Source organism: Streptomyces sp. NPDC051561 (assembly GCF_044454195.1).
Taxonomy (GTDB): domain Bacteria; phylum Actinomycetota; class Actinomycetes; order Streptomycetales; family Streptomycetaceae; genus Streptomyces.
On sequence record NZ_JBITDM010000001.1, the window covers coordinates 1 to 56,211 of the forward strand.

General features: G+C 70.9%; 51 protein-coding genes (1 of these 51 only partly in view). 21 read left to right on the top strand and 30 right to left on the bottom strand.

What is annotated here, in order from left to right; all coding sequences use genetic code 11:
* Together ACIA73_RS00005 and ACIA73_RS00010 are read left to right on the top strand one after the other, a co-directional pair.
* The coding region (locus ACIA73_RS00005; protein ID WP_399435899.1) for a hypothetical protein at positions 1 to 206 on the top strand (206 nt) is incomplete at its 5' end.
* A 176-nt stretch (positions 207 to 382) separates the two neighbouring features.
* Entirely contained in the window at positions 383 to 964 is a 582-nt protein-coding gene (locus tag ACIA73_RS00010) for a helix-turn-helix domain-containing protein (protein ID WP_399435900.1), read from the top strand.
* Positions 965 to 1,009: 45 nt separating this feature from the next.
* Here ACIA73_RS00010 and ACIA73_RS00015 read toward each other — a convergent pair whose 3' ends face one another.
* The 3 genes from ACIA73_RS00015 to ACIA73_RS00025 are packed head-to-tail and all read right to left on the bottom strand — an operon-like array spanning position 1,010 to position 2,690.
* The gene (locus ACIA73_RS00015) at positions 1,010 to 1,390 is read right to left on the bottom strand and encodes an Asp23/Gls24 family envelope stress response protein (protein ID WP_399435901.1); all 381 of its coding nucleotides are present in this window, start codon (positions 1,388 to 1,390) and stop codon (positions 1,010 to 1,012) included.
* A complete protein-coding gene (locus ACIA73_RS00020) occupies positions 1,387 to 2,091 on the bottom strand; it encodes a hypothetical protein (protein ID WP_399435902.1) in 705 nt (234 codons plus the stop codon). Before ACIA73_RS00020 ends, ACIA73_RS00015 begins: the two co-directional genes overlap by 4 nt.
* Positions 2,082 to 2,690 carry an RNA polymerase sigma factor gene (locus tag ACIA73_RS00025; RefSeq protein ID WP_399435903.1) on the bottom strand — a complete coding sequence of 203 codons (609 nt, stop codon included), beginning with the start codon at positions 2,688 to 2,690 and terminating at the stop codon, positions 2,082 to 2,084. Before ACIA73_RS00025 ends, ACIA73_RS00020 begins: the two co-directional genes overlap by 10 nt.
* A gap of 165 nt (positions 2,691 to 2,855) precedes the next feature.
* On the opposite strand from ACIA73_RS00025, the gene ACIA73_RS00030 reads away from it, so the two are divergent.
* From ACIA73_RS00030 to ACIA73_RS00045, 4 genes are read left to right on the top strand one after another with little or no spacing between them, the layout of a single operon-like run.
* On the top strand, positions 2,856 to 3,398 hold the full coding sequence (locus ACIA73_RS00030; protein ID WP_399435904.1) for an Asp23/Gls24 family envelope stress response protein: 543 nt from the start codon (positions 2,856 to 2,858) through the stop codon (positions 3,396 to 3,398).
* A 41-nt stretch (positions 3,399 to 3,439) separates the two neighbouring features.
* The gene (locus tag ACIA73_RS00035; RefSeq protein ID WP_399435905.1) at positions 3,440 to 3,652 is read left to right on the top strand and encodes a hypothetical protein; all 213 of its coding nucleotides are present in this window, start codon (positions 3,440 to 3,442) and stop codon (positions 3,650 to 3,652) included.
* On the top strand, positions 3,649 to 4,683 hold the full coding sequence (locus ACIA73_RS00040) for a DUF6286 domain-containing protein (protein ID WP_399435906.1): 1,035 nt from the start codon (positions 3,649 to 3,651) through the stop codon (positions 4,681 to 4,683). Before ACIA73_RS00035 ends, ACIA73_RS00040 begins: the two co-directional genes overlap by 4 nt.
* On the top strand, positions 4,680 to 5,273 hold the full coding sequence (locus tag ACIA73_RS00045) for a hypothetical protein (protein WP_399435907.1): 594 nt from the start codon (positions 4,680 to 4,682) through the stop codon (positions 5,271 to 5,273). The genes ACIA73_RS00040 and ACIA73_RS00045 overlap by 4 nt, the downstream gene beginning before the upstream one ends.
* A gap of 54 nt (positions 5,274 to 5,327) precedes the next feature.
* Here the strand turns inward: ACIA73_RS00045 and ACIA73_RS00050 are convergent, their stop codons facing one another.
* Positions 5,328 to 6,227 carry a LysR family transcriptional regulator gene (locus ACIA73_RS00050; RefSeq protein ID WP_399435908.1) on the bottom strand — a complete coding sequence of 300 codons (900 nt, stop codon included), beginning with the start codon at positions 6,225 to 6,227 and terminating at the stop codon, positions 5,328 to 5,330.
* Positions 6,228 to 6,443: 216 nt separating this feature from the next.
* Between ACIA73_RS00050 and ACIA73_RS00055 the strand changes: the two genes are divergently transcribed.
* Positions 6,444 to 6,941 (top strand): hypothetical protein, encoded by a 498-nt coding sequence (locus ACIA73_RS00055; RefSeq protein WP_399435909.1) that lies wholly within the window; start codon positions 6,444 to 6,446, stop codon positions 6,939 to 6,941.
* A 374-nt stretch (positions 6,942 to 7,315) separates the two neighbouring features.
* Here the strand turns inward: ACIA73_RS00055 and ACIA73_RS00060 are convergent, their stop codons facing one another.
* Complete coding sequence (locus ACIA73_RS00060; RefSeq protein ID WP_399435910.1) at positions 7,316 to 7,615, bottom strand: hypothetical protein; 300 nt, start codon at positions 7,613 to 7,615, stop codon at positions 7,316 to 7,318.
* An 11-nt stretch (positions 7,616 to 7,626) separates the two neighbouring features.
* Positions 7,627 to 8,232 (bottom strand): TetR/AcrR family transcriptional regulator, encoded by a 606-nt coding sequence (locus ACIA73_RS00065; protein WP_399435911.1) that lies wholly within the window; start codon positions 8,230 to 8,232, stop codon positions 7,627 to 7,629.
* 161 nt (positions 8,233 to 8,393) lie between these two features.
* On the opposite strand from ACIA73_RS00065, the gene ACIA73_RS00070 reads away from it, so the two are divergent.
* Together ACIA73_RS00070 and ACIA73_RS00075 are read left to right on the top strand one after the other, a co-directional pair.
* Complete coding sequence (locus ACIA73_RS00070) at positions 8,394 to 9,932, top strand: MDR family MFS transporter (RefSeq protein ID WP_399435912.1); 1,539 nt, start codon at positions 8,394 to 8,396, stop codon at positions 9,930 to 9,932.
* A gap of 77 nt (positions 9,933 to 10,009) precedes the next feature.
* Complete coding sequence (locus tag ACIA73_RS00075) at positions 10,010 to 11,149, top strand: FAD-dependent oxidoreductase (RefSeq protein ID WP_399435913.1); 1,140 nt, start codon at positions 10,010 to 10,012, stop codon at positions 11,147 to 11,149.
* A gap of 106 nt (positions 11,150 to 11,255) precedes the next feature.
* On the opposite strand, the gene ACIA73_RS00080 is transcribed toward ACIA73_RS00075, so the two are convergent.
* From ACIA73_RS00080 to ACIA73_RS00100, 5 genes are all read right to left on the bottom strand, one after another.
* Positions 11,256 to 11,417 carry a carbohydrate-binding protein gene (locus ACIA73_RS00080; RefSeq protein ID WP_399435914.1) on the bottom strand — a complete coding sequence of 54 codons (162 nt, stop codon included), beginning with the start codon at positions 11,415 to 11,417 and terminating at the stop codon, positions 11,256 to 11,258.
* Positions 11,418 to 11,505: 88 nt separating this feature from the next.
* Positions 11,506 to 12,186 (bottom strand): response regulator, encoded by a 681-nt coding sequence (locus ACIA73_RS00085; RefSeq protein ID WP_399435915.1) that lies wholly within the window; start codon positions 12,184 to 12,186, stop codon positions 11,506 to 11,508.
* Positions 12,183 to 13,295, bottom strand: coding sequence for a sensor histidine kinase (locus ACIA73_RS00090; protein ID WP_399435916.1), 1,113 nt, complete (start codon positions 13,293 to 13,295; stop codon positions 12,183 to 12,185). Before ACIA73_RS00090 ends, ACIA73_RS00085 begins: the two co-directional genes overlap by 4 nt.
* 344 nt (positions 13,296 to 13,639) lie before the next feature.
* The gene (locus ACIA73_RS00095) at positions 13,640 to 16,123 is read right to left on the bottom strand and encodes a discoidin domain-containing protein (protein WP_399435917.1); all 2,484 of its coding nucleotides are present in this window, start codon (positions 16,121 to 16,123) and stop codon (positions 13,640 to 13,642) included.
* A gap of 442 nt (positions 16,124 to 16,565) precedes the next feature.
* Positions 16,566 to 18,131, bottom strand: a complete 1,566-nt coding sequence (locus ACIA73_RS00100; RefSeq protein ID WP_399436727.1) for an oleate hydratase — start codon at positions 18,129 to 18,131, stop codon at positions 16,566 to 16,568.
* Positions 18,132 to 18,300: 169 nt separating this feature from the next.
* On the opposite strand from ACIA73_RS00100, the gene ACIA73_RS00105 reads away from it, so the two are divergent.
* Positions 18,301 to 19,062: an isocitrate lyase/phosphoenolpyruvate mutase family protein gene (locus tag ACIA73_RS00105; RefSeq protein WP_399435918.1), complete on the top strand. Its 762-nt coding sequence runs from the start codon at positions 18,301 to 18,303 to the stop codon at positions 19,060 to 19,062.
* 84 nt (positions 19,063 to 19,146) lie between these two features.
* Here ACIA73_RS00105 and ACIA73_RS00110 read toward each other — a convergent pair whose 3' ends face one another.
* Complete coding sequence (locus ACIA73_RS00110; RefSeq protein ID WP_399435919.1) at positions 19,147 to 20,211, bottom strand: hypothetical protein; 1,065 nt, start codon at positions 20,209 to 20,211, stop codon at positions 19,147 to 19,149.
* A 391-nt stretch (positions 20,212 to 20,602) separates the two neighbouring features.
* Between ACIA73_RS00110 and ACIA73_RS00115 the strand changes: the two genes are divergently transcribed.
* From ACIA73_RS00115 to ACIA73_RS00150, 8 genes are all read left to right on the top strand, one after another.
* Positions 20,603 to 21,649: a 50S ribosomal protein L11 methyltransferase gene (locus tag ACIA73_RS00115; RefSeq protein WP_399435920.1), complete on the top strand. Its 1,047-nt coding sequence runs from the start codon at positions 20,603 to 20,605 to the stop codon at positions 21,647 to 21,649.
* A gap of 101 nt (positions 21,650 to 21,750) precedes the next feature.
* A complete protein-coding gene (locus ACIA73_RS00120; RefSeq protein WP_399435921.1) occupies positions 21,751 to 23,169 on the top strand; it encodes an iron-containing redox enzyme family protein in 1,419 nt (472 codons plus the stop codon).
* On the top strand, positions 23,157 to 23,558 hold the full coding sequence (locus ACIA73_RS00125) for a Rieske 2Fe-2S domain-containing protein (RefSeq protein ID WP_399435922.1): 402 nt from the start codon (positions 23,157 to 23,159) through the stop codon (positions 23,556 to 23,558). The genes ACIA73_RS00120 and ACIA73_RS00125 overlap by 13 nt, the downstream gene beginning before the upstream one ends.
* A gap of 80 nt (positions 23,559 to 23,638) precedes the next feature.
* Positions 23,639 to 24,889: an ATP-grasp domain-containing protein gene (locus ACIA73_RS00130; protein WP_399435923.1), complete on the top strand. Its 1,251-nt coding sequence runs from the start codon at positions 23,639 to 23,641 to the stop codon at positions 24,887 to 24,889.
* A complete protein-coding gene (locus tag ACIA73_RS00135) occupies positions 24,886 to 26,199 on the top strand; it encodes an MFS transporter (RefSeq protein ID WP_399435924.1) in 1,314 nt (437 codons plus the stop codon). Before ACIA73_RS00130 ends, ACIA73_RS00135 begins: the two co-directional genes overlap by 4 nt.
* 71 nt (positions 26,200 to 26,270) lie before the next feature.
* Positions 26,271 to 27,227, top strand: coding sequence for an alpha/beta hydrolase (locus tag ACIA73_RS00140; protein WP_399435925.1), 957 nt, complete (start codon positions 26,271 to 26,273; stop codon positions 27,225 to 27,227).
* Positions 27,214 to 28,482: an ATP-grasp domain-containing protein gene (locus ACIA73_RS00145; protein WP_399435926.1), complete on the top strand. Its 1,269-nt coding sequence runs from the start codon at positions 27,214 to 27,216 to the stop codon at positions 28,480 to 28,482. Before ACIA73_RS00140 ends, ACIA73_RS00145 begins: the two co-directional genes overlap by 14 nt.
* Positions 28,479 to 29,156 carry a LysE family translocator gene (locus ACIA73_RS00150; protein WP_399435927.1) on the top strand — a complete coding sequence of 226 codons (678 nt, stop codon included), beginning with the start codon at positions 28,479 to 28,481 and terminating at the stop codon, positions 29,154 to 29,156. The genes ACIA73_RS00145 and ACIA73_RS00150 overlap by 4 nt, the downstream gene beginning before the upstream one ends.
* Before the next feature lie 28 nt (positions 29,157 to 29,184).
* Here ACIA73_RS00150 and ACIA73_RS00155 read toward each other — a convergent pair whose 3' ends face one another.
* The 6 genes from ACIA73_RS00155 to ACIA73_RS00180 form a co-directional block, all read right to left on the bottom strand.
* Positions 29,185 to 30,270 (bottom strand): BTAD domain-containing putative transcriptional regulator, encoded by a 1,086-nt coding sequence (locus ACIA73_RS00155; protein ID WP_399435928.1) that lies wholly within the window; start codon positions 30,268 to 30,270, stop codon positions 29,185 to 29,187.
* A gap of 62 nt (positions 30,271 to 30,332) precedes the next feature.
* Positions 30,333 to 30,581 carry a hypothetical protein gene (locus tag ACIA73_RS00160; RefSeq protein ID WP_399435929.1) on the bottom strand — a complete coding sequence of 83 codons (249 nt, stop codon included), beginning with the start codon at positions 30,579 to 30,581 and terminating at the stop codon, positions 30,333 to 30,335.
* 307 nt (positions 30,582 to 30,888) lie between these two features.
* On the bottom strand, positions 30,889 to 32,100 hold the full coding sequence (locus ACIA73_RS00165) for an NAD(P)/FAD-dependent oxidoreductase (protein WP_399435930.1): 1,212 nt from the start codon (positions 32,098 to 32,100) through the stop codon (positions 30,889 to 30,891).
* Positions 32,097 to 32,303 (bottom strand): ferredoxin, encoded by a 207-nt coding sequence (locus ACIA73_RS00170; RefSeq protein WP_399435931.1) that lies wholly within the window; start codon positions 32,301 to 32,303, stop codon positions 32,097 to 32,099. Before ACIA73_RS00170 ends, ACIA73_RS00165 begins: the two co-directional genes overlap by 4 nt.
* A 52-nt stretch (positions 32,304 to 32,355) precedes the next feature.
* Positions 32,356 to 33,282: a pyridoxamine 5'-phosphate oxidase family protein gene (locus tag ACIA73_RS00175; protein WP_399435932.1), complete on the bottom strand. Its 927-nt coding sequence runs from the start codon at positions 33,280 to 33,282 to the stop codon at positions 32,356 to 32,358.
* 76 nt (positions 33,283 to 33,358) lie between these two features.
* A complete protein-coding gene (locus ACIA73_RS00180) occupies positions 33,359 to 33,814 on the bottom strand; it encodes a VOC family protein (RefSeq protein ID WP_399435933.1) in 456 nt (151 codons plus the stop codon).
* Between the two features lie 150 nt (positions 33,815 to 33,964).
* On the opposite strand from ACIA73_RS00180, the gene ACIA73_RS00185 reads away from it, so the two are divergent.
* Positions 33,965 to 34,546 (top strand): CGNR zinc finger domain-containing protein, encoded by a 582-nt coding sequence (locus ACIA73_RS00185; RefSeq protein WP_399435934.1) that lies wholly within the window; start codon positions 33,965 to 33,967, stop codon positions 34,544 to 34,546.
* Between the two features lie 407 nt (positions 34,547 to 34,953).
* On the opposite strand, the gene ACIA73_RS00190 is transcribed toward ACIA73_RS00185, so the two are convergent.
* The 4 genes from ACIA73_RS00190 to ACIA73_RS00205 form a co-directional block, all read right to left on the bottom strand.
* Entirely contained in the window at positions 34,954 to 35,445 is a 492-nt protein-coding gene (locus ACIA73_RS00190; protein WP_399436728.1) for a nucleotidyltransferase domain-containing protein, read from the bottom strand.
* A gap of 107 nt (positions 35,446 to 35,552) precedes the next feature.
* On the bottom strand, positions 35,553 to 36,419 hold the full coding sequence (locus ACIA73_RS00195) for a SigB/SigF/SigG family RNA polymerase sigma factor (RefSeq protein WP_399435935.1): 867 nt from the start codon (positions 36,417 to 36,419) through the stop codon (positions 35,553 to 35,555).
* A gap of 215 nt (positions 36,420 to 36,634) precedes the next feature.
* A complete protein-coding gene (locus tag ACIA73_RS00200) occupies positions 36,635 to 37,819 on the bottom strand; it encodes a DNA polymerase thumb domain-containing protein (protein ID WP_399435936.1) in 1,185 nt (394 codons plus the stop codon).
* Positions 37,816 to 41,265, bottom strand: a complete 3,450-nt coding sequence (locus ACIA73_RS00205) for a DNA polymerase III subunit alpha (RefSeq protein WP_399435937.1) — start codon at positions 41,263 to 41,265, stop codon at positions 37,816 to 37,818. Before ACIA73_RS00205 ends, ACIA73_RS00200 begins: the two co-directional genes overlap by 4 nt.
* 245 nt (positions 41,266 to 41,510) lie before the next feature.
* On the opposite strand from ACIA73_RS00205, the gene lexA reads away from it, so the two are divergent.
* The gene (lexA, locus tag ACIA73_RS00210) at positions 41,511 to 42,212 is read left to right on the top strand and encodes a transcriptional repressor LexA (protein ID WP_399435938.1); all 702 of its coding nucleotides are present in this window, start codon (positions 41,511 to 41,513) and stop codon (positions 42,210 to 42,212) included.
* Between the two features lie 137 nt (positions 42,213 to 42,349).
* On the opposite strand, the gene ACIA73_RS00215 is transcribed toward lexA, so the two are convergent.
* The 4 genes from ACIA73_RS00215 to ACIA73_RS00230 all read right to left on the bottom strand — a co-directional run bounded on the left by ACIA73_RS00215 (position 42,350) and on the right by ACIA73_RS00230 (position 49,341).
* The gene (locus tag ACIA73_RS00215) at positions 42,350 to 43,207 is read right to left on the bottom strand and encodes a hypothetical protein (RefSeq protein ID WP_399435939.1); all 858 of its coding nucleotides are present in this window, start codon (positions 43,205 to 43,207) and stop codon (positions 42,350 to 42,352) included.
* A 29-nt stretch (positions 43,208 to 43,236) separates the two neighbouring features.
* A complete protein-coding gene (locus ACIA73_RS00220; RefSeq protein WP_399435940.1) occupies positions 43,237 to 47,271 on the bottom strand; it encodes an AAA family ATPase in 4,035 nt (1,344 codons plus the stop codon).
* A gap of 119 nt (positions 47,272 to 47,390) precedes the next feature.
* A complete protein-coding gene (locus ACIA73_RS00225) occupies positions 47,391 to 47,885 on the bottom strand; it encodes an SDR family oxidoreductase (RefSeq protein ID WP_399435941.1) in 495 nt (164 codons plus the stop codon).
* Positions 47,886 to 48,195: 310 nt separating this feature from the next.
* Positions 48,196 to 49,341, bottom strand: a complete 1,146-nt coding sequence (locus tag ACIA73_RS00230; RefSeq protein ID WP_399435942.1) for a S1 family peptidase — start codon at positions 49,339 to 49,341, stop codon at positions 48,196 to 48,198.
* Positions 49,342 to 49,724: 383 nt separating this feature from the next.
* Here ACIA73_RS00230 and ACIA73_RS00235 point away from each other — a divergent pair, with 383 nt between their 5' ends.
* Entirely contained in the window at positions 49,725 to 52,532 is a 2,808-nt protein-coding gene (locus ACIA73_RS00235) for a glycosyl hydrolase (protein ID WP_399435943.1), read from the top strand.
* A 125-nt stretch (positions 52,533 to 52,657) separates the two neighbouring features.
* On the opposite strand, the gene ACIA73_RS00240 is transcribed toward ACIA73_RS00235, so the two are convergent.
* From ACIA73_RS00240 to ACIA73_RS00255, 4 genes are all read right to left on the bottom strand, one after another.
* On the bottom strand, positions 52,658 to 53,725 hold the full coding sequence (locus ACIA73_RS00240; RefSeq protein WP_399435944.1) for a LacI family DNA-binding transcriptional regulator: 1,068 nt from the start codon (positions 53,723 to 53,725) through the stop codon (positions 52,658 to 52,660).
* A gap of 153 nt (positions 53,726 to 53,878) precedes the next feature.
* Entirely contained in the window at positions 53,879 to 54,883 is a 1,005-nt protein-coding gene (locus ACIA73_RS00245; RefSeq protein WP_399435945.1) for a 3-oxoacyl-ACP synthase III family protein, read from the bottom strand.
* A complete protein-coding gene (locus ACIA73_RS00250; RefSeq protein WP_399435946.1) occupies positions 54,880 to 55,143 on the bottom strand; it encodes a phosphopantetheine-binding protein in 264 nt (87 codons plus the stop codon). Before ACIA73_RS00250 ends, ACIA73_RS00245 begins: the two co-directional genes overlap by 4 nt.
* 93 nt (positions 55,144 to 55,236) lie before the next feature.
* Positions 55,237 to 56,211 carry the 3' portion of a ThiF family adenylyltransferase gene (locus ACIA73_RS00255; RefSeq protein ID WP_399435947.1) on the bottom strand. 906 nt of this gene lie beyond the right edge of the window, so 975 of the gene's 1,881 nt are visible here — the last part of the coding sequence; its start codon lies beyond the right edge, outside the window — the gene reads right to left on this strand; it ends in the stop codon at positions 55,237 to 55,239.

Here is a 56,211-nt window from a genome sequence, read left to right on the forward strand (position 1 = left end):
GGCTCGCGCTGGAGGAACGCGGCTGGTCGTATGTCATGGCCGTCGACCCCAAGGAGATCGCACGGCCGGCCCACACGGTGCCGTATCAACCCGCTCGGGTACGGCGGTCGCCGCCGTCCAGGTCCTCGTCGGGTGAGCTCGTGAGCGATCCGTACGCCGCCATGACGGTGTTGACCTGCCCGTTCGGTGTGCCGACACCCGGGTAGGTGTCCGCCGCACGGAGCCGGCCGGTCGGGTTCGCAGCGGTTCGACGGTCCTTCGGAGCGAGGAAGTGCTGTCCGGGGAGCCGATTTCGCACTCCGGCGGCGCAGTCCGGTGCGTCCGAGCGGGTGACGTTCCGGGGTGACCCGTAACCCGCGCCCGTGATGATTGTCGTACGCACATGACCATCCTGACGCTCCCTCAGCAAAACCCCGCGGATCACGACCGGACCGGTTCCCCCGGCTCCGTGCTCCCCGCGCCCGCCGTCCGTCGACTCCTGCGTGAGGAATGGGGGCTGACCCGCCGTCAGGTGGCGGAGGCCTTCGGGGTCACCGCGGCCACCGTGCGCTCCTGGGAGACCGGGCGCACCTCCCCCGTCGGCCGGCGCCGGGTCGGGTACACGCGTTTCCTGACGGGCCTGGCAGAGGCGAAGGCGGTCGGTGAGGCGGCGGGGCAGCCGGGCGCGCAGCGGCAGGCGGCGCCCGGCGGGCCCGGGGAGTGCGTGAAGGACGCGGGCCGATCTGCGCGTTCGCGAGGGTTCCCGGCCCTTCCCGGGCCGCTTCCGGTGACGGCGGTCCGGCCCCTTGCGGTGTCGGCGGTCCGGCCGCTTCCGGTGTCGGCGGTCCGCCCGCTTCCGGTGGGTCCCGTGCAGGACCCGGTGTCCCCGCTGCGCCGCCGGCGGATGCGGAACGCCCTCATCGCGGCCGGTGTGTGGTGCGCCGTGCTGCACCAGCTGCTGGCCACCGGGCTTCCCCCGCACTGAGCGGGGCGCGTCGCACAGAGCCGCCGACCGGGACGGGTGTCGGGGTCACACGATCCCGGCGACCGTCACCGCGATGTCCACCGGCAGCTCGCCCGCCGCCCGCTCCCCCGCCGCCCGGACCGCGCGGGCGACGTCCACCGCCCGGTGCCCCGTCCGTACGGTCAACTGCACCTCGACCGTCCAGCGCGAGGTGTCCGGGTCCCGGCGTGCCCGGACGCCCGCCGGCGCCCTGTCCGCCGCGGGCCCGCGGCGGATGCGGGCTCGGGCCACCGAGCTACCGAGCAGATCGCTCAGCCGAGGGCGCAGGAACGCGACTCCGGGGACCTCGGTGGCGGCCTCGGAGACCGCCCGTGCCAGCCGTTCACCCGTCTCACGAGGGCTCACCGGCGGTACGGAGCCGCTCCCGCCGCGTGCGTCGTGGGTCATCGCAGGTCCCCCGTCTCGTCCGTCTCGTCCGTCTCGTCCGTCTCGCCCGTCTCGTCGAAAAGGTCGACCATCACCACGTCCACCTCGTGCACCCGCATGCCGATCGCCCGGTCGGCGGCCCCGGCCACGGCGGCGCGCACGGCCTCGGCCAGTTCGGGCAGCGCACGCCGTGCGCCGGCCTCCACCTCGATGGTGACCCGTACAGGGGCTCGCGCCCCTGTCCCGGAACCGGCCGCGGGTGCGACACGGCAGCTTCCCGCCCGTACGCCCGCGACTGTTTCCGCGGCGTCCCGCAGACTCCGCGCCGCGGCCGTCTCCATGATCCAGTGGTCCTCCTCCGGTTCGCCGAGGGGCAGCGTCCGGCCGGGCCGCAGTTCGAGACGTACCAGATCCATCACCCGGGAGGCGACCGCCGACGCGTCCGGTGCGGGCGCGTTCGCGTCCTCGGAACGCGTGCGCTGGACGAGGTCGTCGAGGGTACGCAGGTCCTCCAGCGCGGCCGCGCAGTGGAGGCAGTCGGCGGGGTGGCCGCCGGGTGCTTCCTGGGGCGCTCCCGCGTCGGGCACGGCCTCTTGGCCGGCCCACACGTCGTACAGCGACCGTCCGCAGGGCAGCAGGTCGTTGTCGTCGTCCGGGCTCCGTACGAGATCGTTCCCGGCGCCGCCGTCGCCCGGCGGTCCGCTCTGTCCGTTCATCGCCATGCCGCCATCGCCTCCATCAGAGCTCGGCGTGCGCGGAACATCCGGCCGCGTACCGCTTGCGGACTGATGCCGACCGTATCCGCGATGTCCTCGTACGACATTCCGTGCATCTCGCGCAGCAGCCAGCAGGCGCGCTGTTCGGGGGACAGGCCTTCCAGTGCGCGCGAGAGTTCGCGCAGGGCGGCGCCCGCCTCGGCGTCGCGCACCGGGGAGCCCTCGTGTCCCGGAGTTTCGCGTTCCGGTACGGCGTCGAGGTGGGTGACGGGCCGCCGCGACCGGAGCTGGTTCAGACACCGGTTGGTGACGATGCGGTACATCCAGGTCAGGAACGCCGCGTCGCCGCGGAATTCGGGCAGGCTCCGCCAGGCGCTCACGAAGGACTCCTGAACGGCGTCCTCCGCCTCGGTCGTGCTGCCGAGCATGCGGGCGGCAAGCCGCAGCAGTTCAGGGCCGTGGCGTCGTACCAGGACCTCGAAGGCGCCTTCGTCGCCCTCGCCCGCGCGCACGGCGAGCAGGCGGTCCGGAAGACCGTCCGTTCCACCGCCCTCCGAGTGATCGGCGTCCCTGCCGTGACCCTGGTCATCCCCGTTTCCGGGCACTTGCCGGCTCCTCTCCTCGCCACGCGTGTGTTCGACACGGCTCGCTCCGTTCCGTCACGCACAGAAGCGGAAAGAAAAAACCCGCAGGCGGTGCGTGACGGATCGACAGGTACGGAGTCCAACGACGTGACCGAGCAAGAGCAGCGCTATTCCGGGAGACTTCTCATGGCTTCGCAGCAGACCGACCGCCTCACCTCCACCACGGTCCCCACTGTTCCCTCCGCCCCCTCCGCCCCCTCCGCCCCCTCCGCCCCCGGCAGGGGCACCACGGACCTCACCTCCGTGAGCCACGGCAGGACCGGCACGGACGAGCCCGCGGCCACTCGGGGCAAGACCGCCATCGCGGACCTCGTGGTCGTCAAGATCGCCGGGATCGCCGCCCGGGAGATCCCCGGCGTCCACGACATGGGCGGCGGCCTCTCGCGCACCATCGGCGCTGTCCGCGACCGTGTTCCGGTCGGCCGGCCGAGCGTGGGCCGGGGCGTCAAGGTCGAGGTCGGCGAGGTGCAGACGGCGATCGACCTCGACCTGGTCGTGGAGTACGGGGTGCCCATCGCCGAGGTAGCCCGTGACGTGCGCGAGAACGTCGTCTCGGCGGTGGAGCGGACCACGGGCCTGGAGGTCGTCGAGGTCAACGTGACGGTCAACGACGTACACCTGCCGGAGGACGACCAGGACGACGCACGGACCGACGCACGCGTCTCCTGACCCCTCCCCACCTCGTCCTTCGAAGGACGGAAAGCAGGACCATGAACAGGTCACAACTGGGTGCTTTCGCGGGCCTCGCCCTGGGCTTCGCGGGGTGGTTCGGCGGCTTCGGCGCCTTCCTCGTGGTCGCGCTCTGCGGCGCCACGGGCTGGGCCGTCGGACACCTCCTGGAGGACGAGGAGGCGCGGGAACGGCTGCGGGACCGGCTCGACCGGTCCGGGACGTCGGGCGACGGCCGCCGGAGGACACGATGAGCACACCGCCGCCACCGGCCCGTGTCCCGGCGGCCGACCGGGGTTCGACCACCGTCACTGACCGGGCGGTGAGCCGCATCGCCGCTCGGTCCTGGGCGGCGGGCCTGCCCGACAGCGACGCCGCACTCCCGTCGGCATCAGTCGTACGCACCGGGCGCACCGCCACCGTCACGCTGGGCGTCACCCTGCCGTACGCGGCCGGTCTGGCCGGTACGGCGGAACGCCTCCGGCAGCACGTGGCACACACCACGGCCACCCTGACGGGGCTCACCGTGCCCCCTCCCGAGGTACGGGTGAGGGCCCTGACCGGGTGCGGACCCCGTGGCCGGCTTGTCCCGCCGCGCTCCGGGACGGACACGCACGGCGACGCACACCGCCCCGGCACACCCGGGGCCGAAGCCCACGCACGCCCAACGGACGCTCCAGGCACAGCCGACACCCCCGCGCCGCCACCGGAACTCCCCCCGCCCCCCGCACGCCGCCCGTGGTCCCCTCGCCGCGGCACCACCCTCCTCGTGCTGTGCGCGGGCACGGCCGCCTGCGCCTACCTGCTCGCCGAGGGCCTCGCCCGGCGCACCGGACACGTGCTCCCCGGCGCCCCCCGGCCCGACGTCCTGCACCGGGTGGCGACCACGTCCCTCACCGACCCGGCGGCGCTCGTGGCGGGGGTCACGGCGGTCGTTCTCGGGCTGTGGCTGCTGGGCGCGGCAGTGCTGCCGGGCCGGCGCGACCGCCTGCCGATGACCGTGCGTACGGCCGGCACCCGTGCCGCGCTGGACCGCTCGGCCATCGCCCTGCTGCTGCGCGACGAAGCTCTCGCGGTACCGGGGGTGACCTCGGCCCGGGTGCGGGTGGGCCGCCGCCGCGCCACCGTGCGGGCCCGGGCCGGATACGGTGAACTCGCCGACGTGGAGGGCCAGTTGAGCACGACGGTCAGCGATGCGCTCGACGCGCTGGGAGTGACGCGGCCCCCGCGTCCGCGCGTACGACTGCGGGCCGCGCCCCACCGCACCGAGGAGGCAGGGGCATGACGCCGTTCGCGACCGGCATGACGTTCACGACCCGAGCGGCGCTTCTGCTCCTGTCTCTCGCCTCCCTGTCGGCCGGTCTCTGGCTGATCGTGGGCCATCTCGCGGTGCGCCCGTCGAACGGCCCGCAGCCGCATCCGCCGGGCTGGTGGCCGTTGCCGCGCGCCGAGGCGGGTGCGGCGGGAGCCCACGCCTGGTGGGCGCCGTCGGTACTGACGGCCCTGTCCCTCGCGGTGCTCCTGGGTCTCGTTGGGCTGCTCGCACCCGCCGTACGGACGGCCCGTGCCCGCGCCCGGCTGCCGCTGGGCCGAACCGGCCTGTGGCTCCGGCCGAACGCCCTGAAGTCCGCGCTGGCCGCACAGACGGTCGAGCTGGCCGGGGTACGTTCGGCACGGATCACCCTGCGCCCGGCACGGGACGCGCAGCTCGTCCGGATGACCCTCTGGCTGGAGCGTCGCTCCGCGCCGGACGCGGTGCTCAGGGACCTGGAAGCGGGCCCCCTGGCGACGGTACGTGCGGCGCTGGCGCCGACGCCGGTACGGGCCGAGGTCAGGCTCCGCAGCCGGCGGCACAGGGCGCGGCGTACGAGGTAAGGACGATCGGCCGTGGGGCCGGTGCCGGGCAGGCCCGGTCCATCGGATCGGCCACTACGCAGCACGCGGGGTGGAGGCCCCGCAGCTCTTCGCCGCCTCGGCGAACGCGTTCAGCAGCGGTGTCGCGCCGCCAGTGCGCCAGACCAGAGCCCACCGAACCGGCGGGGCGTCGCTGAGCGTGAGGTGTACGACGTCCTTGGGGGCGAAGTAGCGCCGCCCCATGTCCGGGACCGTACAGATCGCGTCGCCCGCGGCGACGGCGGAGAGGACCTCGTTGAAGGTGGTGACGGCCGGGCCACGACGGACCGGGCGGCCGGACGGGGTGCGGCCCGGGAGCACCGCGAACTCCCAGTAGTCAGGAGCCGGGCCGGTCAGGCGCGGTACGACGTGGTCGCCGAGCGCCTCTGTGCTCACCGTCTTCTGCCGGGTGAGCGGGTGGTCGGCGGCCACCATGAGATTGAGGGGCTCCTCACGCAGCACCACTCCGACGTGCAGGTCGGGTTCACGTACCGGCAGCCAGGTGGTCACGGTATCGACGGCGCCGGCCCGCAGCGGCCCGAACGGATCGCTGAAGAACACTTCCTTGAAACGGAGTTCGACAGCGGGGTGCCGGGCACGGAAGCACGCCAGAATCGCGGCCATTTCGTGCATCTGCGCGCCCATGACGCCCAACGTCAGGGTGTCAGCCGTGCGGCTGGCGACGGCCGCCGCATCTCTGAGGGCGTCCTGGATTCCCTCGTAGGCCGGCTTCAGTTTCCGCAGCAGTACGTCGCCGACCGGCGTCATCCGCACGTTGCGGCTGGTGCGTTCGAAGAGCTGGGCCCCCAGGGCGCGTTCCTGTTTACGTATCGCCTGGCTGACACGGGCCGGTGAGACGTGCAGACGTTCGGCACTGCGCCCGAAGTGAAGCTCCTCCGCGAGTACCAGAAAGATTTCTATGTCCCGCAATTCCATCGCGCCCCCAGCGCCCGACGCAGGTCTCGTGAAGCTCAGAGTTAACGATCTTAACAAAAACGGGTGTTGTTCACGGCTTGGCCCGATACCTAACGTGGGCAGCGGGGCCAGAGGGACACCCCGCTCGAACCACGGGGGGGCTCTTCGGCGCGCGTCACGCAAGGCGCATACCGCGGCCACCGGCCTCAACCACCCGTACGAGATTCGGAGTCAAGAATGAAGCTGCGTTCCACAGCAGGCGCCCTCTGCACGATCGGCCTCAGCCTTGTCATAGGCGTCGCGACCGCCACTTCCGCCTCGGCGGCCTCGTTCGAGAGGGACGCGGCGAAGAAGACCACCTCCTCCCCGAACTACTCCAAAGGAGACTGGTGGTTCCAGGGCGGTGGCGGCAACGGCTACGGCGCGGGCGAGGGAGCCTTCCAGGCCGCCGGGGACAAGTGGTGGGTCCTGGACGACGTGAAGGACGGCAAGTCGGTGGCCGTCCTGTGGACCAACTACCGCAACGGCAAGGAGTACCGGAGCGGAGTCTGCAAGAACAGCAACAAGGCCCCGTCGTGGGCCACCTGCAACAAGAACTACTACGAAGACAGTGTCCTCTGGGCGAAGACCTGCCTCTACGACAGCAAGACCGGCAAGTACACCGAGTGCAACCTCTACTCGGACTACTTCAGGGTGAGCGACGGGAAGAACTCCGACCGCTACGGCAACAGGTAAGAGCCTCGCCGGGGATCACCCGGAAACGGCAGCGCCGGTGGGGCTGCCGTCAGCGCCACCGGCCGAGCCCCTCGTCGCGCACACCCGGTGGCTTGTCCCACCCCGGTCGCGCGCACGCCGGCGCAGCCGCAGACGGGGCGTGTGCCGGTCTCGGTGGCGTCCTCGCTGATCGCAGCCCGCCGTCGGCAGGGCGACTCCCCTACGTACAGCGGCAGTTCGTCGCAGCGAGGGCGAGCGGGATACAGATGCGGTTGCCGCATGTGGGCGGGAACGTGGCGGGGACGGTGGTTTTCTCCGTACTGGTCGGCCCCACAGCCCCACAGCCCCACAGCCCCGCGCACCTGAGCGTGGCCCGGGTGGTCGCGGCGGGCTGTCTACACCGGTCGTAAGCGGGCGGACGCGACGCCCGCAGCGAGGCGGAGGCCGAGGCGGGCGCGTCGCGCGACGCCTGCATCGCCGCACAGCACTTCGCGCCTGACGACCGCCGACGGCTCCAGTCCGGCCTGCGCCGGTACGCACAGACCGCCCAGCGCCGCCCGCGGGGGGCGGCGCCAGGCGAGAGCGTCCCGGGCCCGCTGCCCGTCCTCCTCACCCTCACCGCGCCGGCCGTACCGGTCTTCCTCCTGCTCATGGGCCGGCCACCCGGCGCACGTGCCGCCGTCGGCACGGGACACGGTGGCGAGGTTCATCCACCGGGGGCGAAGGCCTTCCAGCCGTTCTCAAGGAGATCGAAGGCGAGGGTGATCGCCTGACGGGGGTCGTCGAATCCACGGCCCACGCGGGGCGCTTCGAGGGCGAAGTGGGCCAGGGCGGTGCAGCCGGGGTCATCGACCGGCCGGCCGCTCTCCTCGGCGATGACCCGGGCCAGGGCGGCGGTGTGGCGCAGCCACATGGCCTGTGAGTAGTCACGCAGGGCCGGCGTGCTGTTCACGAGGTCGAGGTACGCGAGGAAACCGGCGTCGCCGCCCGCTGTGGCCATGCGAGTGCGCAACGCGTGCTCGCACAGTGCCGCGAGGATCGACTGGCCCTTGGGCCGTTCGCGTACGGCGGCGAGCAGGTGCGCCTCCCGGTCCGCGTCCTCGTCGAAGACGAGCGCCTCCTTGGCCGGGAAGTGCTTGAACAATGTGGTGGTGGACACGTCGGCGGTCTCCGCGATCTCGCGGATGCCGACGTCGTCGTAACCGCGGTCCAGGAACAGGCGCAGCGCGGCATCGGCGATGGCCTGGCGGGTGGCGGCCTTCTTGCGCTCGCGGCGCCCCACCGGCGCGGAGCCGTTCTCGGTGTCGCTCATGCCCAGACCCTACACCGCAGGGTTGCCCTGATGCGAAAGTTGAACGGTTGCACTTATTGAACCGTCGTGCTTTTCTGGGGCAGACGCCGTGAGGACACACCCCGGCGGCCCTCTCTCAGCCTTTCTCCTCCGGTCCTCATCTCCGAAAGGAGTGACCAGACATGTCCACGTCCGATTCCCTGCCCGCTTCCGGCCCCTCGGCCGTCCCCGAAAACGTGCGCTGGGTGCTGCTCGGCATCATGTTCGCGATGCTCCTGGCCATGCTCGACAACATGGTCGTCAGCACCGCGATGCCAACGGTCGTCGGCGATCTGGGCGGCCTGGAGCACATCTCCTGGGTGGTGACGGCCTACACGCTCGTCACCGCCATAACCACGCCGATCTGGGGCAAGTTCGGCGACCTGTTCGGCCGCAAGCCCATGTACCTGGCGTCGATCGCCGTGTTCATCGCCGGATCCGCACTGTGCGGGGCCGCCCAGTCGATGACCGAGCTGATCGCCTTCCGCGTCGTTCAGGGCATCGGCGCCGGCGGGATCGGCGCGGGCGCCTTCGCTCTGATCGGCGCGCTCGTACCGCCGCGCGAGCGAGGCAGATACCAGGGCATGACCGCCTCCGTGATGGCGATCGGCACCGTCGGCGGCCCGCTGCTCGGAGGTTTCGTCACCGGCCATTTCGACTGGCGCTGGGCCTTCTACGTCAACCCGCCTCTCGGCCTGGTCGCCCTGGTGTGGCTGTGGCTCAAGCTGCACGTGCCCGCAAAGCGCATCGAGGCGAAGATCGACTGGGCGGGCATCAGCCTGCTGACCGCCTCCATCACCGCGATCGTCCTGGCCGCCACCTGGGCAGGCAGTGCGTTTGCCTGGGGCTCCTGGCAGATCCTCGCTCTGGGCGCGGCAGCCGTGAGCGGACTGGCCGCCTTCATCGCCGTGGAGAAGCGGGTCAGTGAACCGCTCCTGCCGCTGTGTGTGTTCACGAACCACCGCAACTTCCCGCTCGCGATGGTGATGATCCTCGTCGCCGGTGTGGTCATGTTCGGTGCGGGCCTGTATCTGCCGCTGTTCCAGCAGACGGTCCAGGGTGCCTCTGCCACCAACTCCGGTCTGCTGATGCTGCCCATGATGATCCCCGTCGTGATCGTCTCGACCCTCGCGGGCAAGGTCATGTCGGCCACCGGCAGATACAAGGTCTTCCCGGTCCTCGGCACTCTGTTCCTCGCGGCCGGTCTCGGACTGCTTGCCACGATGAACGCAGCCACCTCGCCACTGCTGACCAGCTTGTACATGGTCCTCGTCGGCATCGGCCTGGGCCTCACCATGCAGATGTCGGGCACCATCGCGCAGAACAGCATGTCCCTGCGCGACATGGGCGCCGCGATGAGCTCCGTCAACCTCTTCCGCACCCTGGGCGGCTCCCTTGGCGTCGCCGTCTTCGGCTCGCTGTTCACCCGCGCCGTCAGGACCGCGCAGCCCACCGGCGCCGAAGCCGACCCGGGCGCCCTGCGTCACCTGCCCACCGGCGCCAAGGCCACCTACCTCGAAGCGGTCACGACCGGCACCGGCCACATCTTCCTGATCGCCGCCGTCCTGTGCGCGCTCGCCTTCTTCGCCGCGCTCTTCGTCATCGAAGTCCCCTTGAAGAAGGCAGGCCCGCCCACATCCGCGGCCGATACCACCAAGAACACTCTCGCCGCCGCCAACTGACACGGCGTAAGGCAACACAGCACACCCAAGCACTGCACACACAAGCACAGCCCACACAAGACGAACGGAGCACCCTCATGAACACCACCCCCACCCCGCGCATCGCCCTCATCGGCGCCGGACCCGGCGGTCTGACCTGCGCCCGCATCCTGCAACGACACGGCATCGCCGCCACCCTCTACGACCACGAGAGCGGCCCCGACGCCCGCAACCAGGGCGGCACCCTCGACCTGCACGAGGACAACGGCCAGATAGCCCTTCGCGAAGCCGGACTGCTGGACGACTTCTTCCGTCTCTCGCGCCCCGAGGGGCAGGAGATGCGCCAGATGGACCCGGCCGGCACCCTTCTCTTCCACCACACCCCCGAAGAGGGCGAACGCTTCAAGCCGGAGATCGACCGAGGTGCGCTGCGCGACCTCCTGCTGCAGTCGCTGGAGCCCGGCACCGTGCGCTGGAGCCACACCCTGCGCTCCGTCGAGGGCCCCGCCACCGGCCCCCGCCAACTGCACTTCGCCGACGGCACCGCCGTCGAGGCCGATCTCGTCATCGGCGCCGACGGCGCCTGGTCCAAGGTCCGCAGCGCCCTCTCCGACGCCGTCCCCCAGTACAGCGGCGTCAGCTTCCTCGAAGCCTGGCTCCACGACGTCGAGAACAAGCACCCCGAGATCGCCGGCCTCGTCGGGCAGGGCGGCGCCGCGGCGGCCGACGGCGACCGCGGCCTGTTCGCCCAGCGCAACAGCGGCGACCACATCCGCGTCTACATCATCCAGCGCGTCGCCATCGACTGGATCACCGCGGCCGGCCTGACCCACCAGGACACCGAGGGCATCCGCGCCCTCCTGCTCGACCGCTTCCGCGACTGGTCACCGAGCCTGCGCCGCCTGCTCACCGACAACGACGGCCGCTACGTCGACCGCCCCATCCACGCCCTGCCGGTCCCACACGCCTGGGAGCACAACCCCACCGTCACGCTCCTGGGCGATGCGGCCCACCTGATGCCCCCGCTCGGCGTCGGCGTCAACCTCGCGATGCTGGACGCCTGCGAGCTCGCCCTCGCCATAGCGCGGCACAACACCGTCGACGACGCCGTCCTCGCCTACGAGAAGACCATGCTGCCCCGCTCCACCCAGATGCAACAGCTCCTCGACAACGGTGCCGAGGAACTGCTGTCCACCGAGCTGCCCGACTTCGCCCAGGACGCCACGGCCACAGCCTGACTGAAGGGCTGGCCGGACGGCCCACGACGCGGTCCTGAGCGCGGAGCCGGCCGTCGAGGGCGGCCTGAAGGCGGCCCTGTGCTTCCCGTGAATGGCGTCCGGTCTGTCAGGTGGTGTACCGCTGCCAGAACTTGACGGCGCCCTTGGGGCTGTTCGCCGAGTTGGACTTGTGCGCCACCAGGCAGAGGTAGTGCTTGCCGTTGAGGGTGGTGCGGTCGTTCACCGCGTACTGCTTATTGACTTTCCATGCCGAAAATCCTGCGGCCACGTGATGGCCCCCTTCCCACGGCCGGCGCGCTGCCGACGTCGGAAATCATCCCACGGACCTGCGGTTTTCCGGACACCGTCAATGCGCACTACCTCCGTGGGGCCTGGCCGGCCAGACCGCTTTCCCAGGCCCAGGCGGCGATGCCCACCCGGTTGCGTGCCTTCAGCTTCGCCTGGACGTTCGCGATGTGGGTCTTGGCGGTGCCCGCCGAAATGAAGAGTTTCTCGCCGATCTCGGCGTTGGTGAGGCCCTCGGCGACCAGCCGGGCGATCTCCTGTTCCCGGGCGGTGAGCGGCGACAGGGCCATGGGCGTTGCGGGGGCAGGGGCAGGGGCGAGGGTCTGGAGCAGCCGGACGGTGATCTGGGGGCTGATGAGGATGTCCCCGGCCATCGCCGCCCTGACCCCCTCGATCAGCAGCCCGGGGCCCGAGCGCTTGAGCAGGAACCCGCAGGCGCCGTCGTGCAGTGCCGTGCGTACGTAGTCGTCGTGGTCGAAGGTGGTGACGACGAGGACACGCATCGGATCGGGTACGCCGGGGCCCGCGAGGCGCCGGGTCAGTTCGAGGCCGTCCAGGCTCGGCATCCGGATGTCGGCGAGGATCAGGTCAGGGCGCAGGGTGCGGGCGAGGTGGACGGCGGTGAGGCCGTCCGCCGCCTCGCCGACCACGGTCATGTCGGGCTGCGATCCGAGAATCAGGCGGAAGCCGCTGCGTATGTCCTCCTGGTCGTCGGCGATCAGGATGCGGGTCGGGCCCAGGGGCGTCGTCATGAGGTCTCTTTCGGGAATGTGGCAGGCAGAACGGCGGTGAGCTGCCAGCCGCCGTCGCCGTGCGGCCCCGCCAAGAGGGTTCCACCGAGGGCCTGGGCGTGCTCGGTGAGTGCGGGGAGGCCGAGGCCGCCCCGGGAGGCGCGGCGGCGGGCCGGGGCGGGGCGGGCACCGCGGTCGTTGGTGACCCGGATCTCCACGGTGGTGGCGGTGGGGGTGAACGTGACGGTGGCACGGGGAGCGTCGGGGGCGTGCCGGCGGATGTTGGTCAGCGCCTCGACGACGATGCGGTACGCGGCGGAGCCCGCCTCGCGGGAGAGCGCCTCCGCGGCCGGGGAAGGCAGGTCCAGATGCGCCTCGGTGGCTCCCGCTGAGGTGAAGTTCTCTATTACGGACGGCAGTTGAGACACATCTGGGAGCGGTTCGGTGGCGGGTGCATCCGGACCGTGCAGCATCTGTACGGTCCGGTCCATCGCGGCCAGGGCGCTCAGGCCCGCTTTCTCGATGCGTTCCAGAGCGAGCAGCGCCCGGGACGGGTCGGTGGCGGCGACGAAGCGGGCCGCCTGGGCCTGGACGACGATCCCGCTGATGTCATGGGCGACGAAGTCGTGCAGGTCGCGGGAGAGCTGGAGGCGCTGGGCGCTGCGGGCCTCGGCCACCGCGCCCCGGCGACGCAGCTCCTGGCGGCGGGGGTAGGCCCCGGCCGCCACCGCGGCGGCCGCGGGAAGCAGCCAGAAGGTAGCGATTCCGATGGATTCCAGGAAGGACTCACCGGTGACCAGCGCCAGCGGCCAGAGGGTCACCGCGAGGGCGGTCAGCGGGAGGGCCGACCTGAGTTCCCGCAGGGGTGACCAGCGGGTGATCACGGCCAGGAGGAGGAGCAGGACGGCGATCTCCGCCAGCTTCCAGCCGGAGCCGAGACCCGCCTTCGGCAGGGCGAAGCCGGTGATCAGGGAGAGGACGGCGCAGACCGCGGTCGGGCGGGCGAGGCGGCCGACCCGCTGACGAACTGCGGCACGGCCGCGGGCAACGGCCCACACCACCGCGCCCGCGGCCGCGAGCGACGGCAGAGCGCCAAGTGCCTTGACGGCTGGGCCGGTTGATTCCCACATGGTGATCAGCGTACGGGTGGGTGAGGCCGCGGGGCTCTCTGCCGAACGGCATGGAAGGGCCGGTCGGCGGCGCGGTCCTTGTGCCGATCGGCGGAGGGGATCACAGGGGCGCCGGGGGTGAAGATTGATCCGTTCGACCGGCCCCGGCAACACAAACCCCCTCCAGAACACGGGAGTTCACCATGCGCGCCACCGCAATCGGCGCTGCGGCAGCCGTAGCCCGGCCCATCTCCCGCACCACGCCCTTGCGGCGTGCCGCGACGCCGGTGCTCGCGCCGACGGGCACCCTCTCCTCCCGGGCCCCGACGCCGTGCCGCCTCCGCCTTCGCTCGGACTCCGGAGGGTCAGTCCACCGTCACCAACTTCGCCTTGCTGGGCACTCCTTGCGCGTTGAGGGCGAAGAGCATGTACGTGCCGGGGAGCGCCACGCCCGGATCGGACGGGATGGTGAGCTCGTAGGCGTTGGTTCCCGTCGTGCGGGAGGCCAGGGGGACCCTGCGCTGGTCGTTGTCGGTGGAGTGGGTGGCGGCCCCGGCGCGTACCAGGACGAAGGAGGTGACCGCCGCGTCCGTGGTCACCGGCACCTTCGCCCCGTTCGCCACGCGGGCCGGCACCGTGCCGGTGAGGGCGGGGCGGGGTTTCTCGCTGCCGTCCGCGTTGAGCAGGTACGGCGGGGTGAAGATCGCGCCGTCGGAGTGGTTGGTGGCGCAGTCGCCGCAGAGTCCGCCGCCGCCGCTGAAGACCCGGCCGTCGGGGAGGAGGTTGGCGACGCTGTGGTAGTTCCGTGGTACGGCCATGGAGGCCATCCGGGTGAATTTTCCGGTGGCCGGGTCCCAGATCTCCGGGGTCATCGACGAGGTGGCGTCACTGAACGGCACCGGGTAGGACTGGCCGCCGAAGACCGCGACCTTGCCGTCGGGGAGGACCACGCTGTTGGCGAAGGCGCGGGCGTCGGCCATGTCGCCGGTGCGCGCGCTGACGGGGGTGCCGCCGCCGTTGAGGTCGACGGTGTAGGCGCGGCGGGTGGCGGTGGTGTTCTCGTACGCGGGGGCGCCGCCGAGGGTCAGGAGCTTGCCGATGTCGTAGGCGACGGCGTTGCCGTTCATCGCGTCTGCGCTGTCGGCGCGGGTGCCGGCCGCCGTGATGGAGCCCGCGCCGGTGGTGGAGATCCAGTTGATCTGCTTGCTCGGGCCGAGGTGCAGGACGCGGCCGCCGGAAGTGGCGTGCAGCCACTGGTGGTTGTCGGCGCGGTAGGGACCGCGTGGGTCCGCGGTGAGGGTGGTGGTGGCGGGCACGCCGGTCAGTTTGCGCCAGGTGCCGTTGGAGGACGACCAGACCTCGCCGTCCTTGGCCCCCTCTCCCCCGCTCCAGGAACCGCCGAGGACGAAGGCGTCCCCGGTGGAGAGGAGGGTCATCGCCTGGTAGCCGCGGGCGATGTTCATGTCGCTGGTGGAGGTCCAGGCGTCCGTCACCGGGTCGTAGATGCTGGCCCGTTCGGCGTTGGAACCGCCGGTGACCAGGACCCTGCCGTCCCGCAGGACCGCGATGCCGGGGCAGAACATGTCGTGCTTGGTGTTGTCGACGCGGCGCTGGGTGACGGCGCCCGTGGTCAGGTCCATGATCGCGGTCTGGGTGTAGCCGTTGCTGCCGCCGAAGCGGTCGATGCCGTACGCGGACCAGGCGAGCATCTTGTTGTTGGGCAGGACGGCGGTGGCCACGGGTACGAGTGGAAAGCCCGTGACCTTGCCCCAGGAGCCGTGGACCGAGGGGCTGGCGGGACCGCGGAGCCGGATCTCGGCCGCCGAGGACCAGGAGCCCCGGTTTCCGGCTTCGGTGGTGGCCGTGAGGCGCACGTACCGGGCGGTCACCGTGCTCGTGAAGGTGGCCCCCTTGACGGTGTCGTCGTCCTTCCAGACACCGGAGGCCACGGGCGCGCCGAACGTGGTGCCGTCGGTGCTGGTGGTCACGGTGTACGCGCCCACGCGGCCGTTGGGGCCGGTGCGCCGGGGCTCGTAACTGAGCGCCGAGACGGGGCGGGCGGACTTCATGTCGAGGGTGAGGTGGTGCGGGAGGGCGGCGGCGGGCGCGGGCGTCCACCTGCTGTGCCAGATCGTGTCGGAGCTGCCGTCCAGGACCTTGGCGGGGCTGTGGTCCCCCGCGGCGGACTCGCTGTCACTGGCCGCCGCGGTCCAGCCGTCGCGCGGCAGGTCGACGACGCCGGCCGTGGTGCCGGGGTCGCCGAGCAGATTGATTTCACCGGCGGAGCTCCACGGGCCGCGGCCACCGGCCTCGGTGAGCGCCGTGAGGCGCACGTACCGGGTGCCCTTGGGTGCGAAGCTGAGGGTTTTGACGGTGTTGTCGTCAGCGAGAGTTCCGGTGGCGACAGCCGCGCCCCAGCTGGTGCCATCGGTGCTCAGGTGCAGGGCGTACTCGCCCACGCGCCCGTTGCTGCCCGAGCCGCGGGGGTGGTAGACGAGCGCCGAGACGACGTCCGTACGGTGCATGTCGATGGTGAGGGTGTGCGGCAACGGGGCGGCGGGGGCCGTCCACCTGCTGTGCCAGATGGTGGCCGTACTGCCGTCCAGGACGTTGGCGGCGCGGCCGTTCTCGCCCGCCGTCTCCTCGTCGCTCGCGGTGGCGGTCCAGCCGCTGCGGGGCAGGGTGGGCGCGGCCGGTTCCATCGCGTCGGCGGGCGCGGCCCGGTGGTGCGGTGCGGGTGGCGGAGCGGTCGGCTCCGCGGCGGTCGGGGGCGGCTGCGGGTCGGCGGTGGCACGACCCGCGTGGAACAGCAGTGGCAGCAGCCCGACGAGGACAGCGGTGAACGCCAACAGGATCAGACCACGGGATCTGAGCCAGGGCAGGCATGACGGAGTAGACCCAGGAATCAAGGTGTTCGCCCCCCAGCGAAGGAACGCCGCGTCGACCACGGCGCCATGTGCGGCATGACCATGTCAGCGGACTGGGGAGCTGTAAAGACTGCATTTCAGTCAACGATGGAGTGCTGACGGAGCGTCATATGCATTAGGGGCAGGGTTACTTGGCCGATTCGTGCCAGAGGCAGCACGGTCGGGCGGGTGGCCGGGTGTCAGCTGTTACTGGCTGCGAGAGAGCCTGACTGCCGGATGCCCCGGGGCGACCGTACGAGGTGGCTGCGACCGTCCGTCCGCCAACAGGAGCCAACAGGAAAGGAGGCGGCCAGGACGACTCGGGAGTCGTCCTGGCCGCCTCCTCGGCGGGCCTGCCCGCCTCTTGGGCGGGCCTACGGGTGTGTCAGCGACGGTGCATGGTGGCGAGTGCTTCCACCAGCACCTTCGGGTCGTGACCGCCCTTGTAGACGGGCGGGGGCTGCTTGTCGAGCCCCAGGAGGGTGGCCACGGCCACCCATGCGGTGCGTACGGAGTACTCGACGGTGAAAACCACGTCGTCGGCGACTTCGGCGTACTGGCCGATGAAGGCGAGGTTGGTGGAGCCCGCGGGGACGACCTGCGGCCGGTCACCGGTCTTGCGGACCAGGAACTGGCTGGTGATGTAGGGCATCAGCGCCGGGATCACGATCGAGTGATCAAGGATCTGCGGGCCCTCCTCGAAGCGCAGGTGGTGCAGGACCTCGTCGAGGATCTCGCGGCCGGTGCACTCACGCATCGGCTTGCGCACGAAGTCGCCCTCCTTGTCGGGGAAGAGGGCGTACCCCCACCAGACGAAGGTGTCCTCGGGCTGCTCGTGGAAGTGCGGCTGGTGGTTGAGGACGATGGTCAGCAGCCAGCTGGAGTCCTTGAAGGTGATCAGGCCGCCCTTGCCGGCCTCGCTCTCGGAGAACTTCTCCATCAGCTCGAAGAAGACGGGATCCTTCGTCGTGACGGTGAACGACTCCCAGGTGGAGTCGTCGACGGAGTCGGTGAAGACCTTCGGGTCACCGAGGCCGGGGCGCTTGGCGGCGAGAGTCTCCCACAGCCGCCACGCACCGCTCGATCCGCTCGTGTCCAGGGCGGGGACGGTGTCGGTGGAGCCGGTGGTCGAGTTCGCCGTCATCGAGCCGTTGGTGACCAGGACCAGGTCGCCCGGCCCCACCTGCACCGTCTCGGCACCTCCACCGCGGGTCCAGGAGATCGCCTCGACGGTGAGCGCGTCGCCCTCGGCCAGCCTGAGATCGTCGACGCGGGTGTCGTGCTGGATGGTGACGCCCTGATCGGCGAGCCACTGCACCAGCGGGCGCACGATCGAGTCGTACTGGTTGAACCGGGTCCGGTAGATCCCCGACATGGAGTCGAAGGTCTTGAACAGGTGGATGAACCGGTTGAGGTAGCGGCGGAACTCGATGGCGCTGTGCCAGGGCTCGAAGGCGAACGTGGTGCACCACATCCACCAGAAGTTCGTCTCGAAGAACCCCGGGCTGAAGCAGTCGGTGATCCGCTTGCCGTCGAGGTGCTTCTCCGGGGTCGCCACGCACGTGACCAGTTCCAGCCGGTCGCGCTCGGAGAATCCCATCGAGTGCGAGGGAACGACATGGCCGTTCGCGTCCACCAGACGCGCGTGGTCGTCCCAGGCGAAGTCCTCGTGGAAGGCAAAGGTGTCGTCCGTGACCGACTTCGACGGATCGTCCAGTGAGGGGATCGAGGACAGCAGGTCGTAGGTGCACTCGAAGTGGATCTCGAACATCCGGCCACCACGCATGGTGTAGCCCGTCTCCGGTGAGCCCGCCGCGTCCAGGCTGCCGCCGGTACGGTCCTGCTCCTCCAGGATGACGATGTCCGAGCCCGCGAACGAGCCCTCCCGGATCAGGAACGCCGCCGCCGACAGTGACGCGATTCCGCTGCCCACCAGATACGCCTTGGCCATCTCGTTCACCCTTCGCCCGTCCAGCCGGCCACTTCCCGCTGCTCACCGTAAGCAGAGGACGCCCCGTGCGCAGGTCGAGCCCGCGGGCCGAGCCCGCCGCCCCGCACGGAAACGGGGGTCCCCCAGGTGGCCCCGCGGAATCTCCCGTTCAGGGAGTAGCGTCTTGGGCATGGACTTTCACACCACCGTTGAACGCGCTCAGCGCCTCAAGAAGCTGCACGCCGAGTACAAGCCACTCGTCCTGCCGACCGTCTGGGACGTCTGGTCCGCCAGGACGGCTGCCGCCGCCGGGTTCCCCGCTCTGACCATCGGCAGTCATCCGCTCGCCGACTCCCGCGGGGCCGAGGACCAGGAGGGGCAGACCTTCGAGGAAGTACTCGCCGCCGTCAGGCCGATCATCGCGGCGGTCGACGTCCCCGTGTCCGTGGACCTGGAAGCTGGGTACGGACAGGAGCCCGCGGACCTGATCGCCGGACTCACCGAGGCCGGCGGCGTCGGTCTCAACCTTGAGGACACCGTCCACTCGGACGGCGGACGCGTACGCACCACGTCCGAGCACGCGCAGTACATCGCAGGTCTGCGCGCGGCGGCGGACAAGACCGGGATCCCGGTCTGGATCAACGGACGCACCGACCTCTTCATGCACGCGCCGGACGCGTCGGCCGTACTCGACGAGGCGCTCGAACGGCTGCGGGCCCTGGAGCAGGCCGGTGCCGACAGCGTCTACCCCGTGGGCATTCAGGACAACGACGACCTGCTCACGGCGGTCACCGGCGCTCTCGGCATTCCGGTGAACTCCACCGCCCATCCCGTCAAGCACGACCTCGCTCGCTTCCGCCGCCTCGGCGTCGGCCGGATCACCTACGGGCCCCTGCTCCAGTTCGCGATGGCCGACGCGATGAAGAGCACGCTCGCACCCTGGGCGCCCTGAGGTCCGTCCGTACGACGGCGGTGACGAGGCCCGGGGCGGGGCCGGTCACTGCCGTCGGCCGGTGGCCGGGTTGATGAAGGTGACCTAGTCACCGCCTCCGCCACCACCGTCCCCACCACCTCCGTCGCCCCCGCCACCGCCTCCGTCGCCGCCGTCTCCTCCATCCGAGCCCCAGCCGTCGGAGCCGCCCGGTTCGTTGTCGTCGCTGCCGTTGCCCAGATTGCTGAACCAGGAGCGGTCCCAGGCGTCGTCGCTGACGATCGGCTCGCCTTCGAGGGTCTGCGGACGCAGCAGCCGGAAGCGGGCCGTGCCGGTGGTGTCGCCCATCCCGAAGGCCACCGCGAAGACCTGGGCCATGACGGCGTCCAACGGGTCCGGGCTCTCGTACCGCACGGCCGCCAGGGGCAACAGCACCGTGCCGGGCTCCGGACGCACCCGACGTGGCGGACGTCGCATCAGCGCGACCCGCTCTTCGCCGCGCATCAGCCAGGAACTGGTGGAGTCGGCCCGCCGCAACTCCCAGACCCCCTGGGGCAGATGCGCCTGCGTGAAGCTCTTGGACTTGCGCAGTTTCTTCTTCAGAACCAGCACGGCGGGTACGTCCCCGACGGTCATCCGCAGCCCCTGCGCCTGGTCGGCGGCGCTGCTCAGCACGCCGTGCGGTGCCCGTATCCGTACGGTGGGAGCTCCCGGCCCCCATACGTCCACCCGCACCAGGCGCCGGTCCACGGCGACACCCACCGGGCCGGCCGGGCCGTGCGCGTACCGCCGCGCCATCCACAGCGGTACTCCCTCCGCCCGCGCCCGCTCGGCAACCGAGTGCATCTGCGCGGGCCCTCCGCAGTGGCGCACCGCCAACTCGCCTAGTTTCTGGGCGAATTCGGCGGACTGACGGACCTTCAGGGCAGTGGAGGTGCCGGTGATGCGGGTGACCGGGACGACACCGGCGCCCGCGGGCAGCCGGCCCAAAGGGCGCTCCGAACCGCCGCCGCCCAGCCAGTGGCCGCGGTGGAACGCGTCGGCCATGGCCGGGAGGTTCAGCTCGTTCAGCGGTGTGACCTTGCCACCGTGCCGCAGTTCTGTCTCCGACAGGTCGACGGTCCGCGACAGCGGATTCCAGGACCGTTCCGTATAGAGCGTCTGGCTCATGCCATCCCCCGTGTTCGTGCTGTACAGCGATCGAGCCCATCGAGCATCAGGACGCACTCGAACGCCGTCCGGTTTCCGGTGCCTGCGCCTGCGCCTGCGCCCGCGCCTGCGCCCGCGGCGAACTCGTCCACGGCCAGTGCGCCGGTGCGTTCTGCCGCCTCTCTGCCGCCTCGCTTCAGGAGGGCGGGAACGGGTGCGTCGGCGCTGCTCAGCGGCGTTTCACCGGCGGAGGATCCGGTCGGCGCCGGTCAAGTTCCGCTGGAGAAGCACCGAATGGCGTCTTCGTACGTTTCTTGTGCGGCGACGGGACGGACCGGGAGGGACCGGGAAGTGCACCGACCCGCGTCGTCCCGAGAACCCGCGCACTGTCATGAGGAGAACTGGCACCCGTATGCAAGACACACAAGGGGCACGAGTCACGTCGGCGAGCGGCACCCGGTATCACCTGGGAGCGGCGCTGCTGGAGTCGCTCGCACGGGAGATGACCGCACTCGCCGAGGAGACGTCCGTACTGTTGAGGACGCCTGCGGAAGGCCTCACCCCGGACGCGGATATTTTTGCCCGGATTGCTCGCAGGAACGTTCCACGCTGGCACTTCGCCATGCTCAACGACACCGCCCGCAACGAGGCTCTGACGACTGCGCTGGAGCGGGGCATCCCGCCCGGCGCGCGGGTCCTCGACATCGGCTCGGGCAGTGGGCTGCTCGCCATCGCCGCGGCGCGAGCGGGCGCCGGCCGGGTGTTCACCTGTGAGATGAACCCCCTGCTGGCGGAGGTCGCCCGCAACATCGTGGACGCCCACGGGCTGTCCGGCGTGATCACCGTGATCGGCAGGGCCTCCACCGAACTCGACGCCGAACGCGACCTGGGCGGACCCGTGGATGTCCTCGTGTCCGAGATCGTCGACTGTGGCCTGATCGGTGAGGGGCTGCTGCCCTCGGTGCGGCACGCACGCGCGCACCTGCTCACCCCGGGTGGCGTCATGCTGCCGTCGGTGGGCCGGCTGCGCGGCCAACTGGCCAGCAGCGATGCGGTACTTCGACTCAACCAGGTCACCGCGGCCAGTGGCATCGACGTCTCGCTCATGAACATGCTGGCCACCCGTGGCCACTTCCCGGTCCGGCTCAACACCTGGCCGCACCAAGTGCTGTCCGAGCCCGCCCCGCTCGCCACGTTCGACCTGGCTCGCGACGCCCTGCTGCCGGGGCAGAGCGCGCTGTCGCTCCCCGCCACCGCCGACGGGGAGGCCCAGGCGCTCGTGGTCTGGTTCGAGCTGGACATGGGTCACGGCATCGTCCTGTCCAACCCGCCGGACCACCCAGGGTCGCACTGGATGCAGGGCTGGATCCCGCTGGACAAGCCCGTGCCGACCAAGGCGGGCGAGCCCGTGTCGCTGCGGCTGTCCTGGAGCGACTTCACCCTGCGCGTACGGGCCTGATCTTCACCCCGCGCGTACGGGTCTGACCGTACCGGCGTCGCAAGGGCGCCGCAGCACATCCCATCCGCCGGCGAAGCACTCTGCGAAGCAAGAGGCCATTGATGAGTCACGTCCCCACCCACGTCCCGTTCGAACTCAGCGGGGCAGAACTGCGCGACGCGGTGGTCCAGTACGCCACCGCCCCGATCTACCACGACAACCTGGACTGGCTGAACCACGACAACCCCTACCGCCGCCAGCTCAGGCCCCAGGTCCTGCCGCACCTCGACTTCGACAGGACACCCGCACGCGACAACGTCCTCAACTACGCGAGCCTCGCCGCGCAGCGTGTTCTGACCAGCATCTACGAGGCCGATCTGGTGTTCTTCCCTAAGTCCGGACTGCAGGGCAAGGAGGAGGACTTCAAGGCCTTCTACAGTCCCGCCAACCGGGCTCTCGGCGAGCGGATCCGGCCGGCCCTGGAGCGCTACGCCTTCGGGTTCCTGGATGACGAGGTGGAGACCTCGGGCACCTGGACCGCCGAGAGTCTCGACGCCTACCTCGACTCCCTGGACGCCGGCGCCCCGGCACAGGCGTCGCCTGCCGAGCAGGCCATCCGCGGCTCCGTCGACCAGGAGCGGGCGGCCCGCATGTGGCTGGTCCAGTTCATCCCGGACTTCCTCTCCGAGGCGTCGCCGATGATGCGGAACGTACTCGGCTACTACGGACCCGCCCAGTCCGAGTGGTTCAAGGTCGTCATAGACGAGTACGGGTACGGCGTCCACGCGACCAAGCACAGCACCCTGTTCGAGAAGACCCTGGAGTCGGTCGGGCTGGAATCCGAGCTCCACCGGTACTGGCAGTACTACCTCAACAGCAGCCTGCTGATGAACAATTACTTCCACTACCTGGGCAAGAACCACGAGCTGTTCTTCCGCTACCTGGGCGCGCTCTATTACACCGAGACCTCGCTGGTCGACTTCTGCCGCCGGGCCGACCGGCTGCTGAAGGACGTCTTCGGGGAGACGGTGGAGACGACCTACTTCACCGAGCACGTCCACATCGACCAGCACCACGGCCGGATGGCCCGGGAGAAGATCATCAAGCCGCTGGTGGAGGCCCACGGTGAGGGAATCATCCCGGAGATCGTGCGCGGCATCGAGGAGTACCGGGTGCTCCTGGACGTCGCCGACTTCGACTTCGGTGAGCAGATCGCCTGGATGGACGCCCAGCCGGAGCTGAAGAAGCTGCACGGTCCCGTCCACACGGCCGTCCTGGAAGGCCGCGTACAGGCGCCGGTGGCCCATCTCGTCGAACCCTTCAACGAGCTCTCCAACACGCACTGCCACGAGGGCGACGAACTCTGCCACATCGTCTCCGGCACCATGCGCTTCGAAAGCGGCCTGGGCTCCTCGCTGATCCTGGAGGCCGGCGAGGGCGTGGTCATCAAGCGAAACCGCCTGCACGGCGCGGACATTCTGTCCGAGGAGTGCGTCTACGAAATCCACTCCGTAGGGGACTACCGGAAGTGCCTGTCGTGACGTTCGCCGCCGAGGGGCGGGACAACTGTGTGGTCGTGGCCGGGGCACCGTACGTCTACGCCACGGCCCGGGGCCAGGGGTTCGTGATGCGGGCCGACTGCTCGCACCGCGGCGGCCCGCTGCACCTGGCCGACCTGGCCGGGGACGGCCTCCTGCTCGTGTGTCCCTGGCACGAGCGCAAGACGTCATTGACCCGGCTGCGCGCACAGATCCCGGCGGTGCGCACCGGCAACCGGGTCACCGCGGTCCTGCCCGACCGGCCGCGGGCCGGTGGCCGGCCCGCGCCGCGGGCGGCCTGCCCAGGTGCGGTCCGCTCCGGTGCGGTCCGGGAGCACCGGCCGATGTCGCCCGGGCTTTCCGGTCGGCCGGGGCCCCGTGCGACGGCCTGAGACCTGCCGGTGTTCGACAGAAGTCCGGTGCGCGGCCCGCTCCTTGGGCCGCGCACGACCACACGCGAGGAGAGCGGATTATGGGCACGGACGATGAAAAGCCGCTGCTGCTGCTGATAGGCAGCAGCGCCAGGTGCAGCCGGGAGTTCATCCTCAGGGCGGTCAGCGGCCGCTACGCGCTCTGGCTGCTGCAACCGGCCGCGGTGACCTGGGAGGAGCCCTACGTCGTCGGCGGCACGCAGGTGGACAACACCGACCCCGGACTCCTCGTCGAGGCCGCGCGTCAGGTGGCCGCCGAGCGCGAGGTGACCGGTGTGTTCTGCTACGACGAGGGCCTGGTCACCCCGGCCGCCCACGCCGCGCGGGCACTCGGCCTGCCGGGCAACGCACCCGAGACGGTCATCGCGTGCCGCGACAAGCACGCCACCCGGATCGCCCTGGAGCGGGCCTCGGTCGCCCAGCCCGCCTCGATCGGCGTGTGCTCCCTCGACGAGGCGCACGAGGCGGCGCGGAAGCTGGGCTTCCCGGTCGTGCTCAAGCCCCGTGGTCTGGCCGGGGGGATGGGCGTGTGCCGGGTCGACGGCTCCGAGGACGTGGCGAGCGCCTATCTGGCGGCGTCCGGCGCGTCCTACCCGGGTGTGCCCGTCTTCGAGGCCTCCGTACTCGTCGAGGAGTACGTCGAGGGCCCCGAAATCAGCGTCGACGCCGTGTTCTTCGAGGGCGAGGGCACACCGCTCGCGGTGGCCCGCAAGCACCTGGGACTCGCGCCCTTCTTCGAGGAGACCGGCCACGACGTCGACGCGGCCGACCCGCTGCTGACCGACCCCGGCCTGCTGGAGGCACTGCGCGCCAGCCACGCCGCGCTCGGATTCCACACCGGCGTCAGTCACACCGAGTTCCGGCTCACCGCCAACGGCCCCCGGCTCATGGAGGTCAATGCCCGCCTCGGCGGCGACATGATCCCCTACCTCTGCGAGCTCGCCACCGGCGTCGACGTGGCCCTGGCCGCGGCCGATGTCGCGGCGGGGCGCCGGCCCCGGACCGAGCAGACCCGCCGCCGGGCCGCGTCGATCGTCTTTCTGTACCCCGAGCGGGACGTCGAGATCGAGACGGTGGCCGTGCACGAGCACCGTTTCACCCCCGAGATCCACAGCGCCGACGCCATGGCCGGCCCGGGCGCCGTGCTGCGGCTGCCGCCACGCGGCTACATCTCCCGCTACGCCCGCGTCATCGCGCTCGCCGACACCGTCGAGCAGGCGCGGACGGCGCTCGACCGGGCGACGTACATCGTCGAGCTCACGCACCGACCGGCCGAGGAGCCCGCCCGATGACCGAGCAGAAGTCCGCCGCTCCCGGCGGCGGACCGCACCCCTCCGTCATGCAGGCCCTGCGTGGCATCCCGGGCCCCATCTGGCTCGTACTCGTCGGCATGCTGGTCAACCGGCTCGGCAACTTCCTTCAGATCTTCCTGATCCTCTACCTCACCGCCAAGGGCTTCTCGGCCACCGAAGCGGGCCTGGCGCTCGGCGCCTATGGCGCGGGCTCCGTGGTCGGCGTCCTGGTGGGCGGCTCGGCCTCCGACCGCATCGGATACGCCTGGACCATCGCCGGCTCCATGGCGCTCGCCGGGCTCGGCACGCTGCTCCTGCCCCATTTCGACATCCTGCCCCCGATCATCGCGGTGTCCGCACTCATCGGGCTCCTCGCCCAGATGTACCGCCCGGCCTCCGCGGCCCTCCTGGTGGAACGCACTCCCGAGGACCACCACGTCATGGTGTTCGCCGTCTACCGCATGGCGTTCAATCTCGGCACCACGGTCGGTCCACTGCTCGGCGCCCTCCTGATCAGCCACTCCTACCAGGTCATCTTCTACCTGGAGGCCGGGGCGCAACTGGTGTTCGCCGTCTTCGCGCTGACCCTCGCGCGCTCCGGGTCCCTCGCGCGCTCCGGCGGCGTCTCCGCGCGGCCGTCGGCCGACGGCCGCACACCGGGAGAGTCCCGCTCGTACACAGCCGTGCTGCGGGACACCCGCTATGTGCTGTTCCTGCTCGCGCTGTTCCTCAACGCCGTCGTCTACATCCAGCACACCTCGGCGCTGCCGCTCCAGATCAAGGCCGACGGCCACTCAGTGGGGTTCTACTCCGCGCTCCTGTCGCTGAACGCCGTCATGGTCATCTGTCTGGAACTGCTGTTCACGAAGTACGTGCAGAAGCTGCCGGGACGGATCGCCGTGGCCCTGGGCGTCGGTCTCGTCGGCGTCGGCATGAATCTGTACGTGGCCGGGCCCAGCATGGCCATGTACGTGGTGGCCACGATCGTGTGGACGTCGGGCGAGATGATCGGCACCCCGACGGCTTCCGCCTGGCCGGGCCGGGTCGCCCCCGGGCATCTGCGGGGCCGCTACATCGCCGCCGCCGCGTTCCCGATGCAGATCGGCTACGCGATCGGCCCCGTGCTCGGCGTCGCCGTATGGCAGGCGTCGTCGGCGGCGGTCTGGTGGCTGTCCGGGATCCTCACCGTCGGGGCCGTCGCCGCCGCCTGGGTCGGCATGCGCGACCCGCGTGCCGGTGAGCCCGCCGAGCAGTCCCCCGAGGCCACCGAACCGGTGGGCGGCGCTCCGGCCACCGAGCACACCCCCTGACCCGCACCCCTGTCCCTCTGATCCGGGCCACCCGGCCCGGCACCCGTCCTCGGAAGCGAGCGTGTCACGCCATGGCGTACGCAGAAGGCATCGAAAAGTTCGTGGAAACGGTCAACGGCGCTCTGCCGCCCGACTTCTACACCTATCCCGTCGCACAGCAGCGCGCCCTGTACGACGGTCTGACCGAGGTGCTGCCCCTCCCCGTCCCCGACGGCGTGACGCACCGGGACGCGACCGTCACGCACGAGGGACGCACTGCCCGCGTCCGCATCTACGAACCGGCCCGGCGCACCGGCCACGCGGTGCTCTTCTACCTCCGCGGCGGCGGCTTCGTCATCGGCTCGCTCCACAGCCACCACAGCCTGGTCGCCGAACTCGCCGACCGCACCGGCCTGGTGAGTGTCGCTCTCGACTTCGCCATGGCGCCGGAGAACCCGTTCCCCGGCCCCCTGGAGGACTGCTACGCGGGCCTGTGCGGCACCCTCGCCGACCTGCCCGCGCTCGGCCTCGACGACCTCGACCCACAGGGCGCGGTGCTCTGCGGCGAGAGCTCCGGCGCCAACATGGCGGTGGTCCTGTCGATGATGGCGCGCGACCGCGGCGGACCCCGGCTGCGCGCCCAGGCCGTGATCAGCCCCGTCCTGGACTTCACCCGCTGGCGCCACGGCGGCGAGGACGCGCCCTTGCTGTCGGGCGGTGAGATGGAGTTCTACACGGCCTGCTACTGCCCCGAGCCCGGGCAGGCGGCCGACCCCCGGGTCTCGCCGTTGCTCGGTGCCTCGTTCGCATCGCTGCCCCCGGCCTACGTCGTCGGCTGCGAGCGGGATTCGCTGTGCGAGGACGCCGAGAAGTACACCGCCCTGCTGCGGGAGTGCGGCACGACGGTGACGTACGTACGGGAGGACGGCATGGTGCACGCCCCGGTGCGTGCCCGGCGGGTCAGCGAGCCCGCGGCGGATCTCTTCGCCCGCTACTGCGCCGCCGTCGCCGCGCTGGCCCGCGGGGAGGTGCCCCATGACGGGCGCTGAGCCGGGCCGGGGTCCCTGCGTCATCGTCGACCCCTACTCGTCGGGCGCCCTGTTCGCACCGGCCCTGCGCGCCGAGGGCGTCCCCGTGGTGGCACTCGTCACCGGCCCGAGCCCGCTGGAGGCGTACGCCTCCTCGTATCGCCCGGCGGACTTCCCCGACGTCATCGTCCACGAAGGCGACCTGGACAAGACCGTCCGCAGGGTGCGCGAACTGGACCCGCGCTGTGTCATCGCGGGCTGCGAGTCCGGTGTGGAGCTGGCCGAGCAGATCGCCCCCCGGGTGGTGCCCGCGCGCTGCAACGTGCCCGAACTGGCCGGGGCGCGCCGGGACAAGAGCCTGATGGCCGCGGCCGTGCGGGCCGCCGGGCTTCCGGTGATCCCGCAGATCTGCACCGGCGACGTCGAGGAGGCGGCGGACTGGCTGGACCGTGCGGGCCTGACCGGGTCCGACCTCGTGATCAAGCCGCCCAAGAGCGCCAGCACCGACGGCGTCATCAAGGTGCCAGGCGGGTCGGGGTGGCGCGAGGTGTTCACCGGACAGCTCGGCCGGGTCAACCAGTTCGGTGAACGGGACGAGCGGCTTCTGGTGCAGAAGTACGTCACCGGCACGGAGTACGTCGTGGACACCTTCAGCCACGACGGCACGCACTCCCTCGTCGACGTCTGCGCCTACGGCAAGACCCACAACGGCCCTCACATGGCCGTGTACGGCACCATGCGCTGGCTTCCCCCGGACGATCCCGCCGTCACCGCGCTGGCCGGCTACGTGCGCGGCGTCCTCGACGCGGTCGGGATGCGCTTCGGCTCCGCGCACGTGGAGGTGATGGACACCACGGACGGGCCGGTCCTCATCGAACTGGGCGCCCGGCCCCATGGCGGCGGGCAGCCGCAGTTCAACCGCAACGCCACCGGCGACAGCCAGATCGACCGTACGGTGCGCCGGCTCACCGGCGGCGAACTGCCGCGGAGCTATCAGCTGTTGACCCACCAGACGTGCGTCTTCCACATCGCCCCGCGCTCGGGGACCGTGCGCGGCACAGGCGTCCTGGACGCGATCCCCCGGCTGGCGAGCCACCACTTCTCGGTGCAGGCCCTGTCCGACGGCGATCACGTCCCGGTCACCAGGGACCTGGTCGACAGCCTCAACTTCGGCTTCGCCATCCTCGCCCACCCCGACGCAGCGCAGATCGAACGGGACTACCGCACAATCCGCGCCCTGGAGCAGCAGCTCGTCATCGGAATCGGAGAACGGTGAGCAACGCCCTGGCGTTCCTGGCCAGTTCCCTGCTGGTGATCGTCGCGCCGGGTCCCGATCTGGCACTGATCACCCGGCTCGTGCTGGACGGCTCGCCCCGTGCGGCCGCTCCGGCCGCGTTGGGCATGATCACGGCGGGGGCCCTCCAGGTGACGCTGGGGGCGCTGGGGCTTGCCGCACTGCTCGCCGCCCGTCCGGACCTGTTTGCCGCGTTCCGCCTGGCGGGGGCCGCTGTGCTGCTGGTGTGGGCGGGTCTGGCGCTGCGTGCGGCGCTGGGGCCGGCGCAGGGGCCGGCGCAGGGGCTGGTGGACCGCGCCGGTCTCCTCCCCGGGCAGTCCCCCGCCGGTCGGCCGGGGGGCGCGGCGGCGAGTAGGTGGGGCTGGTGGCGGAGGTTCGGGCTCGGGCTGCTGTGCACGGGCTCGAACCCCAAGGTCGGCATCTTCCTGATGGCGTTCCTGCCCCAGTTCGTAACGTCGGGCATGGACCCGGCCACCGGCCTCGCCCTGTTGGCGTGTTGCTATCTCGCTCTGGGGCTGGCGTGGCTGCTGGTGTGGATGAAGCTCGTCCACCGGCTGTCCGGGCGTCTGGACTCGCCTTCGGCGCGGCGGGTCATCAGCGGGCTCACCGCGGCGGTGTTCGCGATGTTCGCGCTGCGTCTGGCGCTCGGTGGCTGACTGCGGCCGGCGGCGGGCAAGTCATGGCCTACTGCCGTGCAGGGCGGGCCGGGTACTGGGACTCGGGCAGCGGGTCCGTGGTGGTCAGTGCGTTTTCCGGCCAGGCAAGGCGCTGTTGCAGCACCTGCAGCTGGGCGTGGCGCATCTCGGGTCCGGGCCGCAGGCCCAGTTCGGTGTCCAGGCGTCGGGTGACAGTGGAGAAGACCCGCAGCGCCTCGGCCTGCTCGCCACAGCTGGCCAGGGCCAGCACGAGCCGGGCCTGCACGCCCTCGTGCAGGGGCTCGTCCTCGGCGGCGGCCCGCAGCGCGGACACCACCGGCCCGGGCTGTCCGAACTTCCACGCGAGGTCCGCGTACAGGAGAAGGTTCTCGATGCGGCGCCGGTTCGCGGCGATGGCCGCCGGATGCTCGGCCAGCAGCGGCTCCGCCGACAGGACCGGGCCTCGCCAGCCCTGCTGCGCCCGCGCCGCGAACTCGAACGCGGTCCGCTCCTCGCCGCGCGCGTGGGCCTGCCGCGCCTGGTCCGCCAGGTCTCCGAAGCGGGTCACATCAACTTGGTCGCGCCCCACCGACAGGACGTAACCGGTCGGCGTCCGAACCAGGTACGAGGAGTCGCCGGAGCCTGCGCCGGAACTCGCGGACCTGAAGAAGGTGCGCGCCTGGCTCACATAGGTGTGGATCAGGTTCCGATAGGAACGTGGCCGTTCCTCCTGCCACAGGGCGCCGGCGATCTCGTCGAGCCCGGCCGGATGAGGGTGGCACAGCACCAGCAGCGCCAGCAGCCGCCGCAGTTTGAGGGCCCGCATCTCCCGCTCGACCCCGTCCAGCTCGATGCTCAGTCTGCCGAAGACACCGATGCGCAGGCTGGTCTCGTCGTCCGGGGCCGGTGCTCGCCGCGCGGCGAGCGGACACCGGATCTCCTCGACGTCGAGCCCGAGGACCACCGCCAGTCGGCCCAGCGTGCGTCGCTGCGGCCGGCGTACGTGTCCACGCTCGATGTCGCGCAGAGCCCGCACGCTGATCCCCGCGGCCGCAGCCAGTCGGCTCTGCGTCAGCCCGGTACGCCGCCGGTGAGCGCGCACGTGTACGTCGAGGGGGTGCCGTGCTGTGTGCATAGTGGTGTCCTTCTTGCGGTGGCCGGACGGTGCTTTGCCGGTTGGACGCGCTGCCCGCGCTGTCAGAGGCGGGGGTAGCACGTACGGATCTGGTCCAGGGCCCAGCGCATGCGGGCCACGGAGGTCTCCGGATAGTCGCCGTAGGCAACGGCCAGGACGACAGCACAGCCACGGGTGCCGCCGTGGGCGCGAATCGCCCGTCGAACAGCGACCCCGGCCTCCGGCCGCGTCAAGGTGGAACCAGTGGGCAGGTCGCTGCTGAACAGGGCCTCGGCCCTGGCAGCCGTCAGGGGATCGGTGGGGCCGGTCATGGTGTGTCTCGCTGCCTGTCGTGTGAGAACGCCTGGCGGACCGGTGAATGGCTGGGCCCGGCAAGCGAGGGATCGGTCGCAGGACTCACTGTGCGTTCCCGGGTTGCAGGACTGACTGCAGCGGCCACTGCATGCACGCTTCGCCGCGGCCCGCCTCGACGGAACAGGCGGGCTCAAGGCATACGAACGCAGCGCGCGCACCTCCATGTGGAGCAACGTCGGCCGGGGAACGGGGATCGCCCTCGCCGTCGTGGTCGCGCCGCGATGGCTCCCGGCAGGGCCCGGTGAGGCCGAGGTGGATCAGGGTTCAGCCGGCGGCGCGGCCCCTGTGGACCGGTGAGGCGGCGAGCTGCTGGCGGTAGGCGGCCAGACGTGAGGTGCGCCCGATGGTCAGGGCTCCGATCAGGCGGCCCTTCCGGTGGTAGGCCACTTCGAGTCTGCGGGCCGGGAAGTCGGTCTCGGGGACGTGGATCTCGTCTGCGAGATGGGGCAGACCGACGGATCGGATGCGGGTCGCGTGCAGGTCCGACCAGAAGGACGGGATGCCGGTCCAGGGGGGTGGGCTGTGCGGGTGGAGCAGGGTGCGCGCGGCGGCCTCGCCCTGTTCGGTGGCGTTGGTCCAGTGCCCGAGGGCCAGCGGAGTTCCGTCGGCGAGTGGCTGCGGAACCCGCGCGACGTCTCCTGCGGCCACCACGCCCGGCACGACGGAGCCGTCGGGCCGCAGGGCCCGGAGGTGGGCGTCGCAGTGCACTCCGCCTGTGTGGGCGATGCCGGAGCCGGTCAGCCAGCCGGTCGCGGGGACCGCGCCGAGGGCCAGCACGGCGACATCAGCAGGGAGTTCCTCCCCGGACGAGGTGCGCACGGCGGTGAGGTGTCCGCGCTGGTCGCTGAGGAACGCGGTGACAGTGGTGTGCGTACGGAGGTCGATTCCGGCGGCCCGGTGCAGAGCACCCACGAAACCGCCGGCGAGGGGGCCGACCGCGCGTTGCAGGGGGTGCGCTGCTGCTTCGAGGAGGGTGACGTGGAGGCCTCGGGCCCGGGCGGCCGCTGCGATCTCGCCGCCCAGGAATCCGGCGCCGACGACCACTGCGTGCCGTCCGGGGGCAAGTTGGGCCCGGAGGGCGTGTGCGTCGCTTTCGGAGCGGAGGGTGAGGACGCCCTCGGGAACCGGGCCGGGCCAGGGACGGGCTGCCGCGCCGGTGGCGATGAGCAGGCCCTCGTAAGGCACCGTGGTTCCGTCCCTGAGGACGACGTTCCGCCGGCTGGTGTCGAGTTGCATGGCGGCCGTGCCGAGCCGCCATTGGATGTCGAGATCGTCGGCCAGCGGGAGGGCAGTGCCGAGGGGGCCGCTCACGGTGGTCAGCGTCTGCTTGGAGAGGGGCGGGCGGTCGTAGGGCAGGCGCGGTTCGTCGCCGATCAGTGTCAGGGCGCCGGTGAAACCGCCTGTGCGCAGAGCGGCCGCCGCGCGCAGTCCGGCGAGGGAGGCACCGACGACCACGATGGGTCCGGTGCTGGTCACTGTGGAGCCGGGGTGTCGGCGAGGAGGGTGATGGCGCGCACCGGGCAGGCGGAGGCGGCCTTTTCCACGGCGTCGCGCAGGTCCTCGGCCGGGGAAACGTCGTGGAGGAGGTAGTCCTCGTCGTCGAACGAGAACACCTGAGGGGCCGCGAAGACGCATTGTCCGTGGCTTTCGCAGAGGTTCATGTCCACGGTGATCTGCATGGGGTGTCCTTCTTCGGCGGTGGCTGTCAGCGGGGCGGGGTGGGGCTGGGCCTCAGCGGGTGGGCGGGTTGAAGCGGGAGTAGGTGGGGGCGCTCCAGCGGAGCGGGGAGGCGTGGCTGATTTCCCGTACGGCTTCGACGGTGAACTCCACCAGGCGTTGCGCTCCGGGGATGGGGGCGCTTGCCCGGGTGTCCCAGTCGGTCCTGGCGGTGCCGGAGAGGTGGAGCAGCGAGCCGGTTTCCCAGTTCGGGAAGACGAGTCCGGCGGCGGGGTTGACGGCGAGGTTGCCCAGGGTGAGGAACATGGAGTTGCCGGTGTAGTCGGGCCAGCGCAGCAAGGTGGGCGACAGGACCTCGACGAACCCGGGGTTGCCGCCGCGGTGGGAGGCGTCGGCGTCGCCCTGGAGGGAGGCGGTGGCGATGAAGAAGGTGTCTGCGGTGGTGACGGTCTGCTGCTGGGCAGGGGTGAGGGCGGTGCCGTCCGTCGCGGTGCGGGTGTGTGGGGCGCTCCGGAGCGCGGGCGCCTGCCGGCTGCGCTTCTGGAGGTACTTGGGGCAGTTCGCGACGACTTGGTCCAACTCGACGCGCAGGCCGGCGCCTTGCCGGAGGGCGCGGCCGTTCATGCGCATGCGGCGACGAGTGGCGGGTTCGATGGCGATCATGCCGGTCCGGACAGGGACGGCGCTCGATGCGGGGCCGGTCAGTGCGTCGGCGAGGGGGTCCTCGGGAAAGGGCAGTGCGTCCAGTGTCAGGACCTGTGGCTGGGGTGCCCGCAGGAAGCCGGGGGCGCCGGTGAGCTGGGTGGCCCAGAGGCGGCCGGTCAGGTCGGCCGCGCCGAGGATGACGAAGGGCTGTTCGGCGAGGAACGCCGCGGCGACGTCGGGGACGGTGTTCCCGAGGGCGCCGCGGGAGAACTCGGCAGGTTCACGCAGGCCGGCCCGGTTCTGCACCGCGACCTCGCCCCGGTGGTAGGTGGTCACGGTCGTCCTCTGCTGTTTCTGTGCGGGGGTGTGGGGGCTCAGGCGGCGGCGCTCTGTGGGGAGGCCGCCCGGCGGTTTAGAAGAAACCGCAGGTGGGTGCCCCGGGGGTGGGGGCGTCGGCCGGGTCCGCGCCGGTGGGGGCGTAGATCTCCAGGCGGATGCCGTCCGGGTCGGTGAAGAAGATGCCGCCGGAGGCCCCGCTCTCGCCGTGCGGGACGACTCCGTCGTAGGTGAACTCGGCGTTCAGGCCGCGCAGCACGTCGGCGGTCGCGTTGACCTCCTCGATCGTGCCGACCTGGAAGGAGAGGTGGTGCAGGCCCGGGGATTCGGTGCGGAAGCTTCCCTCGCTCTGCTGCCAGAGGGTGACGAGCAGCTGGCTGTCGCGGCCGAGGAAGGCCCAGCGCCGGCCGTCCTCCTTGCCTTCCGCCAGTACCTCGAAGTCGAAGACCTCGCGGTAGAAGGCGAGCGAGCGGTCCAGGTCGGTCACGTTGAGGCCGACGTGTCCGGTCGTCAGGGTCTGAGCCTTGCTCATGGTCATCTCACGTCTCGATAGGGGATTACGGACCACCCGTAACCATTGATGAGGACTTTAGTGGTTAGAACTCGTGAGGGTCAACCAGTGTTCACCGATTGACCGGTTAGTGTGGTTGGGCTGCCCCTCGCACAGGAAGAAGGACCCCTCGTGCCACGCCCCCCCGACCCCCGGCCCGACCCCCGGCCGCTCACCGGCGAGCCGCTCTCCATCGACCTGCTCAACACCCGCTGGATCGACGCCGAGGGCCCGCACGATCTCCTCGACCTCCCCGACGGACTGACCATCTGGCTGGCCGGCGACCCACAGCGCATCGCGTTCGCGGGCAGTGCCGTCACGGCGGACGCACGGACGCGGGACCAACTGCTCCAGGCGCGGGCCGCTCTCGACACGCTGGCCGCCTCCCCCCGCCCGCCTTTCGAGGAAGCCGCCCGAGGCCCGCTCTCGGCGGTGCTGGCACACGGCCGGGTCCGCCACCTGCTGGGAGAGGAAGGGCCCCGGAGCGTGGTGGAGGTGGACCACCCCTCCTGGCTTCCGGCCTGGTCGGCAGCCGAGAACTACCTGCACCTGCTGGGCGAGCGCCCGGACCGTATCCGTCCGTGCGCGAATCCGCAGTGCGTCCTGCACTTCTACGACGTGTCCAAGAACGGCACCCGCCGCTGGTGCTCGATGTCGGGCTGCGGAAACCGTGCGAAGGCCTCACGGCACTACGCCCGGCACGGCCAGAACTGACCCCGGCCCGGCCGAGGGCGGGTGGGCACCGTAGTCACCAGCCAGGCACCGGCCGGGGCACCGTTGACCGGAATCCTCCTCGCCACCCTCGCGGGGACCGCCGCCCTGCCCGCCCTGCCCTCCCTGGTCGGCCTCGGCGCATTGCTGCACCGGCCCCTCCTCATCCCCCCGTTGGCAGCCGTCGGGCTCCTGTCGTCGCGGCAGCAGGCAGCTCCCTGTGGGCCGCAGCGGTCGCGGGCGGCCTCGCCATCGACGCGATCAACCTCGACTCCGACAACCGGGTCTCGCTCCTGCTCATGGGCCACCCGATCAGGACCCGGCTGAAAATCATCGGCCGCGCCCGCACAGCCGAAGCGCCAGCCCGGTCACACCTGACCCGCTCAAAGAGGCTCGGCCCGCGACTTGGGTCAGAAGTGCGTGGCGATCCGGAAGACGCGGCGGAGCTGCGCCATGTCGTGCCGATCGCGCTCCGACGGTTCATATCCCTGGTGGAAGTAGACCTGCTGCTCGGCGGACAAGCACGGGACGGGCGTCCCCTGGACGGTTCCCGTCACGAAGCACGCGGAGGGATAGACGAAGGGACGCTGCGGGTCGGGTGACGTCTGCACCGCTGAGCCGTCGTCGGAGAAGACCAGCGGGTGAAGATCAATCTCTCGCCCGTCCGGGGCCGTCACGACGCATCGGATGGGCCGCCGGTCCAGACTCTCCACGAAACCTTCCGCAGAGAGGGCCGCCAGCGCGGCGGCTTCCTGGTCCTGCCGGTGCATCAGGTCCAGGTCGCGATGGTCCCGGGTCTGCTCACCGAGCAGAGCATCGATCCCCCAGCCTCCACCGACCCAGACCTCCACCTCCGCCCGCCGCAACAGGGCCAGGACGGACAACACGTCATCAGCATTCATCACCCGAGGCAGGCTAGAAGTGCCCGCCTCGGGCAGCGAACGATTTCTCCGGGGCCCGGCAGTTCTCCGGGGCCCGGCAGAACAGGCTCCCGCCGAACCTGCGCCGGTCAGGCGGTGGCGAGCATCCCGGTGCGGAGCCGGCCCAGAATGCGGGTGAGGAGGCGGGAGACCTGCATCTGCGAGATGCCCAGTTCCCGGCCGATCTCGGTTTGGGTGAGTTCCTGACCGAACCGCATCGACAGGATGCGCCGGTCACGGTCGGAGAGCTCCGCCAGGAGCGGGGCCAGGGTGTGGAGGTCCTCGAAGAGCTCCATGTCGGGATCGACGTCGCCCATCAGGTCGCCGTAGGACGCCGCCTTGCCCGTCTGCCCGTCCCCGGTGTCCGTGGGGAGGTCGAGGGAGCCGGCGGTGTAGCCGTTCGACGCGACAAGGCCGTCGACGATCTCCTTCTCCGGCAGGTCCAGCAGCTGGGCGAGTTCGGCGACGGTCGCCTCACGGTCCAGGACCGTGGCGAGCTGTTCCTTGGCCTTCGCGAGCTCGGTGCGCAGTTCCTGGAGACGGCGCGGGACGTGCACGGCCCAGGTGGTGTCGCGGAAGAACCTCTTGATCTCGCCGGTGATGTAGGGGATCGCGAAGGAGGTGAACTCCACTTCGCGGCTCAGGTCGAACCGGTCGATCGCCTTGATCAGCCCGATCGTGCCGACCTGGATGATGTCCTCCATGTCGCCGGAGCCGCGGTTGCGGAAGCGGCGGGCGGCGAACTTCACCAGGGACAGGTTCATCTCGATGAGGGTGTTCCTGGCGTAGGCGTACTCGTGCGTGCCCTCCTCCAGGACGTTCAGCCGGTCCAGGAACAGGCGGGTCAGATCGCGGGCGTTGCTCGGCGCGACCGCCGCTGGGTTCTCGATCTGCGGCAACACCGCCTGCCCGGTGGACTGTTCCGTCGCTATGTCCTGCACTGCTGTCGCCATCATCCCCACCTCTGCTGTGAGCGTCTCCGCCCGTACTGTCCGGCCTGCTGGCGCGCCTGCCCTCGAACACCAGTCGCATGCATCAGGGAATACGGGGAATTCGGGGCACCCCCTGGAGCCGGTGGTCAGCTGACGGTGATCCGCAGGCCGTACGAAGCGCCGGAGCTGATGGCGGTGGCCTGATCCAGGAGGGGGTGTCCGGTTCGTGGGTGTCCGGTTCATGGCTGCGGCTCCTGATGTTGCGCTGGTCCGGTGTCTGGTCCTGTGTGCTGAGTGGGGGCGGGGGCTCGTAACGCGGCGGGTTTCCTCTCCGGGTTCGCGCCGCCAGGGTGCCGGCGGTGTGCGGCCGCGCGCTCGCGCGGGGAGCGGGTGCGATCCGGCACCGCGAGAGAAGCCGGCATCAGCGCGGTGGGGCCGAAGCGGGCGCGAAGGCGGTCGGCGACCGTTTCCACCGTGCGGGCCCGGTCGTCGACGGGATCGAACGTCAGCTGGTGGGAGGCGGCCGCGGCGGGGGCGAGTCTTTCTGCGCGGAGGGTGAGTGCGCGCACGCGGGCCCGCTGCAGGCCGAGTTGGGTGTGCAGGTCGTAGGCGGCCGCGGCCAGAGCTTTGCTGTGCTGGGTGGGCTCGGTGAGGGTGCGGGTACGGCTGGTGGTGGAGCGGTCCGCGTACCGGACCGTCACCGTCAGGGTGCCGGTGATCTGGTGGGAGGTGCGCAGGCGCAGTCCGAGTTCTTCGGCGAGTGCCAGCAGGGCCCGCTGCTGGGCGGCGGGTTCGAGTTCGTCGCGGGGGAAGTCGTGCCGGGCGCTGAGGGATTTGGCGAGTTCGCCGGGCTCGACCGGCCGCTGGTCCACACCGTGGGCCCGCTCGTGCAGGTGGCGGCCGGCGGCGGTGCCCAGGAGACGCTGGAGGGTGAGGAGCGGGGTGTCGGCGAGGGCGCCGATGTGGTGGAGTCCGTGCGTGGTGAGGGTGCGGGCCGTCTTGGGGCCGATGCCGGGGAGAGCGGCGGTGCGGCGTGGGCGCAGGAACCGGGCGATGGCGTCGGGGGTGGCGGGGACGTGCGTGAGTTCGCCGGGTTCGGTGGCGTCGGCGGCCATCGAGGCGAGCATCCGGTTGGGGCCGAGGCCGATGCTGGTCTCGATGCCGTGCAGGGCCATCACCCGTATCTGCAGCAGGCGGGCCAGTGTCTCGCCGTCGCAGTCGAACAGGCGCAGCGATCCGGAGATGTCGAGGTCCGCGGCCAGTGGGGGCAGCGGCTGGACGAGCGGGGTGAGCGTGCTGAGCAGCTCGATGAGTTCCTCGTACAGGTCGGGGTCCTCGTGGGGGAGGTGGAAGTGGACGCGCAGGATGTGCCGTTCGCGCACGGCGGCACCGGTCGCGGCGGGGGTGGTGGTGGGGGTGGTCATCCTGCGCTCCCGGGGCTGCGGTGTCCGTAGGCGGTGAGGTCGGCGGAGCGGGTGCCCGCGGGCTGGAGGTCGGCCCAGGGGTGGAGGCGGGTGGCGCCGTGGGGCAGGGTGCGATGCGGCTGGGCGGGGGTGGGACTGGTGGTACGTCGTCCCAGCAGCTGGAGCACGGCTTCGGGCCCGTGGTCGCGGCGGGCTTCGGCGAGCGCGTCCAGGTCCCAGACCATCGAGCCCACCACCGTGCGGCGCGGCCCGCGCTCCTCCACGGTGCCGCGTACGAGGAGCAGCCCGGAGTGGAAGACGGTGTGGGCGCACGCCTCGTGGGAGTCCTCGAAGAACGCGATGTCGACGAGACCGGAGCCGTCTTCGAGGGTCACGAAGATGACCCGCCGGCCTGAAGCGATGGGCGGCGTCTGGGTGGAGGCGCGCACCCCGGCAACCAGTACGGACTGCCCGGCGCGCAGGGAGGTGAGGTGGGCGGCGTCGGTGGCGCCGACCTCGCGCAGCATCCGGTGGTGGTGGTCCATCAGGTGCTGGGTGACGTCGACCTTGAGGATCTCCAGTTCCGAGCCGAGGGCTTCCCGGGCGGTCATCTCCGGCAGGCCGGACGGCTCGGTGGCCGTGGCCGGCCCATCGAGCGGGAGCTGCCCCTCGGTCTGGCGCCCGCGGCTCTGGTGGTGGAGTTCTCCGACCTGGAGGAGCAGGTCGCGGCGGGACTGGCTGCCGCGTACGCCGTCCAGTGCGCCGATCTCCACCAGGCGCTCCGCTGTCGGGCGGGACGGGCGGGCCCGTTCCCACAGATCGGGGAGTCCTGCGTACGGCTGGCCGGCCACGAGGCGCTGGACGTCGTCCTCGGTGATGCCCTTGACCGAGGACAGCGACATCCGCACTCCCCACCTGCCGTCGGGTACTTGTTCCATGCGGTGGGCGGCGGCGGAGTGGTTGATGTCGACGGGCAGGACCGGCACTCCGTGGCGGCGCGCATCCGAGACGATCACGCGCATCGGCCACATGCCCGGGTCGTGCTCCAGCAGCCCGGCGTAGAGGGCGGCGGGGTGGTGGGCCTTGAGCCAGGCGGACTGCAGGGCGGGTACGGCGAAGGCGACCGCGTGCGCGCGGCAGAACCCGTACGCCCCGAACCCCTCGATGACCGACCAGATCTCCTCCAGCACCTCGCGGGTGTAGCCGCGGGTGCGGGCCTGCTGGAAGAACCAGGTCCGGACGTTCGGGAGGCGGCTCCCGTCGGAGAGGGCGCGGCGGGCGACTTCGCCCATGGCGCGGTCGCAGCCGGTGAGGACGGCGAACATGTCGATGATCTGCTCGTGCCAGATCGTCACCCCGTAGGTGTCCGCGAGGACGGGTTCGAGGTCGGGGTGGGGGTAGGCGGGGGCGGCGCCGTGGCGGGCGGCGATGTACTTGGCGGGCATGCCGCCGGAGACCGGGCCGGGACGGAACAGGCTGATGTCGGCGATGACGTCCTGCGGATCCCGGGGCTGCAGCCGGCCCAAGAGGTCCTGCTGGCCGGGGGATTCGAGCTGGAACATGCCGATGGTGTCGCTGTTCTGGATCATCTTGAACGCGAAGAAGTCGTCCAGCGGCACCTGGGCGGGGTCGTCGAGGTCGATGCGGGGCCGGCCGGTGGTGCGGGCGATCTCGTTGACGGCGTGCGCCATGCTCGACTGCATCCGCACCCCGAGCACGTCGAGTTTGATGAGGCCGAGGTCTTCGACGTCGTGCTTGTCGGCCTGGACCATCGGGTACTGACCGCCCGGGGTGGGCTGCACCGGCAGCCGGTCCAGCAGGGTGGCGTCGGTGATGATGACGCCGCACGGATGCATGGCCATCCCGCGCGGCAGCTTGTCGAGGCCTTCGGCGAGGTCGAAGAGCGGCCCGAACCGTCCCGACTCGGCTTCCTCGGCCAGGGGGCGGAGCTCCGGAAGCTCGGCAAGCGCGGAGGAAATGTCGCACGCCCTGATGTGCGGAAAGCTTTTGGCGATCTTGTCGACCTGCTGGGGGGCGATTCCCAGCGCGAGGCCGGTGTCCCTGAGGGCGTGGCGGGCGCGGTACGTCTCGGGCATGCCGGTGACCGCGACCCGCTCCGGCCCGAAGCGCTCGAAGATACGGTCGTAGACCTCAAGGCGGCGGGCGGACTCCACGTCGATGTCGATGTCCGGCATCGACTTGCGGCGCTCGGAGAGGAACCGCTCGAACAGCAGATTGTGTTCCAGCGGGTTGGCGGTCGCGATGTAGAGGGCGTGGTCGACCATCGACCCGGCGCCGGAACCCCGGGCGGCGACCCGGATACCCATCTCCCGCACGTCCGCGACGACCTGGGCGACAGCCAGGAAGTACTGCTCGAAGCCGAGCTTGGTGATGACCCGCAGCTCCTCCCCCAACCGGTCCACGGCCGCCGGAACGTGGTGCAGACCCCGGCGGACGAGACCGGCCTCGGCCCGCTCGCGCAGCAGCGCAGCCGCTGCCCCCGCACCGTCTCCCGCACCGACCACCCGAGGCTCGGGAAAGTGCGGACGCCCCAGCCCGAGATCGGCGACCGCATCGAGCACACAGGACTGCGCGGTCGCATCGGTCTCCGCCAGCAGACGGGCAGCCCGCTGCTGCCCCTCGCCTGCCGCCGCAGCGATCCGGGAGGCGACCTCCGCCATGTCCGCGGGGCCCTTGAGCCACCGCTCCCCCGAGTCCAGGCGGCGACGGTCGATCGGGCGCAGCAGCCGCGCGGAGTCCAGGACGTCCGCGAGCCGGTGCTGGACGGGGTCGGCGTAACGGACCGCGTTGGTCAGCACGGCGGGGATACGGCACCGGTCGGCGACCTGGAGAGTGCGGGCGGCCAGACGCAGTGAGCCGGGGCCGGTGCCCGCGGATCCGTACGACAGCACCTCCAGGCGCAGGGCGCTGCCGAACAGCTCCCGCCACGGGGCGAGCAGTCGCTCCGCGCGGTCCGGGCGGCCGGCGGTAAGCGCGCGGACCGGCTCCGAGGAGGGCCCCAGCAGTGCCACCAGGCCGTCCACGCCGTGCTGCGCGAACGCCGCGTGCGAGACCACCGGCGGACCGGACGGCCGGGCGTACGCCGCCGACACCAGGCGGCACAGCCTTGCCCAGCCGGCCTTGTTGCGGGCGAGCAGGGTGATACGCAGCGGGGCCTCCGCGACGTGGGCGCCGCCCCGCACCGGCGTACGACGTCGTACTGACGCCGCCTGCGGCGCGGGAGCGTGTGCTTCGACGGCGAGGTCGACGCCGAAGACCGGCTTGATGCCTGCGGCAGCGGCGGCCTTGGCGAAGCGCACGGTACCGGTGACGGTGTCGCGGTCGGTCAGCGCCAGTGCGTCAACGCCGCGGTCGGCAGCAGCCCGGACCAGGGCTTCGGGGTGAGAGGCGCCGTAGCGGGCGGAAAACCCGGAAGCGGCATGCAGATGCGCGGTAAAACCGGCCATGACCTGCCTCCCATCTCCCACCCCTCCGCTCGGAACACCCCGCCCGACCATTTATCGAACGTATGTACGACTCTAGCGGTCAAGGCACCCTGCGGCGCGGAGAGATCTTGGCGGCCCCACCTCCCACCGGCCCGGATGCCGTGCGGCGCAAGGGCTGTGGGCCCGAAAAATAGAATGCGCGTTCCCATTTGAAAGAGGAGCGGGGTACGGTCATCGCACCGGAAGGATCACAAACGGGGAGATTCATGCACGCGACGACCACCGGGCCCGGACGGCCCGTCGGCATCCGCCCCCGGACCGACGGGCTCACCGACCGCCAGGCCGCGATCGTCGCCGCGATCCGCCGCCACGTCACTGAGCGCGGCTACCCGCCCTCCATGCGCGAGATCGGAGGGACCGTCGGCCTCACCTCGACGTCCTCGGTCGCCCACCAGCTGCGCGCCCTGGAGACCAAGCAGGTCCTGGAGCGCGACCCGCACCGCCCCCGCGCCTACCGCATCCGCGACGACGCACAGCAGCCCGGCCCCGGCTCTGCCGCCCGTCCTGCCGGTGAAGGCCCCCGCACGAGGGCCGCGGCGAACGTGCCGCTGGTCGGCCGGATCGCCGCCGGTGCCCCCATCCTCGCCGAGCAGCAGACCGAGGACGTGCTGACCCTGCCGCGCCAACTGGTCGGCGAAGGCGACCTCTTCGTCCTCACCGTGGTCGGCGAATCGATGATCGACGCGCACATCGCCGACGGCGACCAGGTCGTCGTCCGCTCCCAGAGCGAGGCGCAGAGCGGGGACATCGTCGCCGCCATGACCGCCGAGGGCGAAGCCACCGTCAAGCGCTTCAAGCACGACGGCGATCAGGTCTGGCTCCTGCCCGCCAACAAGGACTTCGCCCCGATCTGGGGCAACGAGGCCACCATCCTCGGCAAGGTCACCGCCGTCCTGCGCGCCCTGTAGCGAGATCGCCGCCGAACGCATGACGATCGTGGTCACCCACTACTTCATCGCGAAGGCGTGGTGACACAGCAGCCAGATGTCGTCGATGTGCGGAAGCGTGCGGTCCCGGTTGTGGCGTCTGGCCGGGTCGGGCGGGGTCAGAGGCCGAGGTAGGGGGCGAGGGTCGCGGCCGTGGTCGCGGATTTCAGGTAGTTCGTCGAGTGGTGGAAGTGGAAGAGGGGGCTGATGACGGTGGTGTGGTCCAGGGCAACCCCGTCGAAGTGGCGGCCCAGCCGGGGCGGGACGGCCACGGGGTCGCCGGGGTCGGCAATGTTCACCCACCGCGTCTGTCCGGGTAACCGTGCGCCGCGGAGAGCAGGGCCGGTGGGACGTGGTGGAGGAATGAGGCGCTCGAAGACCGCGCGTGGCAGCGCGAGTGGGGAGCCGAGGGTGAGGAACAGGTCGGGCTGCAGGTCCGGGTGGGCGTGCAGGGCTTCGTAGGCGACGACCGAACCGAGCGAGTGGGCGATGACGACCCGTGGGCGGTGGCGGGCGATGCGCGCGGCGACCTCTTCGCGTGCTGCGGTGCGTTCGGGGGCGTCGTCGGCACGCAGGTAGACGGCGACCTCGGGGAACAGTGTCCGCAGGAAGACCCTCAAGGGGCCTTCGGCCAGGTCGAATCTGCGCGCCACCCAGGAGGACAGCGCCCGCAACGGCACCGTGGCATGGCCCTGGGACACCTCGTCGGGGACGCCCAGTTCCTGGGCCCAGGCAGTGAGCATGTCCTGGGCCAGCGGGTCGTCGAGGAAGTCGTTGGCCGATTCGCCCTGGGCGGGTGAGCCGGTGTGGAGGGTGTCGGCGTAGTAGGCGAAGTCGAGGTCGATCCGCTCCGGTGAGATGTCGAGGCCATCTGCCAGCTCACGTACGTGAGCGGCGGCTTTCAGGGCACGGAGCTCTTCCAGCCGGGAGCCGGAGATGCCGGTGCCGAAGCTGTTGCCGACGCCGTGTACGGCCACTACCCGCAAGGGCGGCCTGTCAGGACTGGTCAACGAAGCCTGCCTTTCAGGGGTTCAAGACTCAGGACGGCCACTTCGAAGCCGAAGGTGACCACCACGGTGGCATCAGGGGTTGCTGCCAGCGCGGACACGGACGTGGGGAAGTGAAAGGCGGTCAGGCATGCGCCGGTGGTCAGGTTCCACAGGCGCACGGTTCCGTCGGCGCTTCCGGTGAGGGCGTGGGGGGAGTTGTTCAGGGTGGTCACCGCCACTGCCCGCACCGCGTTGGTGTGGCCGGTGAGGGTGCGGGTGGGGGTTCCGGTGGCCAGGTCGGATACCCGTACCGTCCCGTCGGTGTTTCCGGTGACGACGTGGGGGTGGTTGTTCAGCACGGTCACCGCTGCCGCCCGCACCCGATCGGTGTGGCCGGTGACGGTGCGAGTGAGGGTTCCGGTGGCCAGGTCGAAGACCCGTACCGTCCCGTCGTCGCCTCCGGTGAGGGCGTGAGGGCGGTCTTCCAGCCGGGTCACAGCCACTGCCCACACCTGGTCCGTGTGGCCGGTGAGGGTGCGGGTCAGGGTTCCGGCGGTCAGGTCGGATACCCGTACCGTCCCGTCGGCGCTCCCGGTGACGACGTGAGGGCGGTTGTTCAGCACGGTCACCGCTGCCGCCCGCACCCGATCGGTGTGGCCGGTGAAATTGCAGGTGAGGGCTCCGGTGGTCAGGTCCCACACGCGCACTGCCCCATCGTTGCTTCCGGTGACGGCGTGGGGTCGGTTGCTCAGCATCATCACCGCTACCGCGCTCACCCAGTTGGTGTGGCCAGTGCCTGCGCGGGCGAGCTTGCTGGTTGTCAGGTCCCACACCCGCAGTGACCGGTCGGCGCTTGCGGTGATGGCGTGGGGACGGTTGCGCAGCATGGTTACCGCTGCCGCACTCACCCAGTCGGTGTGGCCGCTGAGATTGTGGGAGCCGGTGCGGGTACGGACACCAGTGACCAGGTCCCACACACGTACCGTCCCGTCGGTGCTTCCGGTCAGCACGTGCGGGCGGTCCTTGAGCATGACGGCAGCCGCTGTCCGAACCTCGCTGGTGTGGCCGATAAGACTGCAGGTGAGGGCCCCGGTGGCCAGGTCCCACACACGTACCGTCCCGTCGTTGCTTCCGGTGACGGCGTGGGGGCGGTTATCCAGTTGGGCCGCAGCCACCGCTCTCACCCCGTTGGTATGTCCGCTGAGAGTGCGGATGCAGGTGCCCCTGTTCAGGTCCCACACCCGTACCGTCCCGTCGGCGCTCCCGGAAACTGCGTGGGGGGACTTGTTCAGGACGGTCACCGCCACTGCCCGTACTCCATGGGTGTGGCCGGTGAGGGTACGGGTGAGGGCCCCGCTGGTCAGGTCGAAGACACGTAACACCCCGTCATCGCTCCCGGTGACGGCGTGGGGGGAGTTGTTCAGGGCGGTCACCGCCACTGCCCGCACCGCGTTGGTGTGGCCGGTGAGGGTATGGGTGAGGGCCCCGCTGGTCAGGTCGAAGACCCGTACCGCCCCGTCGCCTCCTGCGGTCACGGCGTGTGGGCGGTCCTTCAGCACGGTCACCGCCACCGCGGCCACCCAGCCGGTGTGGCCGGTGAGGGTATGGACCAGCGCGGTGGAGACCTGGCTGCCGGTTGCCCAGCGCACCTGCCAGTCCATGTCGCCGGTCAATTGGTCCCGCAGCGGGGTGTTGCGTAAGCGTGCCGCGTCCAGGGCCAGGACTTGGCGTCGGGCTGCGGGCGGCAGCGCGTGGTGAAGGGCGAAGGAGGCCCGGTAGACGCCTGCGCTGAGGCGGGCCTGCTCGGAGTGGGCATGGGAGAGGGTGGCGGCGAGGGTGTGCGGGGTGGCGTGCTGGAGGTATCCGGCGTCGTTGAGGAGGGCGTCCAGGTGCCCGGCGGCGGTCGCGTGCTGGGCGGCGTGCCGGAGCAGGTACGGGGCGGCCAGGTGCCATCGTGGCCGGCCTGCGGCGTCGTGCGGCACCGTGTGCAGCAGCCGCTCGTAGACGCGTCCGGCCGGGTCAGGGACAGGAACTGCGGGTGCGTCCTGCCCGGGCGGCGGGTTGCGGGTGTCGCGCAGGGCGTCGGCGAGTCCCTCATGGAAGAGACGGTAGAGGGTGGTGCCGTCCTCGTCGATGTCGCGGCGCAGGTAGAAACGGGCCTCGCCGTCCAGCAGCGCGTACAGCTCCGGGAGCGGCAGTGGTGCGTCGTCGGGGGTGGGGGTGAAGGCTGTGGCCACGTGGGCCAGGACGCTTTCGGGCATGCCGCGGCCCTGGGCGTGGGCGAGGGCGGTCAGCACCGGTCGCAGCAGCGGCCGGTCGGTGTGGCGTCGCAGGTCGAGTTCGAGGAGCGCGGGCAGGCCGCGGGGCACCGCCCTGCCCAGCCGGTCGGCCTCCTCGGCGGAAGTGGGCGGCTGGGCAGGGTGCAGGAGGTAGTGCGTGTAGAGCCCCGCGGTGAGGAACTCCCCCCATTGCAGGGCCCGGGAGCCGGGGTCGGGACTGCCGGGTTGCGGCTCCGCAGTGAGGGTGGCAGCGATCGCCGTGGCCAGGGTCTCGCGCAGGGGCCGCAACTTTCCAGCGGCGTACACCTGGTCGGCGGCGAGAAGCTGCTTGACGTAGGTGCTCACGTCCCGGCGGACTTCTTGCGGCGCGATCGTACTCAGGTCCGTAATGCCGCCCGCTTCCCGGGCCAGTGCCAGCAGGGGCGTGAACCGTTCGTCGTCACGGGTACCGACCAGCAGTCGCAGCCGGCCCCCTTGTGCGTGTCGGGCGAGGACGACCAGCAGGGCGGTGGTGACGTCCGCCGGGTGCTGGGCCTCGTCGAGGGCATCGATCACCACGGTGACCGGCTGGTCCCGCCCGGACAGCAGACCCAGCAGATGGCTTGCCGGGTCCCTCGCTGCCCGCTCGATCGCCTGGCCCGGATCGGCTTCGGCGCACGGGGTGAGGGTGTCGCGTAGTTGGCGGACGAGGGAGGCGACGATGTCGTCCAGGGACAGGCGGCGGGCGTGCACCACCGCGAGGTGCTCGTTCTCCCCCGGCGCGAGATCGCCGAGTCCCGCCCACAACGCCCTGGTGTGCCGACGCAGTACCGGGTGCGCGGCGCACACCAGAATGCCCAGCAGCGCTGACTTTCCCACCCCGGGCTTGCCCGTCACCACCCGCACCCACGGCCCGGCCGTCGCGTCGTCGAGCCACGCGGCATGGGCGGCCAGTTGAGTACTGCGTCCGGTGAAGTAGCCCTGCTCCCAGCCCTGGTGGACCGGCTCGGCACCGCCCGCGCGCCGCATGAAGTGCATCGGGTCTGCCGCCCAGTCCGTCAGACGGACGATCTCCGATGGCAGCCCTGAACCAGCCGCGTCAAACGGGGTGCCGCCAGGAGCGTAGGACGGGTTGGGGAAGAACGGCAGGTGGGCGAGGCTGGCGTGAGCGGGCACCAGGCTCGTGCGGATCTCCTGCGGCAGACCCCCCGCCTCCTCGGCCAGTTCGATGACCGTGCGTGCGACATCCCGCCATACCGTGACTGCGGGAATGTGGGGCAGGGACGCATCGAAACGTGGGGTGCGTGCCCGGTAGCGGTCCAGGACCTGCACCAGAGCCCGGCTCAGCCGGTAGCCGAACGCCCTGTCTTTCGGTCCGGTCGCCGCCAGCACCCACGACCGGCGCCGCAACGGGTCCATCCGCGCGTGCCAGGCAGCTACAGCCGCCTCTCCGGCGTAGCAGACGTCGAGCACGAAGAGGGTCAGCGGCCGATGCTCCTCGGGATGATCCTCAATCAGATCGATCCACGTGCTCACCGGCCTGCCCAGACGCCTTCCGTCACTGCCCAGCAGATACAGCTTCTCGCTGCTGCCCTCGGCCAGCTCACCGTGCCCGACGACATGCACGATCAGCACATCAACGGCGCCGTCCACCACCGCCGCCTCGACGCGCCCTTCGAACCCGCCCCGATCACCCGCCGGAACCGCCGGATACGGCACGTACCCAATCCCCTGAAGGCTCTCCGTGACGCTCCCGGCGTGAACAGGAGCCGCCTCCAGCACATCCAGACCCATCCTCGGTGAATCACCGTCCGCGGTACGCCGCAGCGCGATCCCCAATGACAGCACCGCATACCGGCCCCCGCGACCCACACCCCCCACCGGCGGCCGGCCCGCGGGCCCTGGCGGCACGTTCAACCCCGGGTCGTGACCCATAGCAAGACGATAGACACCGCGGACCGCCCCGTCACCCGAAACCGTCGGACGATCACCCCAACTCGCCACCCCGGAACCGGCGTGGGCTGCTTGGCCGCGACGACGGGACAGAGCCAGGTCGGGGGGCCACAGGTGGTCCCATCCGCTCCGCGCGCAAGGGGGGGGACGTACAGGTCGTCGGCGGAGGCGGGATGATCTCGGCCATGGCCTCGGCCTGGCCTGGCCAGGCCTTCGAGCATGTCGGCGACCATCGAGGTCTCGATCACTCCGGGACAGACAGCTCTGACGCGGATGCCCTTGGGTGCGTACTCGGCCGCGGCGCGCTCGGGCAGACCGACAAGCCCACCCAACGAGGAACAGGTGACGATCGCGCCGGAGCCCTGGGGACCTATCTGGCGCAGTTCGTGCCACGGCGGCGGCCTGGTCCTCGTCGGTGACGTCGCGCACCACGCCGATGGCCTGGTGACCGGCATCCGTGAGTTCCTTCGCCGCGTTCTCGATGCCAGCACGACGGCGGCGCCGTGCCTGCGCGGGGCGTGCCTGCGCGGGAGGGATCCTCACCGCGGTGGATCGCATCCGTCCAGGCCTCCCGGTCATCACCTCCGCCGAGAGTTCGGCTGTCACCGGAGACCGGATGGTCGCGGGCGGACGGCGGCGAAAGGGCCGGTGCGGATGTCGCGGGTGCGAGGCCGCACCGGCCCGGCCGACTGGGCCCGTGGTCAGTGCAGGTGCGGGTGCGGGTGCGGGGTAGGGCCGTGTGCCCAGTTCAGGCAGTGTGCACGATCAGGCCGTGTGCAGGGTCAGGCCGTAGCGGTTGAGGATCTCGTTGACGGGCTGGTGCCAGGTCTCTCCGCCGCTGCCGCAGTTGCCCCAGCCGCCGGAGGTGACGCCCTGGGCCTGGTCGCCGCTGATGAACGAACCCCCCGAGTCGCCCGGCTCGGCGCACGCGCTGGTCTTCGTCATCTGGTGGACGGCGCCCTGGCTGTAGTTGACGGTCTCGTTCTTGGCGAGCACGGTTCCGCAGTGCCAGTGGGAGGTGGAGCCGGAGCGGCAGACGGAAGCGCCGACGGGTGCTTCGGCCGAGCCGCGGACAAGTCGGTCGGAGACGGTGCCCCAGCCGAGGACCACCGGCACGGTCCACCAGCCGCTGCCCACGTTGACCCAGGCGTAGTCGTTGCCGGGGAACGAGGAGCCCTGGAAGTTGCCGATGTACGAGCGGTCCCAGCCGTTGACGGCCTGGCCCGCGCCGCCGCAGTGGCCGGCCGTGATGAATCCGCCGTGCACGGAGAAGCCTATGGAACAGCGGACGTTGCCCGTGTAGTACGGGTCGCCGCCGACCGTGCCCGCGGCGAGGGTCGTGGGCTTGTGGGCGGTGGCCCGGACCGTCAGGGGGCCGGCGTCGCGCGCCTGCGCGAGGAAGCGCTGGACATCGTTGTCGTTCCGCCGGTCGGTCCGGACCTCCACCACGACCTTGTTGGTCTTCGCGTCGACGTGCCAACTGCTCACACCGTCAGGGGCCTTGAGCGCGTTCAGGCGCCGCATGTTCGTGTCGAGCTGCCGGGCGTTACGGGCGACCGGCTGCACGGTCGCACCGGTTGCACGCACCTCGGCCGCCTTGTCCCGGCCCGCGACGGCCACGGTCAGGCGCCCGTCCTTCGGGGTGAACCAGGAACCGGCGTAGTCGTCTCCCGCCGCCGCTCTGGCCCGCTTCTCGACGGCGGTCGCCTCCGTCTCCGCGGCGAGCCGGGACTCCGCCTCGCTACGGGTGAGGCCGAAGTCGCGCTGCATGGCGTCGAGCAGGCCCGCGGATGCCGGGGCGCGGAAGGCCTCGGGGGTGTCCTCCGCGGCGGAGGCGGATCCGGTCGTCGCGGTGGCGCCCACAACGAGGAGTGCGGACAGGACTGCGCGCAGAGCTGTCGTGCGTTTCATGGGGTTCGGCCCTTCGTTCGTTGTTCCGGTGATGGGGGATGGAACATCACGATGCGATCTGAGAGCGCTCTCAGGGCGTGCCGGTGAGGAGACTAGCGAAGGAACGCGGGCAGGTCCATGCCAATGCGGCATGCGCTCGCGCCGGGCGAAAGACGGGCGAGAGGTGGGCGAGCAGCGGGCGAGCACTGGCCGGGGCGAACCGTACCGGAGCGCTCACCCCCGCTCGCTTCCCGTCAAGATCCGAAGGTTTGACCGACCGACTGGTGGCTCAACTCCCGCGTCTGTAGGACCTATTGACACTCACGTTTCCGGAGTTCTACGTTCCTTGACGTCTGAGAGCGCTCTCGATAGGCCCTTCCCGTCAAGACTTCGAGGTGCCGTCCATGCCAGATCTCCGCTCCCACCCCACCCCCCGCAGCAGAACTCCGCGCAGCCGGCCGGCCGCCGCGCTGGTCCTGGTAGCCGCGCTGGCCGCCGTCGGGCTCGGCCCCGCCGCCTCTCCGGCGGTCGCAGCCAATGTTCCGGTGGGCTCCGGCAGCTACTCCGACACCCGCCCCGCCGGAACCTCCGGACCCACCACCAACACCGGCACCCCGGTCACCCCCAAGGTCACCCCGGCGGCCAAGGGCAAGCCCGTACCCACCAACGACTGGTGGTCCTCCCTGGCCTTCCAGCGGTACGGCGACAACCCGTACTCCACCCCGATGTACGGGCACCCGCTCACCTACCAGGCCACCGCGGGCGGCCTGGAGGTCGGCTACCCCACCACCCCGGCGGTCGTCGGCGAGGGGCGCCAGTACGAGTACGCGCACAAGCGCGACCTCACCCTCGGCCTCACCGGCCTCAACTCCCCCGACACGAAAGCCGATTCCTGGTCGGACTGGACCGTGACTCCCTACTGGTCGGACGGCGCCCGCACCCTGCGCACGACCATCGGCCACGGCCTGCCCTTCGTGTACGCCAAAGGCTCGGGCGGCAACGCGCAGATCACCACCGCCGCCGCACCGGCCGTCTTCGCGGACCAGGGAAACGTCCTGGGCATCACGGTCGGCGGTCACCACTACGCCCTCTTCGCCCCGAGCGGCAGTGACTGGAACGTCTCCGGGTCCACGATCACCGCGGGCCTGGGCGGCAAGGACTACTTCTCCCTGGCTGTCCTGCCGTCTGCCGACGCACTCGCCACGTACAAGAAGTACGCCTTCAGTTTCGTCACCGGGTCCAAGGCGTCCTGGTCCTCGTCGGCGGGCTCGGTGAAGGCCGGTTACACCCTCACCACCCAGGCGCAGGAGGGCAGCGAGACCGGCACGCTCCAGGCGCTCTACCGCCACCAGTGGCTGCACACCACCGATCCGCTGACCTCCCACACCTACGTCTCGCCGCGCGGCACGATGAAGGTCCGCGAGGGCACCGCCTTCACCACCACCCAGAAGTCCTCGCCCGTACTGCCCGCCCTCCCGAAGTCCTCGGGTGTGGACCGGGCGCGCCTGAAGACGTACCTCGACGAGGTGGCGAACGCGGCCGACCCGTTCTCGGGGGCCACCGACACGTACTGGACCGGCAAGGCGCTCGGCAGGCTCGCCCAACTCGTCCCGGTCGCCGACCAGATTGGCGAGAGCGCCGTCCGTGACAAGCTCCTCGGGCTGCTCAAGGGGCGGCTCCAGGAGTGGTTCACCGCGGGCGGCGCGAGTGAGTTCTCGTACGACAGGGACTGGAAGACCCTGACCGGCTACCCGGCCTCGTACGGCAGCGACACGGAACTCAACGACCACCACTTCCACTACAGCTACTACGTGTACGCCGCCGCGATCGTCGCCCAGTACGACCAGGCCTGGGCCGCCGACTCGGCGTGGGGCGGCATGGTGAAGACCCTCATCAAGGACGCGGCCAACCCCGCCCGGGGCGACACGGCCTTCCCGTTCCTCCGCGGCTTCGACGTCTACGCGGGCCACAGCTGGGCCTCGGGACACCAGGGCTTCGCGGCGGGCAACAACCAGGAGTCGTCGTCCGAGTCGACGAACCTCAGCGCGGCTCTGGTGCTCTGGGGTTCGGCCACCGGAAGCGCCGAACTCCGGGACCTGGGCGCCTACTTGCTGACCACGGAGTCGGAGGCCATTGCCCAGTACTGGTTCGACGCCAACGAGCAGGTGTTCCCCGCCGACTTCGGCCACGACACCGCCGGGATGGTCTGGGGAAGCGGCGCGGCGTACTCGACATGGTGGACGGCGAACCCCGAGGAGATCCACGGCATCAACGTCCTCCCCGTCACCGGGGGCTCCCTCCAGCTGTCCGGCCACAAAGCGGCGATCCGGCGCAACCTCGCCGAACTCGTACGGGAGAACGGCGGGCCCGCCGTCGAATGGCGGGACATCCTCTGGGAGTTCGAGTCGCTCGCCGACCCGGCGGCGGGCAGGGCCAAGTGGGATTCGGGCAACGCCGGTTACACACCCGAGCAGGGCGAGTCCAAGGCGCACACGTACCACTGGATCGGCACCCTGGACGCGCTCGGTGCCCCCGACACCGAGGTGACGGGTGACATCCCGACCTCAGCGGTCTTCACGAAGGGGACCGTACGCACCTACGCGGCCCACAACTTCGACGCCGCGCCCCGCACCGTCACCTTCTCCGACGGCAAGACCCTCACCGTCCCGGCCCGCTCCACGGCGACGGGCACCGGAACCGGCGGCGATCCCGGACCCGACCCGGACCCGCCCACGGGGAACGTCTTCCAGCTCGGCGCCGCAGGCACCCTCACCACGGCGGGCGGAGGCACGACGGGCAGCGACACCCTCGCGTCCGCGGACGGCGCGAACCACGACGGCACGCCCTACCGGCCCTTGGTCTACGAGGCGAAGAAGGTCAACGGCACGCTCGTGGCGGGCAAGAGCACGGCGTTCCGCCTCCAGGTCGACGCCGGAACCGCGGTCGGCCTCGGCCAGCAGGCCAGGATCAGCTACGACCTCACGGGCGACGGCACCTTCGAACGGACGGAGACCTACCGGTACTTCGCGACCGATCCGGCGACCGGCTGGGAGACGTACGGCGAGGGCAGCGGCCTGAAATCGGCGACCGGTTCGCCGGGGAATCTGCAGGGCGGCACCGTACGTCTGGAGGTGTGGTCGGCGATCGGGAACGCACCGGCGAAGCTCAGGACCGGACCGGCGGCATCGCAACTGACGATTCCGTTCGGCTGACCGTCCGCCCGACCATCCGATGACAGGCGCCGACGGGGCTCCCCCTGCCCCGTCGGCGCCTGCTTCTGCGCCCACACCCACTCCCTCGCCCACTTCTTCGGGCGCTTCTTCGCCCACTTCTTCGCCTACGCCGAAGCTCTCCGCACGAGCACGGTGGGTGTGATCACCGGCTCCGGAAGCGGCGCCCCCGAGCCCCTCTCCCCCAGCAACCGCATCAGCAGCCGCACCATCAACCGCCCCATTTCCTCGACGTCCTGACGCACCGTCGTCAGCGGAGGGTCGATCCTCTCCACCACCGAAGCCATGTCGTCGAACCCGACCACGGCGACGTCCTGCGGAACCCGCAGACCTCTCTCGCGCAACGTCGCCAACGCCCCGGCCGCCATCAGGTCGTTGGCGGCGAACACCGCGTCCAGGCCCGGCACCCGGTCCAGCAGTTCGGCCATCGCGCGCGCACCGCTCTGCTCCGTGAACGCCCCCTCGCTGATCAGCTCGGACCCGGCGCCCGGCAGCGCGTCCCGGTAGCCGTCGGCCCGGTCCAGCGCGGAGGTCTGGTCGAGGGGGCCCGCGATGTGCGCGACGGTCTTCCGTCCGAGCGAGACCAGATGGCGCACCGCTTCCCGTGCTCCACCCCGGTTGTCGCAGTCGACGTACGGCACTGCCGGACCGGCTGCCGCACCCTCGGGGCCGGTCCTGACCGACCTGCCCGGCCGCCCTCCGAACACGGCCGGCACCTTCGTCCTGCCGATGATCGCCGGGAGTTCGTCGTCCTCGTGCAGCGAGAGAGCGAGCGCCCCGTCGACATGTCCGCCTCCCAGATAGCGGGCGATACGTTCGTGGTCGCCCGGCCCTTCCACCCACAGCAGGACGAGTTGGGAGTCGTGTGCCGTCAGCTCGCGGCTGATCCCCCGTATCTGCTGGGCGAAGAAGGGGTCCGAGAAGATCCTGAACTCCGGTTCGGCGATGATCACGGCCACCGCGCCGTTGCGCCGGGTGACCAGGGCGCGGGCCGCGTGGTTGGGAACGTATCCCAGCTCTTCGACCGCCCTGCTCACCTTCTCCACCAGTGATGCCCGGACACCGGCGCCCCCATTGACGACACGCGAGACGGTGGCCCTGGAGACACCGGCGCGGGCCGCGACTGCTTCCAGCGTGGGGCGGGTCGTTCCGAACCCAGGAGTCTGCTCGGGCAAGGGGTCTCCTCGGCTACGTCACTCGACTGCCGCAACAGGCTACCCGGCTCGGTCCGGGTGTCTCCGGACAGCACCGAAGGGCGGCCGAAGCCGCGGCCTTCACCGTCGCGCACGTGGGGACCGTCGCGCAGGTGGGGCGGCGCGAGAACCCGGTCACAACCAGCGTTGAACAGCCCCGGCCCAGCTCATCCCCGCGCCGACCGCGGCGTGCAGGACGGTCGTGTGCGAGGTGAGCCGCCCTTGGGAGCGCGCTGCGTGAAGAGCCATGGGGATCGACGCCGCACCCGTGTTGCCGAAGGTGTCGGCGGTGATGACGAGCTGTTCTGCGGTGATACCGAGCTGGGATCCCAGGGTGCGGAGCATGCGTGGATTGGCTTGGTGGGGGATGACCAGGTCGATCTGGTCCAGGGCCAGACCGGACGTCCGCGTGAGGTCGTGCACGATCCGCGGAAAGGTGTCGTGGAAGTAGGCGGCGACCGCCTTGCCCTGCATGTGGAGGTAGTGGCCTCCTTCGGAGACCGTGCGTGCGCTCGCCGGCTGTGCGCTGCCTCCGGCACGGATACCGACGATGTCGGCGAGTGCGCCGTCAGTTCCCTGCACGCTGCACAGAATGCCTTGCCCCGTGCGTGCCGGACCCACGACGGCCGCACCCGCTCCATCGGCGAACAGCACGCCGGTGGAGCGGTCCTGGGGGTTCTGGAACTTTGAGAACGTCTCGGCTCCGATGACCAGCGCCCGGCCTTCCGGGTGCGAGGCGGTCAGGATGTCGCGGGCCGTCTTCAGGGCGTTGAGGAACCCCGCGCAGGCACCGCCGACATCCGTCGCCCAGGCCCGGTCCGCTCCGAGGCGGTGCTGGACCCGGCAGGCTGTGGCGACAGCCAGCTGATCGGGTGTGCTGGAGGCCACGAGGATGACGTCGATGTCCCGTGGGGAGAGACCGGCGTCGGCCAGAGCGTGTTCGGCGGCCGCGTGGGCGAGGTCCGACGTGGACTGGTGGGGCTCCGCGTACCGCCGGTGGGTGATGCCGGTCATGCGCTCGATCCAGGCGGGTTCCACACCGTACTGACCGGCGATGTCCTCGTTGCTCACACGACGGTCAGGGAGGTGGACACCCAGTCCGTGGATCCCCCACGCGGTGTGCAGCAGGTCGCGGCTCATGTGAGGGACGTGTGGGCCGCTGCCTCGTGCGCCACCTGCGCGCACCGGACGACGGTCATCCCAGGCTCCGTCAGCAGTGCGTCGTCGATGGGCATGCCGAGTTCTTCCTCGGCCCGGACCGCGATCTCCACCACTTGCAGCGAGTCCAGGTCCAGGTCCTCGACGAGCCGGCTCTCGGACGTGATCTCTTCCACCGGCCGGTCGGCGATGGCGGCGACGATGGCCGTCACCCGGCGAAGGATGTCAACAGCGTTGGTCATGGGGGCTCCTGTGGTGGTCGGATTCAGGGAGGGGGGCAGGGAGAGCGGGTTCGCGGATCAGAGGCTGACGAGGGGCTGCCTCTGGCAGGGGCGCTACGGGAGCGTGCTGCGGTCGGCGGAGGTGAGGAGTTCCAGGTCGGTGTAGAAGCGCCCCGAGGGGCGAGGCCCGCCGAGCAGGATGTGCCGTGCGGCCTCGGCAGTGAGTGCGCCGCCGAGGGCGACGCCCGAGGCGAGTTGTGGCCAGCTGCTGAGGGTGGTGCCGATCTCGGTGATGGCAGCGGTGAGTTGGGGACTGATCCGGTCCCGGTCGACCATCGTGAGGATGACGTCGATCGCCTGCTCGTGGGTGAGGTCGGTCAGATCCTGGGAGGTGGTGTCGCCGAGGAGGCCGTGCAGGACCGGTCGATTCGGTTCGAGGTCGAACCGTTCGACGTCGAGCAGGCCCCGGTCGTTCGCGTCCATCACCACGGGGATGCGCAGTGCGCGAGCGTGTTCGCGGGCGGCGACCTTCACGTACGGGGTGTCGCACTCCTCGACGAGAAGGTCGATGGGGCCCGCACCGCCGCTGAAGAAGTCATCCATGGTGTCCGCGGTCAGGCCGCCCGGGTAGATCTCGATGTCGAGCCAGGGGTCGATCTCCAGCATCTGACGGGCCGCGAGCACGCACTTGTTCAGACCGAGATGGTGCACCCCCGCCCGCAGCCGGTTCAGGTTCGAGACGCTGAGGGAGTCGAAGTCGGCCAGCTTGAACGATCCGCCGATGCCCTCCATCGCGAAGGTCAGGGCAGCGCTGCTGCCGACCGAAAGCCCGATGACGCCCACCCGGCGTCCCAGCAGGGAGCGCTGCTGTGCGCGGTCGATCCGCCCGCGGTTGCGGTCGGTGCGCACCAGGCGGAACTCCTCACGCGGCAGCAGGTGCACCAGCCGCCCCGACCACGGATACCAGACCCAGCTCCCGTACTCCCGCACCTCCACGCCGGCCAACTGCTCCGTCACAGCGCGCTCCACCGCGTCGGGCGAGGAACGCAGTCGGGGATCACGGCTGGTGACCAGTTCCGTCAGCTGGTC

Coding starts and splice junctions, on each gene's coding strand:
- ACIA73_RS00090 (WP_399435916.1), bottom strand. CDS start 13,295: ATGTGGGAATCAACCGGCCCAGCCGTCAAGGCACTTGGCGCTCTGCCG.
- ACIA73_RS00160 (WP_399435929.1), bottom strand. CDS start 30,581: ATGACCGGCCCCACCGATCCCCTGACGGCTGCCAGGGCCGAGGCCCTG.
- ACIA73_RS00030 (WP_399435904.1), top strand. CDS start 2,856: ATGGCTTCGCAGCAGACCGACCGCCTCACCTCCACCACGGTCCCCACT.
- ACIA73_RS00070 (WP_399435912.1), top strand. CDS start 8,394: ATGTCCACGTCCGATTCCCTGCCCGCTTCCGGCCCCTCGGCCGTCCCC.
- ACIA73_RS00225 (WP_399435941.1), bottom strand. CDS start 47,885: ATGCCGGTCACCAGGCCATCGGCGTGGTGCGCGACGTCACCGACGAGG.
- ACIA73_RS00050 (WP_399435908.1), bottom strand. CDS start 6,227: ATGGAATTGCGGGACATAGAAATCTTTCTGGTACTCGCGGAGGAGCTT.
- ACIA73_RS00045 (WP_399435907.1), top strand. CDS start 4,680: ATGACGCCGTTCGCGACCGGCATGACGTTCACGACCCGAGCGGCGCTT.
- ACIA73_RS00020 (WP_399435902.1), bottom strand. CDS start 2,091: ATGGCGATGAACGGACAGAGCGGACCGCCGGGCGACGGCGGCGCCGGG.
- ACIA73_RS00145 (WP_399435926.1), top strand. CDS start 27,214: ATGACGGGCGCTGAGCCGGGCCGGGGTCCCTGCGTCATCGTCGACCCC.
- ACIA73_RS00035 (WP_399435905.1), top strand. CDS start 3,440: ATGAACAGGTCACAACTGGGTGCTTTCGCGGGCCTCGCCCTGGGCTTC.
- ACIA73_RS00220 (WP_399435940.1), bottom strand. CDS start 47,271: ATGGGTCTGGATGTGCTGGAGGCGGCTCCTGTTCACGCCGGGAGCGTC.
- ACIA73_RS00250 (WP_399435946.1), bottom strand. CDS start 55,143: ATGACCAACGCTGTTGACATCCTTCGCCGGGTGACGGCCATCGTCGCC.
- ACIA73_RS00200 (WP_399435936.1), bottom strand. CDS start 37,819: ATGACCACCCCCACCACCACCCCCGCCGCGACCGGTGCCGCCGTGCGC.
- ACIA73_RS00065 (WP_399435911.1), bottom strand. CDS start 8,232: ATGAGCGACACCGAGAACGGCTCCGCGCCGGTGGGGCGCCGCGAGCGC.
- ACIA73_RS00110 (WP_399435919.1), bottom strand. CDS start 20,211: ATGAGCCAGACGCTCTATACGGAACGGTCCTGGAATCCGCTGTCGCGG.
- ACIA73_RS00195 (WP_399435935.1), bottom strand. CDS start 36,419: ATGATGGCGACAGCAGTGCAGGACATAGCGACGGAACAGTCCACCGGG.
- ACIA73_RS00170 (WP_399435931.1), bottom strand. CDS start 32,303: ATGCAGATCACCGTGGACATGAACCTCTGCGAAAGCCACGGACAATGC.
- ACIA73_RS00055 (WP_399435909.1), top strand. CDS start 6,444: ATGAAGCTGCGTTCCACAGCAGGCGCCCTCTGCACGATCGGCCTCAGC.
- ACIA73_RS00230 (WP_399435942.1), bottom strand. CDS start 49,341: ATGAAACGCACGACAGCTCTGCGCGCAGTCCTGTCCGCACTCCTCGTT.
- ACIA73_RS00235 (WP_399435943.1), top strand. CDS start 49,725: ATGCCAGATCTCCGCTCCCACCCCACCCCCCGCAGCAGAACTCCGCGC.
- lexA (WP_399435938.1), top strand. CDS start 41,511: ATGCACGCGACGACCACCGGGCCCGGACGGCCCGTCGGCATCCGCCCC.
- ACIA73_RS00130 (WP_399435923.1), top strand. CDS start 23,639: ATGGGCACGGACGATGAAAAGCCGCTGCTGCTGCTGATAGGCAGCAGC.
- ACIA73_RS00040 (WP_399435906.1), top strand. CDS start 3,649: ATGAGCACACCGCCGCCACCGGCCCGTGTCCCGGCGGCCGACCGGGGT.
- ACIA73_RS00245 (WP_399435945.1), bottom strand. CDS start 54,883: ATGAGCCGCGACCTGCTGCACACCGCGTGGGGGATCCACGGACTGGGT.
- ACIA73_RS00205 (WP_399435937.1), bottom strand. CDS start 41,265: ATGGCCGGTTTTACCGCGCATCTGCATGCCGCTTCCGGGTTTTCCGCC.
- ACIA73_RS00015 (WP_399435901.1), bottom strand. CDS start 1,390: ATGACCCACGACGCACGCGGCGGGAGCGGCTCCGTACCGCCGGTGAGC.
- ACIA73_RS00120 (WP_399435921.1), top strand. CDS start 21,751: ATGAGTCACGTCCCCACCCACGTCCCGTTCGAACTCAGCGGGGCAGAA.
- ACIA73_RS00155 (WP_399435928.1), bottom strand. CDS start 30,270: ATGCACACAGCACGGCACCCCCTCGACGTACACGTGCGCGCTCACCGG.
- ACIA73_RS00105 (WP_399435918.1), top strand. CDS start 18,301: ATGGACTTTCACACCACCGTTGAACGCGCTCAGCGCCTCAAGAAGCTG.
- ACIA73_RS00075 (WP_399435913.1), top strand. CDS start 10,010: ATGAACACCACCCCCACCCCGCGCATCGCCCTCATCGGCGCCGGACCC.
- ACIA73_RS00135 (WP_399435924.1), top strand. CDS start 24,886: ATGACCGAGCAGAAGTCCGCCGCTCCCGGCGGCGGACCGCACCCCTCC.
- ACIA73_RS00100 (WP_399436727.1), bottom strand. CDS start 18,131: ATGGCCAAGGCGTATCTGGTGGGCAGCGGAATCGCGTCACTGTCGGCG.
- ACIA73_RS00180 (WP_399435933.1), bottom strand. CDS start 33,814: ATGAGCAAGGCTCAGACCCTGACGACCGGACACGTCGGCCTCAACGTG.
- ACIA73_RS00115 (WP_399435920.1), top strand. CDS start 20,603: ATGCAAGACACACAAGGGGCACGAGTCACGTCGGCGAGCGGCACCCGG.
- ACIA73_RS00085 (WP_399435915.1), bottom strand. CDS start 12,186: ATGACGACGCCCCTGGGCCCGACCCGCATCCTGATCGCCGACGACCAG.
- ACIA73_RS00010 (WP_399435900.1), top strand. CDS start 383: ATGACCATCCTGACGCTCCCTCAGCAAAACCCCGCGGATCACGACCGG.
- ACIA73_RS00140 (WP_399435925.1), top strand. CDS start 26,271: ATGGCGTACGCAGAAGGCATCGAAAAGTTCGTGGAAACGGTCAACGGC.
- ACIA73_RS00190 (WP_399436728.1), bottom strand. CDS start 35,445: ATGAATGCTGATGACGTGTTGTCCGTCCTGGCCCTGTTGCGGCGGGCG.